Origin of the sequence: Aureispira sp. CCB-QB1, from assembly GCF_000724545.1 — a bacterium.
GTDB lineage: Bacteria > Bacteroidota > Bacteroidia > Chitinophagales > Saprospiraceae > Aureispira.
Genome location: NZ_JHBV01000005.1, coordinates 57,672 through 115,342, shown reverse-complemented (window position 1 = coordinate 115,342; position 57,671 = coordinate 57,672). Strand labels below are relative to the sequence as shown.

The following is a 57,671-nucleotide window of genomic DNA, read 5'->3' as shown; positions in this document are numbered from 1 at the left end:
CTTGTAGAAGGTAAGGGACAATATATAGATATCGCTATGCTAGATGGTGTCGCTCCTTTGTTAACCTTTCCGTATGCGCAGTTATTAGGCGGAGTCAATCCCCAAGAAATACGTTTGTTAAATGGAGGTCTAGTTAATTACAATGTGTATCCATGTAAGGGAGGGCAGTGGGTTGCTTTGGGGGCATTAGAAGTCCGTTTCTGGAATCGCTTTTGTTTGGCAGTTGAAAAACCCGATTGGCAACGAGAGCACTTTGGGGAATTATCAACTTCTGTTTTTGCTTATGACTTGGTAGAAGCCTTATTTTTGACCAAAACTAGGGAAGAATGGGCTGATTGGGCAGCTGAAAAGGATGTTTGTTTGTCGCCTGTTTTGACTTTAGAAGAAGTACCCAAAGATGCTCAAATAAAAGCAAGAGCGTATTATAACACACCAGACAGCATACAATTACCTTGGCTTTGATGGGGGGCAATTGTGAAATTAAAAAAGGTTGAATGTTCGGCATTAAGTAAGAGGTCAGAAAAAATAATCTCATTTTTTGTTATTATTTTTTGAACGATTACTTATTATAAAAACCTTCCATTCAACCCTCAGGTTTGGTCGTGTGACTATTTTGATGGCATTCTTACCAACCCATATCTTCTAAGATAGCATCAGTATCACCCGATTCGGCGGCATTAATCATTTTATTTGTCGTATTTAATAATAAAGTAGCAGGTTCAATCAAAGCAAACAAGTTATCATCAAGTTTTACAATATTAGCTAGTTTGTATTCTGCTCTACTATTTTTGGCGTAAATGTTAATGTTTTTAGTATTCAAATTGGTTGCATCAATATACACATCACCATTGGAGTCGGTTACACCAGAACCTGTCCATCCAGAGAGCGTACTCACTTCTACACGCATATTGGTCAATGGAGTAGAACCTTCCATAAATCTTAAATGCATTTGCCCAGACATTCTTTTGCTGGAGCTACTGCGATTATTATTGGAAATAGAAGAAGAGGTTGTTGAATGACTCGAACTGCTCGAATAGCTTGAATTGTTGCTATTGTTGTTACTATAGGTTTCTGTTTTTGTTTCAGTCTTAGCATCTAATGCCGCAATTCTTCTTCTATGATCCTCTAGTTGGGCGTTGCTTTTAGCTTCTTGCTCACGTTTGAATTTTTCTAAATTCGCAGCAGATTGTTCTGCTAATTCTTGAGCGGTAGGTCCAGTAGAACCAACAGTGCCTAATAGCATTTTGGTAACATACTTACCTTTCTTGTTTTTCTTAATTTTGTACGTTACCTCATAAATATCATTATTCAATAAAATGCTTTTATCGAATGTAGCGCCATTTTCCATTGTTATCGCAACTTTTCCAACAATAGGGAAACCAAAGGTAACCCTACTAGCATAATTTGGATTTACGTATTGTCCCAATGCTCGTACTTGAAAACACTCGCCCTCTTCTGAGAAAATTGTAATTTTGACAGGTTGCCCTCCCAAGGGAGCAACGTGTGGCGCGCAATTGTTTTTAGCCGCAGGTCTAGGCGTAGGCGTAGGCGTAGGAGTTGGAGTTGGTGTGTTGGATGCCGTTTCTACTGTTTGAACTGTTTGAGTCGTCGTGGTCGTTGTTGTTGAAGTAACAGCGGGAGTCGATACAGGTGCTGTATGATAAATAGATACAACTGTTTTGGGTTGTGCTGTCAAGGTATAGCTAGTAATAACATCTGTCCAATCTAACTGAAGAGAAGAGCTATTGCTCTCAAAGTCGCCATTGATGTTGAATTTTTTGCCGTTTTGAAGCACCAAACGCTTTTTATTTCCCACCTTGGCATCAATAGATTGTTGCTCGGCATCTGTTGCCTTTAATTCAGTAGGATCAATTGTCACAAACTCTTTTTTGCCCCCCTTATACTGACCATTCATCGCAAAACTAAAACGTCCTTTTTTGTTATTCACCTTTTTGATTTCGACTTCTAGTTGTTTGGAATCAATTGCTTTACCAGCTTCTAAAGAGCGAGCTGCGACTTCTACAGGAGTACCACCAGAAGCGTAGAACAAGCCTTCTAGGGCAACTTGGAATTGCTCGACCATATAATTCATGTTGCCATCAATTCGTATTGTATGAGAAATCTTTTCATCAGGAGGAATAATTTTAATAGTGCCTTTCTTTGGGTAATAAGTTCCAATATTTTCATAAATAAAACCTACTTTGCTCAAATCAAAAGCTTGGTAATACTCGGTGTTGTTATAAATGGTTAATCTAAATTTGCAATAATCCTCTTTAGAGATAATATTATCAATGTCAATGGTATAATCTTGATGTTGTATACTAGGAGGATTGATGTATTCAAATTCTCGTTGTGCAGTTAATTGTGCGGTATAGCAACAAAGGAATAAGAGTAGAAATAGGATATTTTTCATTGAATTAACGCTTTGTAAAGGATGTTCAAATCCAAAGTTGTTAAGAAATAAAGTCCTTTGGCTGTTAAATAAAAATCATGAAGTATGTTATCAAAGGACACAAAATGATAGATGTCTACTAAAGAAACAAAAACTATTCTATTGGATTTCAAATTCAAAAAACAAGTAATTTATATTAGCCTGAATCGCGTCGCTTTTTGTTAGTTTAAGAAATTGTTTTTGTTTTAAGGTATTGTAAATTAGGGGTTTAGGTGTTTTTGGGGTGAGCTCACAATTTTTGTAGCAAACTTATGGTTGTTTGTATTCAATGATAACAGGCATGATTTGTTGATCGGTTGCAATTCCTTGAACTTGGATGCCATTTTTTTGATAGACTAAGTTTTTAGAAGGAATCAAATCCGTTCCAATAACGGTATATATTCGTTGAACGACATCCAAATACTCCTCTATGCTATTCATTTCATCAATAAGCTGCTCGATTCTTAATTGCTTTTTTGAGAATAAAACAACAATATGATTTTTTCCGTCCTTACCTTTTAGTTCGTCTACTTTTAGACGTTCTAAATTAGAGGGAACAATAAATTCAGCTGTTGTTTCTCCTTTAAAAAATACTTTGTCTCCTTTTTTGGGGTATTGCAAATAAATGCCTCTTTCTGCATCGCCTTCAATGACATAAATATAGCCTTTTTGATTGTTGACAACAGCAATGTTGTAGGTGGTATTGGTTGGATAAAGTTCTTTTTCGTTGATATACATATTCCCATTGCGAACCACAGGCATTTCAGTTCCTTGCATAAAGACCGAAACTTGCCCACTCAAACCTTTTTCGGCTGCTAAAACTTTTAATTGACGTTTGGAGTATTGACTTTTAGGAAAGGTTAAGTAATTTCTTAGATTGATGGCAGCATAAAGCATTTTTTGATATTGTTGCTCTGTAAAATGATCGCAGCAATACAAACGAGGATTATCAGACATTAAGTTTTTGGTATCTGGCTTATAAAAACGTTTTCTGCCCGATTGATCTTGTTTTTTTCCAATATACCCACAACGATCATCAACAGAACTTAAATCCAAACCAGGATCAGCTGGCGTGTCGCAAATCAAGTCTCCTTCGGTTGCACAGTTTTCGCCATTCACCCACTCTTGCGTTTCAGATACATTGAGTCCAGAAGTAGAGAACAATGTAAAATAGTGTCCCATTTGACGAGCGAGCGAAACACCATCTGATAAACATTCGTTGGCTAGGAATATACGATCCGTATTTTTTTCTAAATCCTCAGGATAATATGTATAACCACAGAATTTTAGGGGACCGTCTGAAATACTTCCAACAATATACAAGTTGATGACATTTTTAGAATCGTTACTGCCACAAAGAGCATTTTCATCTTCCTTGTTAAAGTCAAAATACTTGTCATTTGAGATATAGTTAAAGTCACCCAATGGAACAAATTGGACATAAATTTGCACAAAGTATTTGTTGAGTTTGGCAAAGGCTTCTTTAATCTCTTCGATACTGGCAGAATTGGAGGTCGTACTTTTGACAATATGTACTTTAACTGGAATTTCCATCATACTCAAAGAAGCAGGCTTTTCAAATTCTTTGAGAGCTTCCTGATGGCTCATCAAAAATGTTAATTGCTCGTCATTAATGGTTGTTCCTGATATTTGTTTTCCTTTTAGTATTTTTTGATCTTGAGCATGACTAAAATTAGTGAAAAGTAGTAATAAATAGACTACAATAAAAGGTAGAGAAAAGAATGATTTTGTAATAAAAGGTAAATAAGGTACTTGTAATTTCATAGTTAGATTGTATATATTATGTTTTGTAGTTGACTCAACTGAAACGTGTATGACTTCTAAATAAAGTTAAGCAAAAACCAAAAATGATTCCAAATCAAAATAAAACAACCTGTCTATTTTAACCATATAAAAGAATGGTTAAAACGGACAGGCTGGGAAGTATAAGTGGGGGTATTTTATCAGATTATAACGAAGGTAGTGTGATTTCCGTTTGAAAATTATCTTCGGTAAGTTCAAGCACTTCGGCTTCGGTGTTTTTATTGGTGATCGTAAATTTGGCATCGCTACCATCTGTATTAACTTCTAAAGTGCCTTCGATTTTATATTTAGGAGTCCAATGATCTTTCCATGTGATGGCCAAGTCAATCGTATGACGCTCTCCATCTTTTTGAGCATTCAAAACAGTAGCCTTGGGTTTTGCAAAGTTGTCGCTATAAACCATACGAATAGCAGGATAGATAATGGCTGTTGCAAAATCACTAGGACGATCCCCATCTCGAGTATGGTTTTTGTATTTAATCACATCAACATCTGTGTCGGCAGTGCCACCTCCACCACCACTACGATGGTTACGGTTAGAGGAAGAACGATGAGTGCGCTTTTTCTTTTCGGGTTCTTCTTCAACATAAATAGCTTCCTCCTCATCACCCCAGTTGACATCCGAAACCAAGGTGTTAGAATCAACTTGCGTCGAATCTGTAGCATCCGTTGTATCCGAAGAACTATATTTCTTTTTACAACTTACAATCAATAAAACGGTAGATAATATTAATAGGTATCTTATCATAATAAATTAATTTAGTTTAACATCCACAGGTAAATTGCTCTGTGTTGAATGGGGGAGATTGCTTCTACGAAAAGCATATCCCTAGAAAAATAGAGCGAATCGGGCAAATTGCAAAATTTTGAGCCTTATATTAATGATTATATCAAGCGAATCGTAAAGGTTCAATATGCTATTGTTTATTGATTTACTCTTGGTATAGGCTAAACAGTTCTTACTAAGAGTGTTTAACCAGTCGTTTGGGCTGAATTGGTTTTGGTTGCCTTTAATTCTTTGTGCTGTATGCTTTTGTTGGGATGCAATAAGCGCAAATAAATAGATGATTCTAATTTAGGATAGAACTAACTTCATCTGTTTTCAAAAAAATATTACCTTTATTACACAATTTTAACATGAAGTAGTCCAATATTAACTTTTATACTTCTACTCACATGTTAAATTGATAGAACTTCATACTTCTCTTTTAAGTAAAAACGCACAATGAGACTTATAGTTACTTTTTTGTTCATTATTTTGAGTATAACTGCCATCTTTGCTCAAAATCCAACCGATAGCAATACTGTTCAGCAAGTAGATACTTTAAACAACGTTGATAGCAATTCAATTGTTCAAGCTGATCCCGAACCAACACGACCTGTTATAGATACCTTAGGGCTTTTGGATTTTGATTTACAGTTTGAAGCCAATCAGTTAACCATTATAGCTAAGAACGTTTACCGACAGTCAACCATTCCGAATCAGTTTGCCTCAACAATAGAACTCGGTGGGTCGACAAAAGTTGTTCTATTTGAAAAGGGCGTTGCTCATTTGGATTATGAGGCTTCCTATGCAGGAGAATTAGTATCTGTACGCTCAAAATACAGAGCTTGCAAAGTTAAAAATTGTGCAGATTGTGATCCATTAACTCATCCCAAAGAAGACGAAATTATTTGTCTAGACAACCAGCACACACAGTTAGTGCACGTGCAAAAATATAAAAATGGAGGCTTGCGTATTCAAGCCATTCCCTTGTGGTGGTCAATTATACCGCCACTAGTAGCCATCTTTTTAGCTTTGATTTTCCGCCAAGTATTATTGGCTTTATTTATGGGGATTTTGGCAGGAGCTTGGGTCATTGGAGGGATGCAACTAACACCCTATGGTTTGCTTAAAAGCTTCTTTAGTGTTATTGACCATTATATTATTGGAGCCTTGAATAATTCGAGCCATTTGTCCGTCATTGTATTTTCAATTATGATAGGAGGAGTGGTTGCTATTATTTCTAGAAATGGAGGAATGGCAGGTGTGGTAAAAAAGCTGGCACCTTTGGCGAAGGGCCCTAAAAGCACTCAATTTGTCGCTTGGTTGTTGGGAGTTGCTATCTTTTTCGACGATTATGCCAATAGCTTAATTGTCGGAAATACGATTCGTCCATTGACCGATAAGTACAAAATATCGAGAGAAAAATTAGCTTATATTGTCGATAGTACTGCCGCACCTATATCTGCGGTTGCTTTTATAACCACTTGGATTGGAGCAGAGTTGAACTATATCAGTGATGCAATGCCCTTGTTGTCTGGCTTGGAGAATCCTCCATCTGCGTACTCTATGTTTTTGAGTTCGTTGCCTTATTCGTTTTATTCGTTTTTTACATTGATTTTTATTCTAATCATTATTTTTACAGGAAGAGATTATGGAGGAATGTATAAAGCGGAGTGCCGCGCAAGAACAACTGGTCGTGTGTTTGATACTGAGGGAGAAGCATTAAGTGACGATGATATGGAAGAGTTAGAACCTGTGGAAGGAGCGCCACATCGTTGGATAAACGGATTCTTACCAATTTTAATGGTCGTGTTCGGAACTTTGATGGGGTTGATTGATACAGGGATGCAGGCTTCGTATAGTGCATTAGTAGAAAATGGAGTACAGGTAGCGCACAATGGATGGGGGGAAGTTTGGTCAAAAATGCAACTGCTGGAATCTTCAGGAGAGGCAGGTTTTGTTCGAAAAATGGGTATCTTAATAGGAAACTCTGACTCTTATGCCGCATTGCTTTGGGCGTCTATGTCGGCTATTGTCTTAGCATTGATTTTGACAGTAGCTCAGGGTATTATGAAACTTTCGGACGCTATTGAAACGGTTGTCGCTGGGTTCAAAACAATGATGCCAGCCTTGTTGATTTTGATTTTAGCATGGGCTTTGGCAACGACAACAGAAGAGTTATCTACCGCAGAATTTTTAACGACTACCTTGGGAGATAGTTTGAGTCCTTATATGGTTCCTGTTGTTGTGTTTATTTTGGCTGCTGTCATCGCTTTTTCAACAGGGTCAAGTTGGAGTACCATGGCTATTTTATACCCAATCGCTATTCCTCTTTGTTGGAGTATCAGCCAAAACGCAGGTTTGCCACTAGAAACGGCAATGGAGTTGCTGTATAATGTCATTGCAGTGGTTTTAGCTGCTTCTGTATTGGGCGACCATTGTTCTCCTATTTCGGATACAACCATCCTTAGCTCGCTGGCATCGAATTGTAACCATATAGATCACGTCAAAACGCAACTTCCTTATGCGTTGACAGTAGGAAGTATTAGTATTACAATGACCTATGTTTCTACGGCATTTGGTATTCCTTTTATCATCAGCTTTGTTGTTGGAATAGCCTTGATGTTTGGAGCTGTCATGCTATTTGGGAAAGAAGTCCCTAGTTCCAATTTAGAAACAATGGCAGAAAAATAACGATTACAATGAATGGATTGCTTTTAGTTATACTGATGTTTTATTCTTTGTTAAGTCTTGGGCAAGAAATAGAGCAGGCTTATCATGATAATGGACAACTTAAAGAAGAGGGAAAGGTTATTGATAATCAGCGTGAAGGGGTATGGACATTTTATCATCCGAATGGAGAAATTAGTGGCAAGGGAAATTATAAGCATAATGAGCCTGATGGCAAATGGTTATTTTATTATGATAACAAGGAAGTAGAGTTGGAAGGGTATTGGTCGAATGGGCAGCGAGAAGGTGATTTTAAATATTATTATGAAAGTGGAAAACTGCTTTCTGAAGGAAAATTTATAAATGATGCGCAAGAAGGTACTTGGAAGTATTATCACGAGCATGGACAACTGGGGAAAGAAGGTAGTTTTGAGCAAGGGGTAAAGCATGGTTCTTGGAAAACTTACTTTGGGCATGGGCAATTAAGAACAACCGAAAATTATTCGAGAGGACAATTATCTGGTGCTTGTTCTGTTTTTTATAAAAATGGAACTTTACAAGCCAGTCGATTTTTTCGAGCCGTTGCAGATGTTATTGTTAGCCCTGATTTGAATAAAGATTTGAAAGATAAATCCTATTATTGGATTGTTGAAGAAATTGATATAGAAGAAAACCGAAAAGATAAAACGTGGAAGTTGTATTATGCCAATGGGGCTTTGGAGGCAGTACAGAATTATAAAGATGGCTTAAAAGATGGCGTTTGGAGTTCTTATTACGAATTTGGAACGTTAAAAATGTCCAAGACCTATGAAAAAGGTATAGAAACAGGAGAGGTTATTTTTTACTATCCTACTGGAAAACTAAGGTCAAAAGGCTATTTGATAGATGGACTGAAAGAAAAAACTTGGACAAGTTATTATGAGAATGGCAAGGTATTGAGCGAAGAGTACTTTCTAAAGGATAAGAAAAATGGCACTTGCTCTTATTATAAAGAAAATGGTGACTTAAAAGGTACTTATCAATACAAAGAAGATAAATTATTAAAATAATATATTGCGTATACGATAGTTTGTTATTCTATTGGAAATCAATAGGGTATTAATAATTGAAACTTATGCAGTATTAGCAAAATAAGCATTAAACTAGAATGAATCAAAATATAAACACCAATACATTACCACCTTTTGCTTGTACACACAGTCCTAATTTGCCAGAGTTATTGATGCAACTCAACTGCACCATCGTAGTAAGTACTTATCAAGCAGGAAAAGTAGTCTTAGTTAGTGCTACGAATCGCAATCAATTGGTGCAGTTGCCTCGAACGTTTAAACGTGCAATGGGGATAGCCGTAAAGGACAATAAAATGGCAATAGCCACTGAAAATGAGGTGATTATTTTGGCGAATTCAAAGCGACTAGCAGAGACATATCCCGCCAAACCAAATACATATGATGCGTTGTACTTGCCTAGAGCAACGTATTATACAGGGCATTTGGATATGCATGATTTGCATTATGGAAAGGATGCTTTGTGGGGGGTGAATACTTCGTTCTCTTGTCTTTGTAAGATAGACTCGGATTATAGCTTTCGTCCTGTCTGGAAGCCTCATTTCATTGATAAATTAGCTTCAGAAGATCGCTGTCATTTAAATGGCTTAGCAATGCAAGATGGAGAACCTATCTACATTTCTGCCCTAGGTACGGGAAATACACTTCAGAGTTGGCGAGATAATATTATTGGTGGTGGAGTTTTGATGGATGTGGCCAGCAATGAAATTATTGCGAGCGGTTTGGCAATGCCACATGCGCCCCGCTTATACGATGGAAAACTTTATGTTTTATTATCAGCAAAGGAGCAGTTGGTTTGTGTAGACCCCGCAACTGGAAAATATGATGTAGTGACTCAAGTGCCAGGCTTTGTTCGAGGGATGACTAAATATGGAGAATATCTATTTATAGGAACCTCTAAACTGCGAAAAAAATCTTCTACTTTTAAGCACTTGAAAATTTCAAAGGAATCTGATGCGGCAGGAATTAAAGTTGTTCATTTGCCTTCGGGAAAGGTAGTAGCAAACTTAAATTGGTTGTCTAGTGTTGATGAAATTTACGATGTGCAAATTTTGCCGAATGCGAGTCGTCCGAATATTATCAATACTTATACTGACGCACACCAAAGAGCCTTAATGTTGCCCGATACGACTTATTGGTCTAAGTCAACACCTCCCCAAAAATAAGCGTTGAGGGAAAGATTCTGAAATGGTCAATAAAAAAATGTATGCCAATGAAAATCGAAACAGCCTTAGGGCTGTTTTTTATTTTGTCAAATTCATCTCCTCAAAAAGGGCATTACTCTTTGGAAACGAGACTTGTAATACAATCAACTATTTCTATAGCTTATTATTCATGTTATAAGAAGTATTTATCATAAAATTTTAAATTTTTAAAAACAAAACAAATAAAAAACTAGTATTTTATTTTTTAAATACATATATTGTGAAAAAAATAAAAACACAAGAATAAAAAATACCAATACTTTTTGAAAGCAGAATAATCAACTGTCTATAAAAAAGTAGTACTGTACTGATTTTATAAATACTATCAAACTCTTTTTCCTCTTTAAAGAGTATTTTCAATGTAAGTTGAATTTTTAGCACACAATTGTTACCGAAATGAAAACGGTCACTTTTAGACAATCTAAAAATGTCGTGAACGGCTTTTTTGATAAGAAATTTTATGTCCTAAAGTGCCTGAAAATTAACTAATTAAGTTTTGAGTAATTATCCTCTGGGTTTGGCAGAGTAGGATACTATTTTTTATCCATTCGCTTTATTGAAAAATCACATTAGAGCTGTTACAATTTCTATACAAGAGTTGTAATATAGCCTTAGGTGTGCCCCTTTTATTGGTTTGTATTTTAATCAATACCCTTTAATTCACTAGAATTAAAGCAGGCTATTGACGTCCTATTATAATGAATTAACTATTTATCTATCTATAAATTGTAAGTGTTTAGTCTAAGAACACCATTAACCTAATTTATTTTAATAACACATTTAACACACACTATTATGAAAGGGATTACATTAGTAAAGCTTTTTACTATTCTCGCAGTTTTACCATTATTACTTTTTTCTTGTAACAAAGATGCACCTCAACAAGTCCAAAACGTAGCAGCAGCAGAAGTAGTTACGCCTGTTAGTAATGAGGGAAAAATAATACCTAATCAATACATTGTTATTTTGAAAGATGCAGCTGTTGCGCCAGCAATATCTTATGCCAATGGACCTTTTACAGATAGAGCTGCTAAAAGCCAATTTATGAAGGAAAAATCAACGATAGTCATTGATCAGTTGAATCGTTTTTTAATTGACCAAGAAATTGATCCTACCAAAGTTCTGGCATACTATACGGCAGTAATGTCTGGGTTTGCTATTCAATTGACAGAAGCTGAGTATGAAAAATTGTCCAAAAATAACAAGGTAGCTTCTTTAGAACATGACCGTGAAGAATCTTTGCCAGATTTTAAAATTGAGAGCATAGACAACAGCGGAGCAAGAGCACAAACAACGCCTTGTGGGATTACTAGAGCAGGGGGAGCTGCGAATGCTGGAACTGCTCGATGGATTTGGATTGTAGATACTGGTATTGATTTAGACCACCCTGATTTGAATGTTCAAACATCTTATTCGGCAACATTTGCGGGAGGAACTGCAAATGATTGTAATGGGCACGGAACACATGTAGCAGGAACCGCTGCTGCTCGAAATAATTCTATCGGTGTTGTGGGAGTTGCTGCTAACGCGCCTGTTGTTGCCGTAAAAGTATTTAGTTGTAGCGGAAGTGGTTCTACTAGTGGAATTCTTAGTGGGTTAAACCATGTGGCTAGCAACGACTTGGCAGGAGATGTTGTGAATATGTCTTTGGGGGGCTACTATGGAAATGGTTGTTCTACAGGCTCTTCTTATAGAACCATCTTAAATAGCTTGAGTAATGCTGGCACTCGCGTTGCTTCTGCGGCAGGAAATAGTAGTGCTCATGCAAAATACTATCAACCAGCTTGTGTTAATGCACCAAATGTATTGACGGTTGCTTCCATGACTTGCTCTAGAAACTGGTCTTCCTTCTCCAATTACGGAAGAGGACCATGCGATTTTATTGCAACAGGTAGTAGTGTTTATTCCACTTATTTGAATGGAGGGTACGCAACATTGAGTGGTACATCTATGGCAACACCACACGTAGCAGGTATTATGCAAGTACGCAATGCGTTGCCAAGGAGCTCTGGATCGGTTTCTAACCGTGGAGCATCTTATCCCATTGCTGTTCGATAGATAGACAATTTAGACTAAATACTTACTTATGGATTATGCTTAGCTTTTTAATGTTTGACAATCAATTTGTTATTTTTTAGACTTGATGAGTGTTTTGATTGACAATCTATAATGTAGTGCCTTTGAAGAACCACCAATGATAAGGCTAAACAGAAACAAGCTACTAATCCATAACCACACTATAATAGCATAATTAAAAATGGCTGCTTCTTATTAAATTGTTAGAAGTGGTCATTTTTTTTGATAAAAAAGGCGAGGGATAACATCTATTAATTCATTGGTATTGAATAAAAAAATGATGAAGTATAGGAAAAAAGTCGTTAATTTTTTGTAAATTTATAGAATGAAAGGTAAACACTTTTCTACATGAATAATTAAACTATCACACTACACAAAATTCATTTTAGTCATGAAAGATTTTCCATTACCACGTTAAGTTAAAAAAGAGAAAATGTCCTATTTCTCGATCAATAAACACAAAAGCTATTTTGATACGATATCAAAATAGCTTTTTCTTTTTTAGGGAAATAGTGGATGGGTTAGTTGAGAATGGGAGTAGGAATTTGAGCAATAATACTATAGGTGCCACCTTGTTCTTCTAATACGTTTTTCCAAAGCTCCTTATTATCACCAAATACGTAGTCAATATGCCCATTTACTGTCATCCAAGATAATATTTTTTGTTCTTCTCTTAGTTGTCCTGCTGACCAACCAGAATATCCAACAAAGAAACGAATGTCTTTAGGTTGTATTTTCCCCATTTCAATAAACGATTTGAGTTGATCAAAATCACCTCCCCAATAAACGCCTGAAAGTACTTTGATACTATTAGGCAGTAAATCACCCTTAGTATGCAAATAATGAATGGTGTCAGTTTGGACAGGACCGCCATAGTATACTTCAGATTCAAATTCAGGGAAGCTTGAAATTAAGTCATTGATATTCATTTCAATTGGTTTGTTTAAAATAAAACCAAAAGAACCATCCTGTTGGTGATCGCACAATAAAATGACACCTCTTTTGAAGTTAGGATCCATCAAAAAAGGTTCTGCCACCAATAGTTGTCCAGATTTCAATTCTTCCTCTTTATTTCTGCTCAATGTTTTCTTAGTTTTAATGATTCGAATAAGGCAATCTGCAAATTGTTGCTGTATAGGCTTTGTTGATAAATAAAAATTAGATACAGAATTGCTAAGTTGCCCCAAAGCGAAGTTAGTAAAAAAAAAGCGTTCTTTGACAAATCGTTCCTACGTTTGTTAGAACAAGTGATGATTTTCAAAGAGTCTTTCCAAGATACAAGTACCGCTCAGTTGTAAGACACATTTCTAAGTTTTTTGTAACCTTTTAGGGACACAGCATTATTATAAATGTATAAATGATGAGCTAAATACTTCTTTAGCTATTGCTTTGGTCAAACTATCTTGTAGGGAGATGGTTTGACTTTTTTGCAAACAACCACTTTGTCTAATAATAGGTCAAACTGATGTGATTTTTTCACAAAGTAGTGCTATTAAAACAATAAAAATAGAACTGTGTTCAGTCTTAGGTGCTAAAAAAGATTCTGAATAGAGGATTTAAAGCTATTTTTTTGATGAAATGTGACTCCAATAATCAAAAAATAGTATCTTCATTATGAATTAAAAGTGAATCCCCATTTTTTGCTGCAAAGGTTTATATAAGAGTTGGTTATAGCAAGAAATAAATAAAAATTGGAACGGATGAAAAAAGAATATTTAGCACATTTTTTTCTCATATTAGAGTCTTTGTTATATGCAGGTAGCTATACTGTTGCCAATGATGCCGCTGCGTACATTTCTCCATTTGAACTAACTTTGTTGCGTGCCATTTTTGCCGCTTTGATTTTTGGAACAGTTCAATTTATTAGTGTTCGAGAAAAAGTAGATGGAAAAGACTTGCTGTTGTTGGCTGTTTGTTCATTATTTGGAATTACAATTAGTAATGTTTTGTTTTTTGGAGGTTTGGCATTAACTACTCCAATCAATGCATCACTACTGACATTAACTTCCCCTTTATTTTTGATACTATTCGCCATTATTGCTAGGGGAGAGATAGAGGTGGGAAAATTAGTAGGCGTTTTTATTGCTTCGATTGGTGGTGTTTTTTTGATTTGGGGCGATACAGGGTTGGTCAATGATGCTAAGAATCCATTATTAGGAAATATGATGGTTGGAGCTAGTGCTGGGGCATATGCTATTTATTTGACACTGATTCGTCCTTTGTTGCTCAAATATCATCCCCTAACAATTTTAAGGTGGTTGTTTACATTTGGTATGGTCTACCTGTTTCCTGTATGGGGATGGGGCTTGACCAGTATCGAATGGAGCGAATTTAATACGAATGTTTGGATTGCGTTAGGGTTTATTTTGATTTGTATTACATTTATTACCTTTTTGTTAAATACATTTGCGCTCAAAGTTTTGGATGCTTCTATTGTAAGCACCTATATTTATACCACTCCTCTTTTTACAGCTTTAATAGGGATTTTGCTGGATGGGAATAGTTCCTCTTTGAGTTTACTTATAGCAGGTATACTTATTTTATTGGGTGGATACTTGGTGTCACAAACCAATGGGGTGTTTGAGGATGCAGTGGTAGAAGAAGAAGATTTGGAAGTGAAACCTACGTTATAAAAAGAAAAAAAATAGAATTATTTTAACACAGCGGTAACATAAGTTGGTAGAGTTGCATTAAGAGCTACCAAACACAAGAAATATTCCTAGCACTTAGGTGCTAAAAGTTCCTAGGTTACCCATATAATCATAGCTAAAAATACAAACAAATAAACTAAACCTAAAGATAAGCTACTCAATTTGAGTAGCTTTTATTTTTTTATCAAAATTTGACAATAAAACACTTTTTGGGTCTCACTTTTAGCTATTCCAATGCCAGTTAGATTAAAATCCCCTTCAATATTGTTGCGATGGCTGCTGCTATCCAACCAACTATTGACAATTGATGGCGCATTTTCTTGACCAGATGCCACATTTTCGGCTACACTAGAGCCATGTAGCTTACTCAATAGTTGCTTGGCACGATCTTCAAAACCTTGGTGTCCAAAAGGTATTTTTCCTGAAGCCATAGCTTGTGCGTGTTGTGTGGCAATAGCTTGTATATGTGGATTGATTTGCAATGGGGGAAGATATTGTCCTGATCGATGTTTATTAATCAGTTTTAAGATAGCGTAGTTTAAATTAACATCTGTGGTTCCTTCTTGAGAAGGTTCTAAGGTGTCTAAATTAGTTACAGGAGCTTTGATAAAAAGCTGTGTGAAAATATTTTCATTTTGAGAATTTTTAACAATAGAAATACCTGTTAAATTGAAGTCTCCTTCAATATTATTGCGATGTCCAGAGCTATTTAGCCAACCGTCTACAACTTCTTTAGCACTCCGTTGTCCCATTGCTACATTCTCGGCAGCAGCCGAACCATTCAACACTTGAACTAGTGTATTGGCACGTTCAGAAAATCCCTCATGACCAAAGGGAATGTTTTCTTTTGCTATGTTGGTAGAGTGTTGAAAACTAGAATTTTGTATAGAGGGATGAATGCTGAGTGGAGTGAGGTTTAGGCTTGCTCTGTGTTGGTTGATTAATTCTAAAATTTCTAATTCTAAATCGGAAATATTGGTCATATTAAATGGTTTTTTATCGGATTTTGATTTCTTTTTGTAGAAAAAGGTAAAAAAATAGGATAAGGGACAACGAGATTGTGGCAAATATACGTTATTATTAGTATAAACAAATTAACACACTCAAACAAATAAAGACACTCCATGAAAATAAAAGGAACTGTAACACATCAGAATTTATCGGGTGGTTTTTGGGGAATTATAGATGAGAATGGCAATAAGTGGAAACCGCAAGAAATGCCTAAAGCATTGCAAAAAGATGGCTTAAAGGTAGTGGTAGAAGCAAAAAAAGTAGCTGGAGGTATTTCAATTTTTATGTGGGGAACTACTATAAAAATTTTGGAGTTTAATATAATGTAAAAAGTGCAACCGCTTTTATGGATTGCTTCGTTAAAAAATCAACGAAGTATTATTTATGACTATGTTCAAACAACTGTAAGAACTACAAAAAAGGTAACCTTTTGATAAAAAGGGCATTAATTAAAGAAATAGATAACACAATAGGATGAGTATGCTCACATTAATTATATTTTTGGCTTCTTTTGTTTCTTTGGCTTTTTGGTTTCTGTTTAAAGAAAACAATGAGATACGAGGAATTTTTGGAAAGCTATTCTTAAGTTCGTTTGGACTTTATTTGGGAATGGCGTTGCTAATGCCAGGAGTTGTTTCTTGGTCAACACTTGCGATCAACATTATCTTTCTGTTTGGAGCAGGCTTTTTTCTAAATACTTTTAGTAGCAGCAAGATTATTTTTATTCCTATGTTGATTTTAATGACCATAGGATACTATTGTGGTGTAAGAGGAATTGATTGGTTCCCATTTGCCGAGTCAGATGCTTTGGAACAGACAACATCAACTTCTACTAATATAGATGGTTTAGACCCTGACAATGAGTTGTTGGTAGAAGTTAGTAATGGTCATCAATTGTCCGAATTACAAACTATTATTGATCAATATCAGCTAAAGCTAGAGCCTGCTTTTGCTCTTAAAGATGGCGCAAGCACAGACTTGGACGATTATTATGCAGTTAATATCCCCACCAATCAAATTGCACATTACGATGCGATTGTTGCTACGTTTAAAGCGAGTAATTTAATTGATCATATTGAAGCGAATGAAGTGTTATCGTTGGATCCTTCAGAAAGTATAGCTAAAGATGTGCCGGCTCGCAAGAAAAAGAAATATACAGCAAATGATCCAGATGTAGAAAAAGTTTGGGGACATGAAGCCATGGATGTAGAGGCATTGTATGAATTATTGGCAACGCAAAAAATACAACCTAAGAAAAAAGCAAAAATTGCAATCATTGATACAGGGGTAGACGCAAAACACGAAGATTTAAACAGCAGCTTTGTATCTATTTCGACCGATCATAATACGGATCCTCATGGACACGGAACGCATTGTGCAGGGATTGCAGCGGCTGTTTCTAACAATGGTATAGGAATCGCTTCGTTTGCACCAACAGGCGATTTTGTAGAGGTAACTAGTGTAAAAGTATTTGGCAAATATGGCAATACAACACAACGAACAATCATTAATGGAATGTTATTGGCGGCGGATAATGGGGCAGATGTTTTGTCAATGTCTCTTGGCGGACCTGCTACAGCGCAATCTCAAAGAGCATACAAACAGGCTGTCAAGTATGCGAACAAAAAGGGAGGTATTGTAGTAGTGGCTGCTGGAAATGAAAATATAGATGCCAGAAAACGAGCACCTGCTTCTGTCGATGGAGTGATTACAGTAGCAGCATTAGCACCAGATTTGGATAAAGCAGTATTCAGCAATGATGTTAGCGGTCTAAAAATGGGAATCGCAGCTCCAGGAGTAGATATTTACTCTACTATTCCAAATAATAAATACGAATATTTTAATGGAACTTCTATGGCGACTCCCTATGTGGCGGGGTTGTTGGGGCTTATGAAATCTATTCAACCTAAGTTAACAACCGAAGAAGCCTATAAAATATTGAAACAAACAGGTCTAGAGACTCGTAATACTAAAGTTACAGGTGCGTTAATTCATCCTGCAAATGCCGTTAAAAGTTTGTTAAAGAAATAGTGTTTTTGGCAATATTTTTGCTGTATTATTGGTAATGATTAATAAGAAATTATGAAAGACACATTTATATATAACATCATCTTAACTTCCTTTGTAGCAATTTTGCTAACTGGATGTGCCAATGATGCTGCACCAGTTGCTGCTAATGATGACGATAGCGCTATTGTTAACAATGAAAACTTAGCACTGAATACTACTTCTTCAACAACTGCTATAGACGAAGAAATGACGATTTCTGTGCCAATTCAAGAACACGAAATTCGTTTGATTCGTGCCAAAAATGAACAAAAAGAAGCCAAATTGTCCGACGCTAATGTCAAAGAATTAGAATCTTGGTGGGATAGTTTGCCTAAACCTGTTCAATCTCAGATTAAATCAAACGAAATAGATATTGAAGTGGTATCTAATATTCGTACAAACGATAAAAAGGATATTAACCCTCAATTAAATGACTCACAAATAGAAAATACAGGTGAAGCTTTAGAACAAATTATTGGTTCTGAAACAGAAATGAAATATACTGTTAGTACAACCCTGATTGATGGTCAAAAAAATCCACAAGAAGGAGAACATGCAACCAATATTCGTTTGGTAAAACAAGTTCCTGTAAAATTGCAAGAGTTTACAGCAGATATTTTTCTAAGAGAAAAAAATGTTACCAATGACAATATCAAAACATTGCAATATTGGTGGACAAATCTACCACAAGATGTCCAAAACAAAATAAAAAGAAGAGAAATTATCTTAGACGTTGTTTGTCATACGGTGGAGGAGATTGATGGAAAGGCAGACTTGGTAGCAGCAGAAGACTTTTCGGCTATCATGGGTGATGTTTTGAATCGTTTGGTAGGAGTATACAAAGCTGGTTCTAAAGAGTATTCCTTGGCTCAAATTAAAACCTCTGTACAACTAGAAAAAGCAAACGCTAAAAATTTGAAATTTCCTGCTAAGGAGTATGTGAAAATTTCATTGCGTAAAAATAAAGCGTTCTTGCCCAATTCTCTATAGATGTTCTTCATGAATGAATATTGTAGGCAAGACTTTAATAACAGATTGAATGACTCTCAAGAAATTGTTTCTTGAGAGTTTTTTGTTTTAAGTTAAACTATAATCGAACTCCGATTCCCAGTTCAAATTGTTGCCAAGGCATTGCTCGGTTACTAACAACTTGATAATCTTCTCCAAATAAGTTATTGATTTGTAAGTAAAGATTTGCAGAAGTGTTTTTAAAACTAAAACGTTGATTCAAGCGCAGATACCCAACGTGGAATAGAGGTAATATTTCTGTATTAGCATTATCAATATACCGCAAGGACGTTACGCTATGCTGATACAACAAACTGGTTTGACGGTATTGAACTTGTAGTCGTATATTGGCATTGTGTGCTGGGGTATAAATAAGCTGTTTGCCAATGGTAGATTGTTCGGAGCCTTTGGTGCGAGTGCTTTGTGTAAATGCGTAATTAGCGGCCGCTTTGAATTGCCATTGTTTCCAATGAAATTTTCCTTGCACATTTAATTCCATTCCTCGTGCCCAAACTTGTTCAACGTTACTTGGTCGCCACAAGCCCGCTGTATTGGGAGACCATAAAATCCAATCGTTTACCAAATTACAAAATCCAGTTATCGTTGTTTCAATATGAAACTGTTTGAACCAAAATGGTAGACAAAGCCCCAATTCACTATTCCAACTATATTCAGGTTTTAGGTTGCTATTTCCTAATGTGTTCCAATATAAGTCATTAAACGTGGGCAAACGGTAGTTATGGGATAAGTGTAAGTTTAGTCGGAACTTTTTGTAAAAATTCCAGGTGCCTCCTAAGGATGCTGCTGGTGTAATTAGATTGTTATTGACCAACTCTTCTCTTATAGAAAACGTGCCTGCCCATTTCTTTTGGGCGCTTGTAAACTTATACGCACCAAAAAGCGCAAGTCGGTGTTGTTGTGGATCTTGAGTATAGCCTCCAGAACTGGCTTTAAAAAAGCTGTAGTTCAAGCCAAAATTGAAGTGGTGTAAATTGTTTAAATACCATTTATTTTCAATTTCAGAAATAGAACTTAATATCTTACTCAAGGAGTTAACAGCATCACTTTGAAAATGCAGGGATTCTAAGAATAGGGCGGATCGAGCTTTCCAAACTTGCGTATCAAAATAGGTTTTCCAATGAGCAACCAATCGCAATGCTTCATCTTTTTGAAAATCATTACTACTGCTCAATAATAAAGGGGGAGGAATTTGACGTTTGCTGTCTTGATACCACGCTTTGATTCCCAATTGATGCTTCTTAAACTTGACATTGTGCTCTTGCAAAATCCCCCATTGTTGCAAACGAGCGTTGGTTTGCTCTTTGATAGGCTTAGGAAAACCAAAGGCATTAATATCTTTAAATAGATAATTGTTTTTAGCATTATGATAAAAAGAACGAATACTGCCCGAATACCAATGATTGCTGTAACTTAAGTTGAATTGTTGACCAATATCCTCAAAAGAACCTCCGTGCAAATTCCCTTCAAAATGCCAGCCTCTACCAAATTTTGAATTGGTTCCAAGGTGCAAGGCGCCTCCAATAGAACTATTGCCAAATAAGGCAGATTCGCCACCATACTGAATGTCTACATAGTCTACAAAAACAGCAGGAAGTAAGGAAATATCAGCTTGACCCAACATGGGGCTTTGGATGTTAAAGCCTTCCCATAAAACAGCGGTATGGCTAGCACCACCACCTCGTCCAGATAGGCTGCTAATACCACTTGGGCCATAGTTTTTGACAAAAAAAGTACTCTCTAATTGAAGTACTTGCGCTAAATTTCGACTACTATAAGTACTTAAAACTTCTTTGCCTAAGTGTTTGGTATTGTGTCCTAGCCCAAAGTCGGGCAAGCGACTTTTTTCAAGAATAATCGTATCACTATGATCGGTTAAGATGGTACTGTCTTGTTGTGCCATAATAGGAGTACTCAAGAAAAGTAAACACCATAAAATTAAATAGAATTGCATCCCTGTTGTTTTTGTATGTGCAAAACTAGGGATTTTATAAACAGTTTTAGGATACTGATGGGCTAATTTTTGACTTTTTTACAAATTCTATAGAAGCGTTTTTATGTCGGCAATCTATTCAGGAATCATCAAGGTGTAATCACGATAGGACATACCGCCCCAGATTCCCAAACCACCTTTAATGTTGGACTCAATACGAGTGTAGGTGCCAAAAGGTCCTTGAGAACCTGAATTATACTCTAGTGTTTGCCAAAATCGGAAGTGGGCATAATCAATGTTTGCCGCACGAAAAGTAACCGTATCGCCCCGCCAAAAATAACCAAAAGTATCAAAGTCAAAATCTCCAAAAGGATCTTGCCCACGAATAACTCCAAAGCTAAATTCTTGCCCATCAAAGATATTATCGTCACTCACCGACCCGTTGGTGCCTCGTGTACTAGAAGGGTAAAAAGGTTCGTTATTTCGTTTGGAAAAACCTCTATAATAATTGGGACCAACTGGATCTTTGAAATGAGCAGCTACTTCTACTAACGAATCATTGGCTGGATAGCTAGGATGGTTGATATAGGTCAGAGAATCTACGATAACAGCGTAAGGAATGGTTGTCGTAGCGGTGACAGTATTAAAATCATCTGTTTTAATTTCTAAATCATAACTTCCTCCTTCTTTTACATCGACTCCCAAGCCAACAATCCCCAATAAATCGGTATAGACACAAATATCAAATCCTGTAGAGTCAAAGTTGTTGGGTATTCCGATAGCTTGAAGGATTGCATCTCGAAGAAAGGGGGGGAGTGCCTGAAGATCGCTTACGCATAGTTCTTGTAATTGCACTTTGTTATTGCCATCCGAAATGCTAACTTCTGCATCATGGACAAAAATATCAGTTAAAATATCACTGCCAATCGTTGAGGAATATTCAATGCTTTTGGTTAGAATGACATAAGGCGGTAATGCTCCTGGACCTACACTAATATAACCTTCTACAACAAGCTCTGGACCGTCGTAGGTAGTTTCAGGGATGAATTCTTTTTCGCAAGCCGTTGATAAAATGAATAGCAAAAAAAGACTAAGAATAGGTATGATTTTCATGAATGCTGTTTGGTGATACTCTGTAAAAAAAACTTGTATTAAAATTAATACTTTTAAACCAACATTGTTCACACTAAACTGTTAATTAATCGTTTTTATTAGCAGCTAGCAAAGTACTAGAACGTGAAATAAAATATAAGGGCATACAAAATCCAATGTAGAAATAGCAAACTGTAATATAGCTTTCTATTAGAATGTTGAAAATAATACGCAATAATTAAGCACAGAGTGCCATACCAACCCAGCAATGTCCCTAACCTTATGAAAATATTTAGGTTAATAGGAATACTTTGGTACGTGTCGTACATGAAAGTGCCACCTATGATGATTACCCAACATAAAATAGGAATAAGTACGGCTTTTGAAATGGATTGGTGAAATAGTTCGTACAAACGTCCCTGCAAATAGTAATTGGAAAAAATAACCAAGCCTTCTAGGACAAAAAGTAATAGGACAGGTCTGATTGGAAATTTTATTGTATCTTGAAATTGGTTTAATAGGCTAAATAAACCAAACGTTTCAAATATTGTCGTATAGATAACAATACTGAAAATTAAGAGTATAAAATAAATGAAAAAAGTAATTCCTAGTTGCCTAAAACTAGGAGGTGTGTTGAGATTCGTAGAGCTTAGATGTTCGTCGAGTTGTTCCATTGTTTTGGTCGATTTCTTAGATGAGATGCAAAGGACAATTGTATCTTTATTGAAATATGAAAGAGTGGTTGATTATTATATCTATGTTATAGTAGTTCGTTGATTAGTTCGCTACGCTCATGAGGGCGCAAGCTTAGTTTTTTACTTTTTTACCAAAAAGATAAAAAAGCACATTTATATTAGTTTGATAATCAAAATTTTAACACAAAACGCAACAAAGACGCAACTTGCTGATTATCAAACTAATAAAGTTTTTCAACGAACTATTGATGTTAAGAACAGAACGATTATTACTTTTTATTGTTAATAATAATGTTTTAAGGGGTATTATTATACCTATGCAATAATACGAATAAAACCTATAAGCATAACATGTAATTTCAAACTTTGAACAACTAGAAAACGGTCAATAATGAAAAAAATAAATAAGACAGAAGCAGAATGGAAAAATCAACTTTCTGACTTAGAGTATAACGTATTGAGACAAGCTGGCACTGAACGAGCTTTTACAGGAGCGTATTATAATCATGAAGAAGAAGGGACGTATTTGTGTAATGCTTGCAAAACACCTTTGTTTGATTCTACCAATAAGTATCATTCAGGATGTGGCTGGCCTTCTTTTTGGGGAGAGTTAGAAACGGCGAACATTACGCAACGAGCAGATAATAGCCATGGTATGCGACGAGTGGAGTTGGTTTGTTCTACCTGTGAAAGTCATTTGGGGCATATTTTCAACGATGGTCCTCCACCAACAGGCGTGCGTTATTGTATCAATTCTGTATCTTTGGATTTTGTGCCTAAAAAATAATACCATGCAACGAGTCATAGACATTCAAAATGTCAAAAAAAGTTACCAAATGGGGGAGCAAGTTGTGCATGCGCTTCGAGGGGTAACATTGAATATTAAACGCAACGAATATGTAGCTTTGATGGGACCATCAGGATCAGGTAAATCAACCTTGATGAATATGTTAGGTTGTTTAGACACTCCTTCTGCGGGTACTTATCTGTTGAACAATCAAAATGTATCTACTTTGGTAGATGATGAATTAGCAGAGATTCGAAACAAAGAGATTGGTTTTGTCTTTCAGACCTTTAATTTAATCCCAAGATTGTCTTCTTTAGAAAATGTAGCTTTGCCTTTGGTTTACTCTGGTATGAAAAAATCAGATCGTTTGGCGAAAGCTCAAGCGGTATTAGAATCGGTAGGACTAGGAGATCGAGTGCATCACAAACCTAATGAATTGTCTGGTGGACAGCGACAACGAGTGGCAGTAGCTAGAGCTTTGGTCAATAATCCATCAATTATTCTAGCAGATGAGCCAACAGGAAATTTAGACTCAAAAACCTCTATTGAAATAATGGCTTTGTTTGAAGAAATTCATAACAATGGAAATACCGTTATTTTGGTAACACACGAACCTGATATTGCCGAACATGCTCATCGGATTATTCGTTTGAAAGATGGTGAAATTGAAAGTGATATTTTGAACCAAGAAATTATTAGTGCTATTAAAAAGTAGCTATATTGTTTTAGCCAAACTTCTAAAACCTTTATATACAATTAACAAACATCCATGAATAGCTTATTTTTGCAATTGAGTAACGAGCCTGCTTTGCACGAAGCACCGTTAACCTATCTAATATTGGCCATTACAATTTATACCTCTTATCGGTATATGGAAGACTCCGACGAAAAACGTCGCATGTTGTTTAATGCGTATGCCATTGATAAATACAATCAGTGGTATCGTTTTTTTAGTCATGGACTCATTCACAAGGATTGGGTGCATCTAGGACTCAATAGTTTTGTGCTGTATATGTTTGGAGGACAATTGGAAATGGATTTGAAGAGTACAAGATATTTTGGTCCATTGATGGGACCAATTTTATACCTTACACTATATCTCACGGGATTAGCCATGTCGTCTGTCTATTCATTTTACAAACATAGATATAGTTCTTCTTATAACGCTCTAGGAGCTTCAGGAGCCGTTTCTAGTGTTGTGTTTGCTACTATTTTATTGAGTCCATTAGGAGGAATTGGAATCATTTTTATACCAATAAGAATTCCTGCTTTTATATTTGGTGGCTTGTATTTGGCTTATTCGGCTTACAAAAGTAAGCAAGGTAACGACAACATTGGGCATGATGCGCACTATTGGGGATCGGTATGGGGATTTGTTTTTTTATTGATATTTCAACCCAAATTGTTATTGGATTTTATAGATCAAATAAAACTTTATCTTAGTACGATATTTTAATCAAAAAATACCTCTTGAGCCATTTTAAAAGTATTGCAATGGGCATCGACAATATGTGCTAATTTGGGAGAATAGCCACCTCCCATACTAACGGCGACAGGAATGTTGGCTGCTTTGCAATATTCAAAAACGAGCTGATCTCGTATTTTACACCCTTCAATGCTCAAGCTCAAACGACCTAATTTGTCAGAAGCTAAGACATCAACACCAGACAAATAAAACACCAAATCAGGTTGAACTTCTTCTAATAACCGAGGAATGTAAGCACGAACCAAGTCTAGGTAAGGCTCGTCTTTCAGACCATCTTCGAGTGGAATATCTAAGTCTGAGTTTTCTTTTTGGAGCGGATAATTTTTAGCGCCATGCATAGAAAAAGTAAATACTCTTGGCTCTTGTTCAAAAATCTTGGCAGTACCATTACCTTGGTGAACATCTAGATCAATAATCAAAATTTGTTGTGCCAATTGATTGTCTAGGAGATAATTAGAAGCAATCGCAAAGTCGTTTAATACACAGAAACCTTCGCCTCTATCACGAAAAGAGTGGTGCGTGCCTCCCGCAACATTCATCGCAACACCATATTGTTTTGCATACAACGCACAGTCGATGGTTCCTTGCGCAATCACTCGACCTCGATCAATCAAACTTTTGCGAATAGGAAAACCAATTTTTCGGGCAGCTTTAGGGCTAATACTGAGTTCCTTTAAGCTTTGCCAATAGGCTTTGTCGTGCGTGCGCAAAATCCAAGTTTCTTCTAAGGGTTGGGGCTCAAAAAAATGCTCTTGCTCTATAATGCCTTGATGTAATAATTGGGCTGGAATGAGTTCGTATTTAGACATCGGAAAACGATGTCCTTCGGGAAGAGTGTATTTATAAATAGAAGAAAAGGCAATTTTAAGCATTGATTTTGAAGGATTTTTACAGAGAAAAAACGGATAAATAGTTTTTTTGTTCTTATCTTTTTAGGATTATTTTCTTTTTATGGAAATAAAATTTCTAAAAATTGCATAACTCTAGTAAATAGAAAAACATGACAAAATGTATATTGTTCATCATTTGTCTCTTTTTTTGGGGAAATAATATTTGTGCGCAAAGTGAATTGGATGATGAACCAGTTTGGGAGCTGGAAAAGCTTCCTGAAGATAGAGTTTTTAAGAATGGTTTTTGGGTAGATTTGGGGGTAGGAATGTCTTTGGTTTATGAAGAACGCTCCATTGCTTTTAAGTCTCACTCTATAAAAACAGAACCGGCTAGTTGGAAGAGTGCTCATGCTTTTAGTGGACGATTTGGAAATAAATGGTATTATACTGGACATACACGTTATCAATTAGGATTTCAAGCGACATGGTTGGGCGCAGGAGTTGATGTTGCCAATGGTGGTTGGTACGTCGATATTGGAGCAGCTGGATTTTGTAGTTTATTTAGAACGGGAGAGAAAAGCGGTGTAGAAGTGAATCTGAATCTTGGTCCAAGTATTTATACCACTGATCTATCTTATTGGGGAGCACAAGCCAATATGGAATTAAAGTATCGTGTAGGTTATCTTTCTTTGGGAACAATGTTTCGATATTTTACGGGGGGACATGAAGGAAGAACACAGCCATCTATTGTTAATTTTTTACTGCTATTGGGAGTAAAATTTTAATAAAAATAGGCTTCTAACTTAGCTAAATTTTAGCAAAGAATGCTACCTAACCCTCCAAATAATCGAAACAAATGCCAAATACTCGTTTAGTAATTCTTAGATTACATTCCTTTTCTATTTCTCTTTTAAATATCTTACCTTAGACGCATTCTTAGTTTTAGACGATTGTAGCAGCATGAGGAAATTATTGCATTTACTGTTATTGCTCTTGATAACGTTTGGTGTTTATGGACAAAAATCAGATACCTTATATCATTTTTTTAAAGGTTCTGTAAACAAAGAATATTCCATTACTATGGAATTAAAACAGTCGGGTGTAAACGTGACAGGAGCTTATTTTTATGATAAATACCGCAAGAGTGTAGCTATAGAGGGGGAGTTGAGAGAGGGAAATACAATCGTATTGAGAGAAGTAGATCGAATCGACAATCAAAATCCTTCTATTTTTGTCGGAACTTATAGTGCCGATTGGCAAACGATAGATGGAACTTGGGAAAATATCCTCAAAAATCGTCGTTATACCTTTGATCTAACAGCAATTGAGGCACCTATCGGACAATTAATTCCTTATCGTTTTGACAACATTCGACGCTTTCAAGAGTTTTTGAATTATTTTGATTTGGAACCAGCCTTGCCTTTTGTGGTACACGAAGGAATTCAACAGAAAGGATTTCGTTGGAAGAACGGAACTAAAAAATCTGCTAAAGAGGATTATAAAAAAATAATTCCTTATCGTTTGGCAAAGCGTTACATTATGAATCCTATCCAACTAAAACCAGAAGGGAGTTTTAATTATTTGGCTATAAAACCACAAAATTATAAGCCCCACGAGATGCACTATACGGCTTTATGTTGTGTTTACAGAATGTCTACCTATGTTGGGCTTTTAGTCAATTTTGAAGAAGATACAGGATGGGATCATTACGATGTTACCTTTCTATTGACATATGATTATGCAGGACATTTGTTGGATGCTTGTAAGGTTGGAAAAAATCTTGATTTGGAATACAATGGACAGCAGTGGCGAGAAAAAATGACCAGTCATTTTTTGGTTGATTCTACGATAGAAATGCGTTCAAGTCGTTCTGTAATTGAATATGGAACGGATCTTACAGAACAAGAGTATTACAAAAAAGGAAATGAGAAACAACGAATTTACTATATTTTACAGCCTAGTGGACGATTTATTCGGCAAGAGGTAGCGCTTAAGAAAGGAAAGTAAACACTGAAAATAGCTTGTTGAGAGATGGAAGATGAATTACTGGATAACGGGATTGCAGAGGTCAAACCAAAATTCAACTATCCTTTTTATTTGTTTGTAGTTGGCTTTTTAAATATTGCATTGACTATTGTTTTGTATACTAGTACTACTTCACTAGTAAGCAGTAGAAATGACCTTATGCGTGTTTTAACTTCAGAGAGTTATATTGCTTTTATACAAGCAGGTACTTGGGTGTTGTTGCTATTAATACTAGATAGCGCACAAGCTTTTCTTAAGGTTAAAACGAAAGCGGAATGGATACAGTGGGTTGGTAATATCGTCGTATGGTGGCTATCAAGTTTTGTGGTAATTTTTTTTGTTACTCTATTAATACTTATTCCTCGAATTATTTTTTTAGGCGCAGTATTTTTAATAGGCAGCTTATTAATTACTAATTTTGAAATTGAAGGAATCGCATTAAGCGCTCTTTATTTATTGTTTACTATAGTTGTAACGACAGGTTGGCTGTGTTATTATAGCAAAAATCAGCGAACAGAATCTTAATCAATGAACTATCTTTTTTGTATAATTTTATTACTAGGAACTCAGTGGAGTGTTGGGCAATCTTCTTCTCTAATCAAGGAGCTTAAAGAACAGGCCTTGAATAAGGAGGTAGATCGAGTGAAGCGGATTGCTGCTTATAATCAGTTGACCACTATTTATTATAATAGAGATGTTAAACGTGCCAAGCGCTATTGCGAAGAAGCCTACCAGTTGGCACAAAAGGATTCCCTTTCAATAGGGATGGGAAATGTACTGAATGATCAAGGTTTGTTGAGTTTTGGTTTTGGTCAATATGAGCTGGCGATCAAGAAGGTAACGGAAGCCATTCAAATCGCTGATTATTTGAATCGTCCAATTTTGAAGGCAATGGCTTACGCAAGGTTGAGTTTAATTTACAGCGTTAAAGGTTATGCTTACAAAGCCATTGAGTATAGCATTAAGTCCATTAATATAGCAAAACAAGTAAGCAATAAAAAAAGCTTGGCATTGGGCTATTACCATATCGGTAAGTCCTATGCCAACTTGCAAGATACGAACAAAGCCGTACTCTATTATAACAAGGCTTCTACTTATCTGGGAAAAGAAAAAGATAAAAATTTAGCTGCTTTGATTTATACAGAGCAAGGGCTAATTTATATGCAAAAGGATGCTTGGACACAAGCCAATGACTTGATGAAGGCAGGGTTGGAACTAAGCAAGAAGATGTCGAATACTAGAGGTGTTGCTTATGGAAATTATGCTTTAGGCTTATTGTCCAATTCTGAACAATTCAACGATCAAGCCATTGCTTATTTCAAAAAAGCAGAGGAAGGCTATACAGAACTGAATGATGTTATTGGTATTGCGCAAGTATTGCAAGGAATGGCAAAAGTAGAATTGGATCGGGGGCAATACAAAAAGGCAGAAGGGTATTTGTTAAAAGCAATGCCGATTGCTCGAAATGCAAGGGCAATGGTATTGACCAAAGATGTTTATCAAAGCTTGTCAGATGTTTATAGAGGTAGTGGACGACACAAAGAAGCCATGGATTACTATAGAAAATATCATGTTGTAAAAGATTCTATTTTTAATCAAGACAAGAACAGAGAAATAGCAGAAATTCAAATCAAACATAAGACGAGGGAGTTGGAACGAGAAAATGCAGAGTTGGAAGAAAAGAATGAATTGATTGTCAAGTTAAATGAAGAGAGTCGTCGAAATCAAGAGTTAGAGAACACGCAAAATCGTTATATCATTGTAGCATTGATTAGTGGTTTGCTACTTATTATAACCATTGGTTTGTTGGTGTTTCGACAAGACAAATTAAAAACACAGATACGAGAAACAGAATTAGAACAACGGGCATTGCGTTCGCAAATGAACCCTCACTTTATGTTCAATTCTTTGAACTCTATCCAAAGTTTGATTGCAACAGACAACAATGCAGAAGCGAGTATTTATTTGGCTAAATTTTCTCGCTTGATGCGCCGCATTTTGCAAAACTCTAGACAGGCTTATATCCCATTGCGTCAGGAAATTGAATTTCTAGACAACTATATTGAGTTGGAACAACGTCGTTTTAAAGAAGCCTTCGATTATGAGCTAGATGAGGAAGGAATTGAAGATGCTCATTTTGTGATGATTCCACCATTGGTCATTCAGCCTTTTATTGAGAATGCAATTATCCATGGCTTATTGCGTAAGTCCGAAAAAGGAACTTTGTTGATTAAGTTTGAAGATTATAATAATACTATGATCAAATGCACCATCAAAGACAATGGCATCGGCAGAGTGGCTGCTGCGGCTTTTAAAACGGAAGAAGGGCAGGAGTCTTTGGGGATTAAGATTACAGAACAACGCTTGCGTTATTTAACGATAAAAGAAAAGATAACAGGTCCTTTTATAAAAGTACTTGATTTAAAAGATGCAGAAGGAAACGCAACAGGAACACAGGTTGAGTTGTTGTTGCCAATCAAATTTAAAGCTTAATAAAACAACATGATTGACACGGTAATTATAGATGATGAGCAAGCAGCTCAAATAACGCTGATGAAATTTTTGCAAATGCATTGTCCTGACGTTAATGTAGTAGGGACAGCAGACGGCGTAGAAGAGGGACTAAAATTAATTGCTAGCAAAAAGGTAGATTTGGTGTTTTTAGACATCAAAATGAATGATGGAACAGGTTTTGACTTGCTCAAACGTTTGCCAAAAATTAATTTTAATTTGGTGTTTACAACAGCTTATGATGAATATGCCCTCAAGGCTTTTAAATATTCTGCTATTGACTATTTGCTGAAACCAATTGATCCTTTGGAGTTAATTGATGCCGTAGGCAAGGTGCAACAGTCGAGTAATGAAAATTCTGCACAGAGCGTCGATAGTATGTTTGAATTGTATAAGGAAAACAAGTTTGATAAAATTGCGATTCCTTCTGTAGATGAATTTCATTTTGTGCGCATTTCTGAAATTATTCGTTGTGAGGCAAGTAGTAATTATACCATTATTTATCTAGCTACTGGCAAAAAAATTGTCGCTCCCAAAACTTTGAAAGAGTTTGAGGAACTATTGGCTTCCGAAGGTTTTTTTAGAGTACACCAATCGCACTTAATTAATCTTAGTCATATTCAACAGTTTATGAAAACGAAGAATAAAATTAGAATGGGGGATGGCTCAGAAGTAGAAGTGTCTAGGCGTAAAAAAACGTTGTTTATGGAGTTAATTAATATGCGGAAGCTATAAGTCAGGAAGCAGAATTTGTTTAAATTATATTTTGCATTGGATTTTGATTGAGCTAAACTCAAAAGACAGACAAAATGTTTACGAATCATTTTGAGTGCTTGCTTAAACAGTTGTTTTCGTCGTTGCTTTTAAGTCGTAAGTCGTATATCTCTTTGTTTATAGAAGATGAATATGAGTTACGACTTATTTTTTTAACAAAAAAAATTATCTTAGGATTATATTGATCTAGTAGTTTTATTAGAACAACGCCGACTGCTTAGGTCATTTTGTTGAGTATTAAAATATTAATAAATAGTATGAAATATAATTTAATTTTTACATTGTTGATTGCTCTTTGGAGTAATGCTATTCAGGCTCAATCGAAGGGAGAAATTAGAAAAGTAATAGATAATTTTTTTGTTGCCATGGAGGCTAAAGACACGACAGCATTAGATCAATTGATGCACGATCAATGCGTGCTTTTTACAACACTAACTCAAAACGGCACTCCCAAAATTCAAGCGGTGCCTAAAGCTTCTTTTTTGACATTTATGAAGCGTGTAATTGCCAAAAAATACGTTTATGATGAGCGTTTATGGAACTATGATATTAGTCAAGATGATAATTTGGCAATTGTATGGACTGAATATACGATGTTTACAGGGGCAACGAATCAGTTGAGTCATTGTGGAGTCAATGTATTTACCTTAGGGAAATCTGAAAAAGGAACTTGGCTAATTACAAACATCACAGATACGCGTCGAAAAGAAAATTGTATCAGAGAAGAAACGGTTGTGGAGAACAAGGGGATGGTTGAGAACGTCTTGAACCATTGGCACGAAGCTTCAGCGACAGCGGATGCCGATGCTTTCTTTGGAGCAATGACAGAAGATGGCATTTACTTAGGGACAGATGCCTCGGAACGTTGGTTGAGAGACGAATTGAGAGAGTGGTCGAAGTTTGCCTTTGAGCGCGATACTGCTTGGGCATTTACTGCTTCTAAGCGTGAAATTTATTTTAGTAACAATCAAAAAACAGCTTGGTTTGAGGAAATGCTCGATACTCAAATGGGAACTTGTCGTGGATCAGGGGTTTTGGTAAAAAAAGATGGTGTTTGGAAAATCAAACATTATGATTTAGCTATCATGGTGCCCAATGACTTGGTAAAAGATTTCAAAAAGCTAGTTGCTATGGGAGGTTTACCAAAATCTAAAAAAGAACAACGTGCGGCTCGAAGAAAAAAGAAAAAATAAACAGGTCTTAGAGGGTATCCTATCTTATAGTGCTATTCTTTTAAAAAAGCTATTAATTACTCCGTGGAACCACGCAGTAGCACCGCAGGTAACTAAACTTGCCGAGTAGGCTTGTGCTAATAGCACAAAAGCCCAAGGTCATGAGCGAACCGAGCATAGCGAGCTCACGACCGAAGGTGTAACAAAGCAAACTAATTAACGGAGGATTAATATCTTAATAGAATTGAAAAAACAGGTAAGAAAACATTTGTGGTATTCCTTTTGTATAATAAGAATTAAAGCAATAAGATCTGAAACTATTCGTGAATTAGAGCGTTGCTTAGATGGAAAAGCATAATCACCTACTTACTAATCTTTTAAAAATACAATACAATGAAATCAGTATTAAAACTTTTTACATTTAGCCTCTTATTGGTCGCCATATCAGCACCAACATTTGCACAGAAAAAGAAATCGAAAACAGTTGATGAGGCACATGTAAAATATACAATTACTGCCGAAGGTGGAATGGCAGCGGCATTAACTGGATCTACTATAGATCTGTTTTTTACTCCTAATAATGCCAAAGTTGTTGGAGATGTAATGAGCGGAATGATAAAAATAGATGGTCGTTTTGACAATAAGGATAAAAAAGGTTTGTTGTTGATGGATATGATGGGACAAAAGAAGTTTATGGAAATGAACAACGAGTCTATGGAAAAAACGGCTGAAGAATCTAAAAACGTCAACCAAAAGCCACCACAGGTAGAGTATACCAAAACGTATAAAAAAATTGCAGGGTATAAATGCCAAGAGGCTAAAATGACCGTAGAAGGTTCACCCAATCCTGTTATTGTGTATATCACAGAAAAAATTAAACCAGGCAATCTGGGGGATATGGATATGATGAAGTTTTCTGGCTTGAAAGGTTTTCCTTTGGCATGGGAAGTGGAAGCAGAAGGAATGAAGTTTAAGATTGAAGCAGTTAATATTTCCTTGGATAAATTATCTAAAAAAATCTTCAATACGAAGGTTCCTGAAGGTTACACTAAAATGACAGAAGAAGATCTCAAAAATATGGGTGGAACGTTAGGTCTGTAAGATGGGGCATTCTTAGTAGCACTAATTTTTGGTGTTTTGTTATCAAATTTAATGGTTGGTTGTTTGCAATGACAGTACTATTGTAAATGACTGATGATAATGTTCTTAAATAAATTCCTAATTATTAATCCGCTTCTTTTAGTAATCAATAGTTCGTTGAAACCACGCAGTAGCAGCGAAGCTAAACTTTATTAGTTTATTGCATGAGTGCTTCGCAGTTGATGATCAGTAAGTTGTGCATTCGTTGCGTTTTGTGTTAAAATTTTGATTATCAAACTAATATAAATTTGCTTTTTTGTCTTTTTGGTAAAAAAGTAAAAAATCAACGAACTACTAAGTAATAGTAAAATTAGTTAACACAAGGTGCTTTTAATGTTTTGCTGGCAACTAAAAAGAAGTGGACTATTTATCTAATAAAAAATTTATGCGTCTTTTAGTATTGACATTTACAATTATGGTATTGGCTGTTTCTGCACAGGCTCAATCTGCACTTACGGATGGTTATATTAGTTACTCTATTAGTGTTGATAGTGATGAACCTGCCGCAGCATTTTTAACGATGGGTTCTTCGTTGCAAGTAGCTTTCAAAGGTCAGAAAACCAAGGCAGTTGCAAAAGTAGCAGGAGGCACCAACACCGTTAGTTTAGTAGTAGATCATAAGGCAGAAAAAGGATTGTCTTTAATGGATGTCTTAGGGCAAAAAAAAGCACTTCAACTAGAAAAAAATAAGTTGGCAGAAGCTAAAGCGGATATGGAAAAGGCGGCTAAAAACCCTATGCGTCATACAGAAGACACTAAAACGATTGCAGGTTATACTTGTCAGAAAGTCTTGATGAAGGATAAAGAATCTGGTGCCAACATTATTCTGTATATTACCGATAAGATTACACCTAAAGGAGACCCTTTTGCAACTTATCTAGTAGATGAAATAAAAGGATTTCCACTTGGGATTATTGTGCGTCATGAAGGTACAACAGTTCGTGTTATGGCTGATAAAGTTAGTTCTAGAACGCCAAGTGATGGGGCTTTTTCTTTAAGTATACCAGAGGGCTATGAGTTGACAACAGTAGATGGTTTGGAAAAAGCTGCTAAGCAAGAAATAGAAAAGAATCGTTAAGAAATTAATAAAATAGCTTACTTTTCTAACTTTTTGTGCTTCGATGCAGTATATTATAATAATGCCCCTAACAATAAATTTTTGCCTACTAAACAAAACAGATACATATGAAACAAAGAATGAACTTCCTATTAGCACTGATTATTGGTTTGGGGATTATTACATCTGCAAGTGCACAAAAGAAGAAGCCTGCCAATTTTGATGAAGGTATTATCAAATACAAAATTGAGGTAGAGGGTATGCCCGAAGCGGCTCAATTTGCCAATAGTTCTCTTATTAATTTATACCTAAAAGGAAAAGACTCTAAAATGGATATTTCCATTATGGGAGGAATGGCAAGTTTTCAATTGATTAATAATATGACAGAAAATCTGTTTACCTTGTTGATGGATGTCCCTACTTTTTATGAAAAAACGGCTGTATCTATTGATGAAGACAGTGATTTTCTAAAAGAATTGAAAGAAGCTGGCGGCAGAAATCAAGCACCAACAAAAGATGTAGAGGTAAAGTACTTTAAAAACAAAAAACAAAAGATAGCAAAGTACCCTTGTTACAAGGCAGAGTTAGAGATGGGGGATGGAAGCAGTGACAAACTGATTGTTTATTTAACTGAAAAGTTACGCCCTACCGCCCTTTCGCAAGTAGAAAAAACATTGGGAGTGATGCAAGGATTTCCTCTAGGGTTTGAGATGCGAGTAGAGGGAATGCTCATTAAGATTACCGCTATTGATGTTATCAAAGAAAATTTAGACGAGGATGCTTTTATTGTTCCTGAGTCATATAGTAAAAAGACAATGGATGAATTTAAGGAGGAGATAGAGCATAAAATGGGAACAGGAAATGGTGGAATAGGATTGTAATCAAAAATGAATATTTCTTAATAGTAGAAGGAGGACATTTCAAGTGTGAGGTGTCCTCCTTCGATTTTTAGCATTACTTCGTATTAAAATCGTAGGTACCTACCAAGCGCCCTTTGTTATACAACTCAATTCTATAGGTTCCTGCTCGAAACGGCGTATTGGGATAAGCGTACCATTCTATACAAAGATTTTTGACAGAAGGATTGTACTCAAATATTTTGCTGGTAGTGTAACTAATGGTTGCCGTTTCTTCAAATAAGGTAAGCTTGCCCGAACCTCTATTGGGGTCACTAACAACAGCACCAGAGGGATCAATTAAGCGCAAATAAAAGCGGTTGGCTCCAGGTTCGCAGACTTCGTTTTTGACAATATCAAAACAAACCTCTATAAACTCCGTACGTTTGGCAGAATTGATGCCACGTCGGTCACCATTATTTTTTAAGCGCAAGCCCTTGGCATGTACATTGTTGGTTTGTAGAACAGAAGCCGTATTTATTTTTTTGTTGAGTTCTTCGTTGGTATCTTGTAGGTTTTTTCCTTCTTCGGCGAGTCGTTTGCGTTCTTCCAACTCTTTAGCGTACTGTTTGTCTAACAATTCTTTTTCTTTTTTGAGACGGCGATTTTCAGCTCGTAATTCATTCAAATCAAGGGTCTGTTCATCGACATAAACACGCATATTTTCGAGTTCTAAATCTAGATTTTTTAATTTTAATTGAATTTTTCGGCGAGCAGCTTTATCTTTTTGAGCTTGTTCTATCAAGCGCTTTATTTTGGAATACTGACTTTCTAGCTCCGCCTCTTTTCGAGCAATTTGAGCATACAATTCTTCATTTTCTTGTTTGTATCTAGCCAGTTCAACTTTTAATTCATTGTATAAACTATCCGATTGATGTGCAGCTTGTTCTAGCGTAATAATTTTTTCTTCTGCTACATTTTTGGTAGACACAAAGTAATACCCCACTGCAAAAACGACCAATAAAAGTAGGGTAACAATAATTATAATCTGATTATTTTTTTTCTTAGGGAGTGTCTCTTTGGGGGTAGAATCGTTTACCTCTAAAGGATTGTTATTGGCATCAGTCATTGTGGATGGATTATGATTAGATTGTTATGAGTCGTAAAACATTACTGCGTGGTATCAACGGAGTATTAAGTAAATAGACTACTAGAATAATAGAAAACTAAATTTAAGCAATCTGCCCAAACAAGCACAAGAAAATAAATGATTTTATTGGAATGAACATAAGTTTTAAAAAATATTAGCGTATTTTTATAAGTACTGAAACAAAAAAAACGAATACCACCATATTCAATGTAGTATGCTCTTAAGTTGCATAACAAAGGGAACCATCCTTAAAATAAAAAATTATGAACCATTTAAAGAAAATTTTATTGGTATGCCTTTTTCTAAATATTATGGCGAATGTGCATGCACAAGTAGAACTTATTTTTGGAGATACTTTGGTCAATGAAAAAGCAATTGCAACCTATCCAATGGCAGATGGTTCTTTTTGGGTAGTTGGGTTTACCAATACTGGAACGAATGGTGGGGCAGATGTTACCTTGATAAGGGTTGATTCTTTGGGAAATACGATGGTTCCAATTCGCTATTTTGGAGGATCTGAAAATGATTACCCTAATAATATGATTTATAAGGGAGGTAAGTTAATTATTGCAGGAGAAACGCATAATATCTTGACGAGTGATATAGATGGTTTTATATTAATTGTGGATACTCTAGGCATCTTTGAATCTTTTGAGACCTATGGACAAACAGGACAAACCGAACAGTTTTTTGATATCAAGGCTACGCAGGATGGAGGTTTTGTTGTTTCTGGTTTTGCGTCTCTGCCCAATCGAATTGGCAATGATTTTTTGATTTCAAAGTTTGATAATAAAAACTATTTTGATTGGATGCAGGTGCACGACTTGGGAGGAAATGATATTGGAATGGTTGCGATAGAAAAACCTCAGGGTGGATACCTCTTGGTCGGCGATCAATTGCAACCTGCTGGTAATTATAATGTGGCTATTGTTGGTTGTGATGCATCGGGGAATATGCTCTGGGATACAGTGGTAGCCAATCCTTATAATGGCGGTTGCAAGCAAGCTCTAATTTATGATAACCAGTTAATTATAGTAGGAGAAATGGGGACGGCAACTTCGACCGCTTTCGATCCTTATTTGATTCGTGCAGATTTGCAAGGGAATGTCCTTTGGCAAGGAACGATACCCAAAACAAATAATGGAGATGCTATTTTTGATTTAGTAGTAAAATCTCTTAATGAAATTTTTGTAACAGGATATATGTACAACAACGCTATACAAGGCACCGATTTATTTGTTATGGAAATTGATTCAATCGGAGGAATTAAAAACGAACGCTATTATGGCGGGACTTCTTTTGATATGGGAATTGATATTCAAGTAAGGAACGATGGACGATTTATTATATCTGGTTTTACGAATCGACAAGCAAGTGATCAGTATTATATTATTTACGATTCATTCAGCCCTAATACAGCCATTTCAACATTACCGTTGTTACAGAATGAACTATTAGTATACCCCAACCCTTCTAATGATTATATTTATCTATCCTCTACAATTCATTTTCAACAAGTTGAGATTGTAGATAAATTAGGGCGAGTTTCACGACCTGTTATCAAACAGAATACAATAGATATTCGTCATCTAGAAACAGGACAATATTGGATTGTACTCAAAGATAAGGAAGGAAAGATTATTGATATGAAGTCGATTGCAAAGCAGTAAAAGGCAGAGTTATAGAGTGACCTGTACATTAAAAAACATGGAAGAAATCAAACCGTTGTCCATGAAAAACAACGTCCTTTCCTTGAATATAATGCCCTATTGTTTCTAAAACAGGTGTTTTCCATTCTGTTTCTTTGGTTTCATAATAACGACTTTTGTCACCTCTTCCAATGGTAAACACTTGTACCGTTTGTCCACCAACAGTATAACGGCGGATGGTTTGTGGGCTCCAGAGTCGGAAAAAATCCACTTGAAATTCTTTTTCGACATTATCAAAATCAGTAAACTTAATCTTAGTCTGATTTTCTACTTTTAACAATGTTTTTTCAGCAAAAGGCACAAGACAGGATTTGTCTTCGTAGCCTTCCTCATTAGAAGAAGCATAAAACTTGACCTGTTGAGTGTCAATGCGCAGTTCCATAAAAGTACAACTTCTATCATGGTGACAATAGCCTACATTTTCCAAGACAGCTGCTTCAAACATAGGCAAAACACGGGCGGCTTCATAAGCTTTCTGAAAATAGGGAAGTAAGGCTTCTTCATAATCTGAATCTAAAATATCTATAACGCCTAGATCTGTATTCAAAACCATTTCGCCCATTTGATAGGTAAAAACTTTTAGCGTTCCCTTCCAACGAACTTCAATAGCTGGGGTATTCTCAAAAGGGCGTCCTCCACCCATTTGCATCATTTGATTGCTTGGATTGGATAAATAGCGATCCAATTCTACTTCTAATAAAATAAGTTGTCCTGCTGTACTCCCTAAGGGAAACAAACTATATTGATAAGCGGCACTACAGGCAATGACATAAGGTGCCAGAACAAAAATAAACAGGATACTGTAAATATATTTCATAAATTTTATACTTTCTTAGAGTTGCTCCTTGGTAGGGAAGCAATTGGTGTTGCTGTTGCTTCAATTCAAGAACAAAAGTACAGGATAGTTGGCAAAAAATAGGTGCTTCTGCAATTTTAGTGCATCTTTTAAGGTAAAAATACAAGGTATTTAACCAAAAAAGTAGATATTTGAAAAGCCAAAAAATCAAGTACAAAACTACTTTACCTAAAAATAAAAAACTACTACTAGTAATGAGTGCAGATAAAATTTTGGTAATCGGCTCAGAAGGGCAGATTGGCACCGTGTTAAGTCATGCTCTAAGAGATACTTATGGAATTGCAAATGTAATCACATCAGACATCAACCCACCAAGAACAAGTGTTATTGGTCATTTTGAAAAGTTGAATATTTTGGATGGAGAACGTTTGTTAGCCATTGTAAAAAAACATAAGATTACCCAAATATACCATCTTGCTGCATTGCTCTCAGCCAAAGGAGAGCAAAATCCTCGCCAGACTTGGGATGTGAACATGAATGGTTTGTTTAATGTGCTGGAAGTTGCCCGTCAAGAAAATTTAGACAAAGTCTATTTTCCTAGCTCTATTGCTGTTTTTGGAGGACAAACGCCTAAAAAGGCAACGCCACAGTTTACGGTGTTGCAACCAGAAACAATGTATGGAATCACCAAAGAAGTGGGGGAGCACTTAGCGCAGTATTATTTCAAGAAATTTAATTTAGATGTTCGCTCGTTACGTTATCCAGGGTTGATTAGTTATCAGTCATTGCCTGGCGGAGGAACAACAGATTATGCCGTTGATATTTTTCACAAAGCCGTAGCTGGTGAACCCTACGAGTGTTTTTTGGAGCGGGATACTTATCTTCCAATGATGTATATGCCTGATGCCATTCGTGCAACAATAGAGTTGATGAATGCTCCGTTAGAGAAAATCTCGATGCATTATGGTTATAATGTACGTGCTATGAGCTTTTCGGCAGAAGAACTAGCCGCGGAAATAACAAAGCATATCCCTGATTTCAAGATTACGTACAAACCTGATTTCCGTCAGCAAATTGCGGAGTCCTGGGTCGAAAATATGGATGATACCTATGCTCGCAACGATTGGGGATGGCAAGAACAATATGATTTGCCTGCGATGGTGGAAGATATGATTGTTAATCTAAAGCGAATCAAAGCGCAAGGTTCTTCTGAGTACGATGAGAGAATGTTTTTGTAGCATTGGTTGGCAACAGAAAACAGGAGATTTTAATCTAATAGCTCGTTTAATGAGCAATTGTTTGTTGCTTGTTTGGTGATAATGTCTATTGCTAACAAGAAGCTATTTAAATTATCAAAAAAATACACACTATGTTTAAGAATGTTCAAGATGCTCTAGCAGCAGAAATACAAGATATAAAAGACGCTGGACTTTACAAGGAGGAACGTGTCATTACAACACCTCAAGCCGCAGATATTAAAACGAACACAGGAGCAGAAGTAATTAACTTTTGTGCCAACAATTATTTGGGCTTGTCTTCTCATCCTGCTGTCATTGAAGCTGCCAAAGAAGCTATTGATACGCATGGATATGGTATGTCTTCGGTGCGTTTTATTTGTGGAACGCAAGATATTCACAAAGAGTTGGAGCAAAAAATTGCTGACTTTTTGGGTATGGAGGATTCTATTCTTTATGCCGCTGCTTTTGATGCCAACGGAGGTGTCTTCGAACCGATTCTGAATAAAGAAGATGCTATTATTTCAGATGAGTTAAACCATGCTTCTATTATTGATGGAATTCGCTTGTGTAAAGCAGCTCGTTATCGCTACAAACACAATAATATGGATGATTTAGAGGAGCAGTTGAAAGCCGCACAAGGCGCACGCCGTCGTCTTATTGTTACGGATGGTTCGTTTTCTATGGATGGTACGATTGCACAGTTGGACAAAATTTGTGATTTGGCAGATCAGTACGATGCTATGGTTATGATTGACGAATGTCATTCTACTGGCTTTTTGGGAAAGACAGGGCGTGGGGTTCACGAGTATAGAGATGTTATGGGACGAGTAGATATTATTACGGGTACCTTAGGAAAGGCTTTAGGAGGCGCATCGGGTGGATTTACGGCCGCTCGAAAGGAAATTGTAGAAATGTTACGCCAACGTTCTCGCCCATATTTATTCTCTAATACGGTAGCACCTTCTATTGTGGGGGCCTCAATCAAGGTATTGGATATTCTGACAGAAAGCACAGCGTTGAGGGATAAACTAGAAGAGAACACGGCTTATTTCCGTCAGGAAATGACAGCTGCTGGTTTTGATATCATTCCTGGTGATCATCCAATTGTTCCAATTATGTTGTATGATGCTGTTTTGTCACAGCAAATGGCTGATAAATTATTGGAGGAAGGAATTTATGTTATTGGATTTTATTATCCTGTCGTACCTAAAGGAAAGGCAAGAATTCGAGTGCAGATTTCAGCAGGACACGATCGCCATCATTTAGAAAAAGCAGTGGCGGCATTCACGAAAGTAGGTAAAGAATTAGGCGTGATTAAATAACGCTTATTGATTCCGATGAAATATATTAAGGTGGTTAAAAGCTTCTAGCTTTTAGCCACTTTTGGTATATGGATGTTATATTGATGACAACATTATGTACCCCTCTTTTTCTGTAGCAAAAGCAGGCAATAGTTATGCATCGAAAAATTTTCATAACTATTGAAGGCATTTTCTAAGTAAACACGGTATTCAGCTTGACTCATCGTCGCCACTTGATGAATAAAGTCTACAAAATCACTCGGTTGATCTGCTATAAAACCATTGTATCCATGTTTGACGTATCTGCTATTTTCTCCTACATTACTTGCAATAGTAAGCACTCCACAAGAAAGATATTGTTTGGCTTTAAAAGCAGATTTGGCAATATTAAAAGGATGCTTCACAAGCGGAGAAAGACCAATGTCAAATTGACAAATTTTAGGATACAACCAAGCATCATCTTCCCAGTTTAAATTTAATGGAATGTCTAGCTCGATATTCTTAGATTGCTCAAAAAATCTAACTATTTGGGGAACATCACTAGCTTTTTTAACTCCAATAATAGATAATTTTAAAGGGTGTTTTATTTGTAGAATTTGCGGAAAAAGAATGTGAAAAAGACTGGTCTTGTGAGAGAAATTTTGAGATATGTTATTGCCATCTCCTACATCTCCAACCCAGCCAATGTGTATTTTTTTATTTTTCGAAACTTTTTTGGAGGTATGTCTGTAGACAGGGGAAGTCGCTATATAAACATTTGGATTGAATTGGAGGCAGTAGTTTTTTAGAGCAAGGCTTCCAACTTGAATTTTTTCACAATGTTGGAGAAAAAAGTGAAGTGATTTAGTGTCTTGACGTAAATATTCAGCATCGTCTAAGTCGTAGAGTGTCTGCTTATTTTTAAGCAAAACAAGCAATTTTAATGCATTGGCATAAAGACGATTGGAGCAAATCTTTTGTATGACAATGAGTGCATTTTTTTTACGAAAGAATAAAATTTTAAAATAAATTTTAGCAAAGGCATACAACCCTTTGAGAGACCGACTAGGTGTGACAAAATCAAAGGTTATGTTATGCTTTTCTTGGGCGTATTCAAGTGGCATCTTGCCTCTATATCTAGTACTTGGACAAGTTAAATTATAAGGAGCAAACCAATAGACATGGGTGATTTTTGACATAAAATTTTAGGGTGTTAAGGTTTGGTAACTAAGGGTGTATCGTGCGTTTGAATTGAAGGTTGAGAAAAAAAACGTTATCAATAGATTTACTTAATCATCAATTCAATTTCCTCAATCAAAGAAATCAAATCTCTATCTGGCTCTTGGTTGACAAACTCATTGGCAGCTTCAAATGGATCAACAGGGTAGGCTTTTTGAGAGTTGGTAGGAGAGATAGCAAAGACGACATAATGACCATATTGGGGAGAATTTTCATTCAAATTAACGCCCCAATGCCCTTCGTATTTTTGAATCAAATACTCTCCAATTAAGTACCCAATTCGCACAGAAATCCATACCCTTGTTTCTGCATCAACAGGTTCTGATTGCATAAATTCGGCTACCGTACCAACAAAAAGCGTCATGGCTTCTGAGTTAAGTAAGATAGAAGAAGGATCATGGTGTTCTAAACGCTCTGCAAAATCAATGATAACAGGGTAGCTTTCTTTAGCAAATTGTTCTAAATTATCTCTTCGTTCTTGAATGATGTCTTTATTCATTACTTATAGTTTCTTACTGAAGTTATTCTTTCCGATACATTATGTCACTTCTAAGGACATATTTAGCGTGGCTCAAGATGGGCATGCCCTCATGTTTTTGTTCGTGCATAAAACAAAGAGCAGAACCTATTTGAGGTTGGACGCTAATATCATCAAATTTTGTTGCTCCTCCAAGAAAGTCATCGTTTAAGTAAACCATAAATGTAATCCGACTTTCTTCCCATTCATTTCGTTGAAAACGCCCATCAATATGTCGTTTAAAGCGTTGTCCTTTTTCGTAGCGATAGAAGCGAAAACGCTCATTTAGTCCGACAGCATTCCAACCATCTATCTGATGAGGACAAAAAGGAGCCAACTTTTCCCAAAGCTCTTTTGCCAACTGTTGATCTTCATAAATCAAGCGATAATTATTGCGTATCCCCTTCATCATTTTAGAACCTGAAGATAGGCTAACTTCTGCCTCTTCAAAGCCTCTAGTTTCACTAAAAAAAATTAAATCTTCACAAGCCTTAGGGGACAAAAAGCGATCTATAATCCATATCTTGTCACTCAATTGTTTGTAGTTCATTGTAGCAAAATTTTAATTGTAAGCTCCTTTCGCTTTAATCGCCTGTTCTATATGCGCTAAATGATGGTCACAGTGCCAAGCATAAATACCAATATTTTCTTTTAAAGAAAAACGTCGATCATGTTCAGGGTGAATGAATTCTCGTTCTAAATCTTGAGTAGATAATGCTTTTAGAAGAAAAACCCATTTTTGATGCAAACCTTTTAGTAACAATAGAGCAGAAGAGAGGTCATTGTCCAAAGAATCAGGTAACTCTGCCCATCTATTTTCCCAATAAGGGCGAATGTTAGGGTTTGTTTCCGTCAATGCTAATTTGAAACGAATGATGCTATTCATATGGCTATCAGCACAATGATGTACGACCTGTTTGATACTCCAACCTTCGGGGCGATATTTCCAATTTCGTTGCTCAATACTTAAATTTTTGACCAATACTTCAAGCCGATTTGGAAAGGCTTCTATACTCGTAATCCAGTGTGTTATGGTAGTGGCGTCTATTTGAATAGGAGGGGAGAATTCACCAATAGGAAATTTAAGTTTTTCTAAATTCTGCATTTTTTGAATGTTTGCTTTTTTTAGTTTGGTTTAGATTTTTTTTATGGGTTTCTCAGTTACATAAGGTTGTTTTTTAAGTGCATCCCATGCTTCTTTAGAGATTATTTTTTCTAACTGATAATGGAGTTGAAGACCATTGTCCATCTCGCGCTGATAATCAACCAATCCAATCCCTTTGCAGTACAAGGACAGTTGATGAAAATCAGAAGTGCGGACACTTTTATTGGCTTTTATGCTATGTCGATAAGAGTCTTTGAACAAAATACTTGGATAGGTTTTTTTTTGAAAAATATAATCAGCACCAGTACCAACATATTCGCGCATTTTTCGGATACTTTCTTCTCCAAAAGGGCTGCTGTATCGAGCCGACCATTTTATTTTTTCCTTATTCGTTTGTTGCCAACGAAAAATATCTTTGTGTATAGGACGAGTTGGCGTAAGAATACCCGTGATATAAATCGTATAGCGACTTAATTCGGTGCCCTGTGCTGTGATTTTTTCTTCACCAGCATCTACCTCATAAAAAGCTTGGTCAAATGTATTGGTAATGACTAGTGTATCTCCGTCTACTATTTTTGTTTCCATTAGGCAGTAAAAAATATCATTAGGATTGTCTAAATTGACATATTTGTAGACAATGGGCTCAAAAAAATTCTGATAAGGAAAGTAGTATGCTTTGAGATTGATTGTTGTTTGTGCCGATAAGGAAAAGGTTACTAAACTACTAAAAAAGGATATAAGAAAATAAAATTTTAATTTCATAGTAGACGGTATGATAGGAGTTAAATATCTTATAATCTAAGATGACAATAGTTTGTTGAAAGAAAAAACTTTATTGGCTTGATAGTTAATGAGTTGTGACTTTAGTGTATTTTGTGTTATGACTTTGATTATCAATGTAATATGAATGTACTTTTTTGTCTTTTTGGTGAAAAAGTAAACAACTAAGCAATATCGATCTCATGACCGCAGGGAACTAGCCTTGCGCTCTCATGAGCGTAGCGAATAATAATCAACGACCACGAAGTAGCAGTGCAGCTAACTACTAAGATAAGGTATTCTTATTATAAAGCCATGATTTGAATGGAAAAACAAATGAACAGCAGGTGTAGGGGGAACTAATCTTACTGTTAAAATTTATACCCAGAGCAATTAAATTCGTATTTTTAAGTGTTTTTACGACTGTGCAGTAGCAGCATAGGGCTACCGCAAGATCGTATATTTTGTAATTGCTTATCTTATTTAGGACACATCCATGTAAATTAAAAACACATGACGATATTAAGAACTATACTGTGGACGATCTGCTTAATGGGGAGTGTTGTCGTCTGCACAAATGCTCAAGACACATTGACATATGCATTTTTTGGACATCCTTATCAAGGAGATCCTGATGGGAAAAAAGTAGATTTTCGCTTGGAGGCTATGGACATGAGCCAGTTCGATGGTATCTGGTTGGGGGGAGATGTAGGGTCTGAAGCAGCCTTGAAGTATACTAACTTGCAATATTTAGATAGCCTGTTTGACTTAGATAATCCGATGACACATTGGGCATTGGGAAATCATGATACACGAAATGGGAATCTAGAATGGATTGAAGAATTTACAGAACGCCCAAGTTTTTATGCTTATAGTGCGAATGGCTTAACGGTTGTTGTTTTAGATGGAAATATCACACCTTTGGATTGTGAAAAATTAAATGCTCAATATAATTTGGTGAAATCTGTTTGTGACACAATACAGTCAGGTCATTTGGTGTTTTTGATACATCACGGTATTGCTATAGATGTACCAGGAGTATCGAATCCTATTACTTATGCTCATAATGAGGCTCAAAATTGGATGGCACATTGTTATCATGATTCGTCTAGTTATACCAAATCTATCTATCCTTTAATGGTTAATGCCAAACAAAGAGGAGTGAATGTTTTTCACATCATGGGAGACACGGGGTCTTGGTACAAATCATTCCACGAAACTTCGGTTGATGGAGTTGAATACTTAGCCGCAGGATTGGGAAATGGATATAGATTACAAACTGGTCAAACGATTTATGCAGCCGATGTTGCTATTATTTTTAAGCATGTTTTGGCAAACAATCAATTGACTTGGTCTTTTGTTGAAATAAATGATTTATAAAAATTAGTTAATAATAATCTTGCCCTGATAGCCTTTGTCGTTCACTTCAATCCTATAGACATAAACTCCTTGAGCCAAGCGATTGTTAAAATAAATGGTTTGAGAATTGCCTTGGAACATTTCTTCTTGAATCAGCCTTCCTGAAATATCGTAGAGTTTGAATTTGATGGTTGTATTTTGATTTTTTGTTTTGGTATCAATATTAATATATGTTTGAGTTGGATTAGGGAACAGGATAGGGGCAATATTTTCGATGGTGTTATCTTGATTGAGTGCTTTGAGGATACGACCATCAGTGGTCGATATATTCACAAAATATAAATCCTCATCTTGATTAGAATGGCTTTTGGAAGTGCCTAAAATACCAATGGAATTATCTGCCAAATATGCTCCCGCATTTCCGTAGTCACTATTTTCTCCGCCTAAAGTTGTTGACCAGATTTCTTGACCATTCGCATTTAATTTTAAGACAAAAATATCTGGCTTTTCATCTACTGAAAAACTACTACTCGTTCCTGTAACCAGTAATTCTCCATTGGCATTAATATCAATATCATTGCCATATTCGTAGCCATCTCCACCAAAGTTTTTCCGCCAAATCAAATCGCCGTTACTATCTATTTTATAAATAATGACATCAAAACTCCCATTGGTTTGTTCTATGCTAGAACCTACAATATAAAAATGACCCGTACCATCTGAAATAATTTTTCTAGCAAAGTCATGTTTAACACCGCCAAAAGGTTTTCTCCAAATTTCGTTGCCTAAAGCATCTGTTTTAATGACTAAAATATTAGACGCTGAAGAACCAAAATATTCAGAAGAGTTGGCTATTTTTCCAATAAAAGAACTCGTTGTGGCTAAAATGAGAAGAGAACCATCATTAGCTTCGACAACATCCATACCTATGTCTTTAGCAGAGTCCCTTGTTACTGTGTCATAAAATTTTTGCCAAAGCAAAATACCGTTTTGATCCGTTTTAGCTAAGAAAATAGCCCCTAAATCGCCTTGTGCTCTATTAATACCTGTCATTAAATATCCTCCATCTTGTGTTTCTTTGACACTGTATACATAATCGTTGTGATAGTCACCAAAATAAGCAATCCAAATTAATTGACTGGAAGTATTGTATTTAGCCAAAACGACCGTACTACGTCCTCCAGGAGCGTCCCATGAATGCCCTGTTACAAGATAATGTCCGTCAGAAGTTGCCGTAATGTCCCCTGCTACATCAAAGTGAATATCTCCCCATTCAGAGTGGTAACTATCTTCCCATGCTTCGTTAACTTTTACAACAAAAATATCGTCACTTCCCATTCCAAAGCTTCGAGTTGTACCAGCAAGAAAAAATTGTTGATCAATTTGACAAAAAGCAACCCCTTTGTCATTTTTAGAACCACCATAATATTGGGCACTTATTGATGTTAAAGTACAAGAGAAGATGCAAAGGAAAATTAGTAATTTTGGCATAAAGAGAAATGGGTTTAAGTTAATTGTAAATCAATGAAATAATTGTTGGTCGTAAATGAGAATAAAGGCTGTTGAAAATCCAAAAATATTCAATAAAAATGGTTCCTCCCAAAATATTGAGAAGAACCATCGTTTTTTAACAACCTGTACAACATTCCATTAGAGATTCATGGGAACTTCCATGACCAAAACTTTGGCATCTGAACTAGCTTCTAGGTTGAATTTTTCTATATCCCAAATCCCATAGCCATCACGACGTTCTAATTGTTGACCATCGACTTTAACATTGCCTTCCAGAACAAAGATATAGACACCATTTCCTTCTTTTTGATCGAATAGCTATCTTTTTTGCCTTTTTCAAATTTTCCCATATGAAACCAAGCATCTTGGTATATCCAAACACCTTGATCGTCTTTGTTGGGGGACAATACTTGGTAGAACTTGTTTTTTTCTTCGATTGCCCGAATAGAAATTTGATCATACCGAGGCTCAACATTCTTAACTTTTGGAAAGACCCATATTTGCAAAAATTTGACTTCTTTATCTTTATTTTTATTCATTTCACTATGAAAAATTCCAGTTCCTGCACTCATTACTTGTACATCGCCTTCTCTAATGACAGAAACTGTTCCAATACTGTCCTGATGTTCCAAGTCGCCTTCTAATGGAATAGAGATAATTTCCATATTGTCATGTGGGTGCTTTCCAAAACCTCTATTGGCTGCTACTCGATCGTCGTTTAGGACTCTCAAAACACCAAAATTCATTCGGTTGGGGTTGTAATAATTCGCAAAACTAAAGCTGTGGTAACTATTCAACCATCCATGATCAGCTTTTCCTCTACTATCGGCTTTATGCAATACTGTGTTCATCGTTTTATCTTGTTTATTGGGTAAATGATTAAATCCAACTTGATTCAGTAATCTATTATAAGTGGATTTTTTGTTTGATTCAGCTTTGATACTAGCAGGCGAAAAAATGGTTGCCCAACTGGTTAACAAAGCCCCTTTTATAAAGTTTTTTCGATTCATATTCGTTTGTTTTTGTAACTACAAATATCGAGTAAAACAGTCAATTAGGGAATATGAAAAAACGGATAAAACTTATGAAAAAGCGATGAACAATTATTGCTCAATACTGTTGTTATTAGTAGTAGGATAATCTATTAGATTATAACAAAAAGCCATTTTGGGGTTGTAGTGGCGCAGGAATATTCGTATCGTCAAGCATCTCTCTCAAATCAATCTCAATTCCTCTAGCAATAGAAGTAATCGGAACATCGTTGTACGTTCCTTCAAAAGGGTTTTCGGAATAATCGCCAATCTTTTCCATCAGAAAATAAACCCAAATAAGTAAAGCTGAAATTAGCGGACAAAAGAAAATTGTCCAACCTGCTGGTTCCATAAAAATATCCAACATAGCAAAGGGCAACAAGGCACAAAAGACCATGGTTAGCCATAGTGCCGTAGAGGCATATTGTCTAGGAAAGGGAAAGTTTTTGATGCGCTCAGATTTTCCTTGATCATCATATAGTTTTGTAATCAACTCATGAAACTCCACATGTCTAAAATCATTAAAATAGCCTAAATCCTTTAGTTCTTGTAGTCGTTTGGATTGTCGTATCAATATTTGAGTAGCAATATTGGATTTTGTTTTGTAATAATCCACTTCATCTTGTTGAATGTATTGCAACAACTCTGTGTCTAATTGTTGGTAATAATTTTCGCAGACAGTAGGATTATAAAGTCCTTTGATACGTTCTTGTGTATGCTCCCATTCCTTGCTTAAACGAAGTTGATAACGAAGTGCTGTCATCCAAGCAATATGCCGATAAAGTAGTTCTTTTTGGATTGTTTCGCGACCATCTCCTTGAACAAATGCCATTGTAGCAGCGCCAAAAGAGCGACTGTGATTGACTATAGCACCCCATATTTTTCGAGCTTCCCAAGTGCGATCATAAGAACTGTTATTTTTGAACCCCAAATAAAAAGCCACTGCAATACCAATAACACTGACAGGTTGCCAAGGCAAAGAAAATTTAATTTTTAATACAATGGGAATGGCACAGATTGCGGTCGCATAGACTAATCCATATAAAAAAGGTTTTTTGGACCAATTGGCGGTCATTTTAAAACTATAATTTCGTTTGGCGTACATAGTGTTATATTGTTTTAGTTATGGATAAAATGAGTTGTTGATAGCATCACGACTTTTTGAATTGAGAGGGAGATAAGCCCGTGTTTTTTTTGAAAAAAGCACTAAAATTAGCAGGTTCAGAAAACCCTAATTGGTAAGCGATCTCTTTGGAACTCAAATCAGAAAAGTACAACAATCGTTTGGCAGCAATGGTTATCCTAGCTTGGATATAATTTTTAGCAGTTTTTCCAATCAAGGATTTAATGGTTCTATTGAGGTGATCTGGTGTAATGTTTAAAGCACGGGCATAGTCAGAAGTAGAATGCCATGTCAAATAATTACTTTCGACCAACTGCTTGAATTTTTTTAAGATAGAATTACTGGCTTCCAATTGTTGAGGGTTGTCAGTAGGCAAGGTGCAAATTTGATTGCAGGTAATTAAAAATAGTTTCAACAAAGCCCCTGTTGCTGCTGTTTTGTATTTGTGGGTATTGTCTTGGCAAGCGATCATTTCGTTGCAATAATAAGCTAATTTGTCAAATTGCTGTATATTTAAATCTAAAGGTGGATTTTGGTTATAATTATTAAAAAGATTAAGATCATCAATAAAAGAAAGAGGAATGTTGTTTTGTATCAAAAACTCTACGGAAAAGACCATCGAATACCCTATAGAAACTTGTTCTTCTATGAGTTGATGTACTTGCCCTGGCGTGATGAAGTAAACTTGTAAATCACTGAGTGGATAGGATTCAAAATCAATAAAATGTTTTCCTTTTGCCTGTTTTATGAGCAAGGCTGTATAGTAATTATGTCGATGTGGGGCATCTGGTTTCCCTTTTCTTTGCGTGTAAATGGCTTCCATTCTAGAAATACCAAAACTTAGCTTGGCATTGGAGGCATTGATATGCTGATAGGTTTTTATATTGTCCATTTGTAAGAAATTTGCGGTTAAGTGTACCAATATAACAAATTTGGAAAGCAAACAAGAGACTCCTAATTTTTGGTAATGTCTAATAAATTTACGCTTGTTTTTACTTTTATTCTGTTAATGTAATTACATTAGTTGCACCACTTCGTCAAATAATTATCTTGCTTTTTGTGGAGTGGTCTTTTAGTGAAAAAAATATTGGAGTAAGTACGATCTGTTACTGGCAATTTTTAATGAAGTATTGCTAGTATTAGTAGTTAGCTACGCTGCTACTTTGTGGTCGTTGATTACTTCGTGAGCGCTGCGCTTTTAGTTAGTTCGCTAGGTTCATGACCTTGGGCCTTTGTGCTAGTAGTGTAGCAAGTAACAAAGCGAACGACCACGAAGTAGCATTACTAAGTAACTACTATTAAAAATAATAAATAAATAATAAAATGACCATAAAAGAACGTTTGAAAGCACTGCGTGTTGCTATGAAATCAGAAGGTGTTGATGCCTTAATTATCCCTGCTAATGATCCTCATCAAAGCGAATATGTGGCAGAACATTGGAAAGTACGAACTTATTTTTCAGGATTTACAGGGTCAGCAGGACTGTTAGTTGTTTTGGCGGACTATGCTGCTTTATGGACCGATTCCAGATACTTTTTGCAAGCAGAATCAGAACTGGAAGGGACAGGAATTACCTTGCACAAACAAAAAGTACAGCATGCACCAGAACACGTTGAATGGCTGTGTAATACATTGCCTGAAAGGGCAACAATAGGGGTAGAAGCAAGTTTGTTTTCTGTACAACAAATTGCTTATTTAAAATCTCATTGTAGTCTTAAAGATATTGTCATTAAAGATGTCGAACGGATTAGTAGTAAAGTTTGGGAAAACCGTCCCCCTTTGCCTGACACAATTGCATACGATTATGATGTTTTCTACAATGGTAAGTCTAGGGAAGAAAAGTTGTCGCAAGTTCGTGCGGAGATGAAAAAAAGAAAAGTAGAGCATTATTTTATTAGTGGTTTGGATGAAATCGCTTGGTTGTTGAACATTCGAGCATGGGATATTGATCATACTCCTGTCGTGCTCTCTTATTTATTGGTGAGTGAAGAAAAGGCAACCTTGTTTATTAGAGATTATAAAGTGCCTGAAGAGTTAAAACGTAAATTAAAAGCATCAGGAGTATCCCTCAAGGATTACCATGCTGTAGGTACTGCTTTGAGTGTATTACCAGCAAAAGATACCATTTTTGTAGACAAAAATAACTTTAGCTGGTCTTTTGAGCCTTCTCTCAAAGCGGATTTGATAAAGGGGACTTCGATTATTATGCCGATAATGGCGATTAAGAATGAGACAGAAATAACTCATTTTAGATCGGTAATGGTTAAAGACGGAATTGCTTTAACTCATTTTTTCAACTGGTTAGAAAAAACAGTTGAAAATCGAGATTTAAAAGAAACAGAAGTAGCGGATAAGCTAATTTACTTCAGAAGCCAACAAGATTTATACAAAGGCGAGAGCTTTCCGCCAATTGTAGGGTATCAATCCAATGGAGCTATTGTGCATTATCGTGCCGAAGAAAAAACTTGCGCTACCATCAAAAATGAAGGAATGCTCTTGATTGATAGTGGTGGGCAATATTTGGATGGAACAACAGATATTACAAGAACCATCTGTTTTGGAACACCGACTGCGCAACAAAAAACACACTATACCTTAGTTTTGAAAGGTAATATTGCCTTGCAAACGGCTCATTTTCCTAAAGGTACAACTGGGGTTCAACTGGATGTACTGGCTAGAATGAATCTTTGGAATGCAGGTCTGAACTATGGACATGGAACGGGGCATGGAGTTGGTTTCTTTTTGAGAGTCCATGAGCCCCCTCAAGGGTTTGCAGAAAGTACGACAACCTTGAGAGGTTCCTCTCCTTTAAAAGCGGGAACTGTATCTTCTAATGAGCCAGGTTTTTACAAAACAGGTGCATATGGTATTCGAATTGAAAACTTAATGCTTTGTATACCTTCTCCAATTAATAAAGATTTCTTGGCATTTGATGCCATTACCTTGTTTCCAATCGAAACGGAATTGATTGATTTATCTTTGATGTCAAAAGAAGAAATTGCATGGTTGAATCAGTATCATCAACGTGTGTATGCAGCTTTGTCGCCTTCGTTGGAAGGAGAGGAGAAAGCTTGGTTGTGGAATAAATGCCAAGCTGTTGGTGTAGAGTAAAAGGAAGATAACCAAAAGTTTAGTTGAAGATTTAAACTATGGGTATTCATATTCATAGTTTAAATCTTCAACTGAATCTAAAAAGTGCGAAGCGCATCTGATTCAAAAATTTGAAACCCTACTTTATTAGAATTCATAATTGCGATCATAGCTTTGGCAACTTGCTTGCCCTCAATACCCTTGTATTTGTTTGGTACAGCAAAAGCAAATGCTGTCATAAATAATTTACCTACCAATTCTCCCATTCTCAACTCATCGCGAGCCCCCATTAACAAAGATGGTCGCAAGATATAACACGCTTCATAACTTAATTTTTGAAGGGCTGCCTCTGTTTCGCCTTTTATTCTATTGTAAAAAATACTAGAATCTTTATCTGCTCCCATAGAAGAAACAACGGCTATTTTTTTAGTGCCATTAGCTAGGGCAATTTTAGCAGTTTCTACGATATAATCATAATCTACTTTTCTGAAAGCAGCTTGAGAGCCCGCTTTTTTGATTGTCGTTCCCAAGCAGCAAAATAACTCATCTCCGATGGCCAAGTCCGCATTAGGCCAGTTAAAATCATAGCGAGTTTGAGTTAGCTTTTCATGCTTTATTTCCAATGGTGTTCGAACCAATGCCGTGATCTTTTCGTAGCGTTCGTCTTGTAATAATTGTTGAACCAAGCGTTTACCGACCAAGCCAGAAGCGCCAATAATTAAAGCTGTTTTTTTTGTCATTGATTAGTATTATTGTATTAGTACTTCGTGGATTTTTTATTTTTTGCAAAAAAATAAAAAAGCATCTTTACATTAGTTTTGATTATTAGCTCTTTAAGGAAGTAAGCAGTACTAGTACAACCTATTTGTAATCAAACTGATACGGTTTTTCCAAGAAGTAATGATAATATGTTTATTCTAATTAAATAGGAGCGATAAAAAACATTTGTTGAAGGTGTTTCCAAAGGTCGATTTCTTGATATTTTTGAGCTTGTTCTTTGGTACGTTGATACCTAGAACGACTATCTTTTAAGCGACTGTATTCTTCTTTTAGGCGTTCCAAACCAATGGTATATTTAGCTCGATTTTTTTGATAAGCAGCAATACGCTTAAAATCAGCGGTATTAGCTTGATAGATAGTTTGAATAGCCTCCTTACTTCTATTAGCTCTAGTTTGAGCTTCCTCTAACAAAGCATCAAACCGAGTTTGGTATCGTTCATGAATTTCGGTTTCTTCTATTTTTCTAGCCTCAAAAAGTTGCTCCAAAAAAGCTTTTTGTTGCGCATATTTTTCTTTTAATACGGCAATCTGAGGAGTGTTTTTTTCTCGTAATTTTTTAAGCACAACCGAAGCTTCTTTTTGTATCGATTGTTTGCGTTTGGCAGTTTCTTGTTGCACTTTTTTGAGTTCATCCATAAGTTTTTTCTTGTACCCCTGAAATTTATCTTCGTAATGTTGATGAATCTGCTCTTTTAGTGTTTTACTCAATTCAACTTCTCCCAATTTGACCGCCATCCACCATTCCAGTAGTTCGTGGATTTGATAATATTTGAGTGGAGCAATCGAGACTTTTTTATCATCTTCTAGGGTAACAATCCCTGGAGCTTGTATGTTTTTGATTTGATGGATATCTTGAATGTTGTGCTGATTTAAAAAATGTTTGATTTCATCTTTAAACAAGCTAATTTTGGTGGCAATATTATTGGGAACGTTGGCAAAATCTTTCTGAATTTGACGTTTCATTTTAATCAAAGTCTTCTTTTCTTCTTGTTTTTTAGCTTGCAAGCTTGTTTTTCGATATTGTCCAATTTTTTGTTGTACAGAACGTTCCAAATTTCGAAGTCTACGTTGATCTTTTTCAACAACTTGGTCGTATTCGAGTTGCGTTGCCTTTAATTCCTTGCCCAACGTTTTTTGCAAATCTTCCATACTTTCTTGTAATGCAAAATCAATCGCTGATAATTCTGCATCTAAGGATGTTGCTGCGGCAAAATCAGAATTGGTATGTAGAGCACGATTGTATTTCTTTTTTAGGGCAGTGTATTCAAAAGTCTCGGATTGAATTAAGTCTTTAGCCAATTTATCTTGTCGTTCCAAATCTTCTTGTAGTTGCTTAAATTCATGAGCGATAGATTGTTGAATGGAATAATGTTGGTTTTGAGATGCATTGGGGAAAAATTTAGAATGCTCTTGATTCAACCGCTTCCAAAATTGTTCTAAATGTTCTTTGATCCCTTCAAATATCTGTTGCTGTTTTTGAGCAAATTTTAGACTTTCTGATAAAGATATCTTTAGCAAGTAGGCTTCTCGATTGTTTTGACGACTAAAAAAACTAAACAAAAGGATTGTCATCGAACTAACAACTGTAATTAGTACCACCAAATAACCAACAGGCAAGTTGTTATTAAAAAAAATATTCGAAAGACCATAGGTCAGTCCTAATGCTAAAATGGCAGCGTTGATTCGCCGAAGAGGAAGCATAAAGGTTGCATCAGATTTCTTTGTGGGAAATGAAGTTATCAGCGAATTGTTTGTAGGCCTCTTTAATTCCTGAATAAAAGCATCAGGTGAAATACTAGCTTGGTATACCGCCTCTAATAACGTTTGGTTTTCTGGTAATTGAATTAATTTTGATGGTAGAACTCTGAAACGCTGAATGTCCAAGTGTTGCATAATTGCAGAACACCAAGCATGTGCTGTTGGTCGCAATTCTGGTTGTTTACTACCAGTTACAAAAGCTTGTAGAAACAAATCTTGGAATTCTTGGCTCAAGTGATAAAAGGATTCATGCGGAGGCGGAATACTTTTTTTATAAGAACTGATCTCAGGATTAAAAACAAAAAGATGGTGTTCTATCTTTTTGGCTAGGGTCGTAGCATTATCATAAGGAGACCGAAAAGAACCAGCAAAGGGATGGATGCCCATGAGTAGTTTGTAAAAAATGACTGCCATACTAAAACGATCCCAAGCTTGTTGTTGTGTTGGGTCGTGCGCATTGTTTTTGTTGTAATATTCGGGTGGAGTATATTCGGGCGTAGCCACTGGAGCATCAAACAACTTCTGACCATTTTCAACAACCTCTACCGAATCCAAATCAACCAAAGAAATTAAACCATCTAAGGTAATGATAATATTATCTGGTTTTAAGTCTACTAAAATATAGCGTTTGGAAGCATGAATTTGATGAATTGCTGTAGCGAGATTATAACAAACTTTTAATCTCAATTCTAGTGCATTGTCTGCTTTGTTATGAAACCGATACCAAGTATTGGCTAATTTTTTAGGCAAGTTAGAGGTACATAAAATTTCTAATTTTTCTCCTTCAACCAAAGGCATGACAAAACCAAGAAAGTTGCCAGCAGCATCTCTGATACTATCTTGTACCCAAACAATAGCATTTTGTCCTTTATCTTTGGGAGGGTATTCCAATAAGTAATCAATTTTAGCTTCTCTTGTAGGGCTAAGTTTATTGGGATGGTAAATTTTAACAACAGAATTGGAAAAGGAGCGAGGAGCAATAATGCGATATAGATGCCCTTCTCCTCCACTAGCAAATGGCTTGTGAGAAAGCATCAGTTTTTCTTTACTCTTCTTGGTATAAACACTAAGACTCATTGAGGTATATTGGGTATTGACAAATTTAAGAGTTTTACCATACGGACAAATTGCAGGATAGCAAAACTCTAGACAACTAATTTAACGAATAAATTGCAGTTTGCCCAATCATTAGTACCATAAATCTCTTTGTTAGAATACTTATTGGGGTAAGTAAAAATGCTCTTGTTCTAAATAATTGGCTTTGGGTTTTTGGGCATCTTCAGGAGATGATTGTTTCTTTTTGGGTTGAATACCTAATTTCTCCATATTAGACAAGCTAATGCCTTGCGAGTTGGGCTTGTCTCTAATTTGCTCCTGAATTCTATAAACAGCAACATTGACATTCTTTTCTTTGCGTACCAAATCGTATTGAATGTGCAAGTCGTAGTGTCGTGCCAAAAAATTAGCATACCAATTTAAGAATGAGGCATTATAACGGTGAATTAGATAAATATTGGTATCCAATGGCGCTTCTGTATGAATGTTTTTAATGCCAAAGGCTTCCAATTGCTTGTAGTGATTGGGGGAGTTCGCAAAATGTCCCAAATCAAGCATATTAAAATTTAAAAATAGCGAATCATTGGTTGCTTGATAAGGAGTCATTGTAGATTGCATATAGTAATCGCCACCTCCAATATAAAGTTGATCGGCTTGAGCATTTAAACTATCCAATGCCGCTGACCAATACATCTTGTTAAAAGCTGTTTTACTACTCTCTAGTGTGACCATTTTTAGATTTGATAAAACCATGAAACTGATAAAAATCAAACTAAACAACTTGGTTTTTCGCTGCAATTCTTTGTCGTAGGTAATGAACAAACCTGATAAGGCAATCAAATAGAATGCCATTGGGTAGCTGACTCTAGAGGGTAGATGTTTGAATAAAAACAGTGCGCACAATAAAGCAAAAATCATTAGAATACTGGTGCCTAACGATAGATAAATCCAACGATTGCCCTTGATGAATAACAAACAAAGTCCTGCCAATAGAAAACCATAAAAAACATAGTCTTGAATGGGAGACCCTATAAAAAATTGCCACAGTCGGTCTT

At 36.0% G+C, this 57,671-nt stretch carries 48 protein-coding genes and 1 pseudogene (2 of these 49 cut by a window edge); 26 read left to right on the top strand and 23 right to left on the bottom strand.

What is annotated here, in order from left to right:
- Positions 1-462 carry the final stretch of a CaiB/BaiF CoA-transferase family protein gene (locus CG11_RS01880; protein WP_052592545.1) on the top strand. Its footprint begins 552 nt before the window's first position, so only the last 462 of its 1,014 coding nucleotides appear in the window; its start codon lies beyond the left edge, outside the window; its stop codon occupies positions 460-462.
- 163 nt (positions 463-625) lie between these two features.
- Here CG11_RS01880 and CG11_RS01875 read toward each other — a convergent pair whose 3' ends face one another.
- The 3 genes from CG11_RS01875 to CG11_RS01865 form a co-directional block, all read right to left on the bottom strand.
- Entirely contained in the window at positions 626-2,413 is a 1,788-nt protein-coding gene (locus CG11_RS01875) for a hypothetical protein (RefSeq protein WP_052592543.1), read from the bottom strand.
- A 288-nt stretch (positions 2,414-2,701) separates the two neighbouring features.
- Complete coding sequence (locus CG11_RS01870) at positions 2,702-4,216, bottom strand: hypothetical protein (RefSeq protein WP_052592540.1); 1,515 nt, start codon at positions 4,214-4,216, stop codon at positions 2,702-2,704.
- Between the two features lie 184 nt (positions 4,217-4,400).
- Positions 4,401-5,003: a hypothetical protein gene (locus CG11_RS01865; RefSeq protein ID WP_052592538.1), complete on the bottom strand. Its 603-nt coding sequence runs from the start codon at positions 5,001-5,003 to the stop codon at positions 4,401-4,403.
- 477 nt (positions 5,004-5,480) lie between these two features.
- Between CG11_RS01865 and CG11_RS01860 the strand changes: the two genes are divergently transcribed.
- The 4 genes from CG11_RS01860 (at position 5,481) to CG11_RS01845 (ending at position 12,021) form a co-directional block, all read left to right on the top strand.
- Positions 5,481-7,715: a Na+/H+ antiporter NhaC family protein gene (locus CG11_RS01860; RefSeq protein WP_052592536.1), complete on the top strand. Its 2,235-nt coding sequence runs from the start codon at positions 5,481-5,483 to the stop codon at positions 7,713-7,715.
- Between the two features lie 8 nt (positions 7,716-7,723).
- Positions 7,724-8,740, top strand: coding sequence for a toxin-antitoxin system YwqK family antitoxin (locus CG11_RS01855; protein WP_052592534.1), 1,017 nt, complete (start codon positions 7,724-7,726; stop codon positions 8,738-8,740).
- A gap of 98 nt (positions 8,741-8,838) precedes the next feature.
- On the top strand, positions 8,839-9,924 hold the full coding sequence (locus CG11_RS01850; protein ID WP_052592532.1) for a TIGR03032 family protein: 1,086 nt from the start codon (positions 8,839-8,841) through the stop codon (positions 9,922-9,924).
- An 834-nt stretch (positions 9,925-10,758) separates the two neighbouring features.
- Positions 10,759-12,021, top strand: coding sequence for a S8 family serine peptidase (locus tag CG11_RS01845; protein WP_052592529.1), 1,263 nt, complete (start codon positions 10,759-10,761; stop codon positions 12,019-12,021).
- Positions 12,022-12,560: 539 nt separating this feature from the next.
- Here CG11_RS01845 and CG11_RS01840 read toward each other — a convergent pair.
- Positions 12,561-13,121: a YqgE/AlgH family protein gene (locus tag CG11_RS01840; protein WP_231512750.1), complete on the bottom strand. Its 561-nt coding sequence runs from the start codon at positions 13,119-13,121 to the stop codon at positions 12,561-12,563.
- Between the two features lie 618 nt (positions 13,122-13,739).
- Between CG11_RS01840 and CG11_RS01835 the strand changes: the two genes are divergently transcribed.
- Positions 13,740-14,672, top strand: a complete 933-nt coding sequence (locus tag CG11_RS01835) for a DMT family transporter (protein WP_052592527.1) — start codon at positions 13,740-13,742, stop codon at positions 14,670-14,672.
- A 191-nt stretch (positions 14,673-14,863) separates the two neighbouring features.
- On the opposite strand, the gene CG11_RS01830 is transcribed toward CG11_RS01835, so the two are convergent.
- Entirely contained in the window at positions 14,864-15,673 is an 810-nt protein-coding gene (locus CG11_RS01830; RefSeq protein WP_052592526.1) for a CAP domain-containing protein, read from the bottom strand.
- A gap of 141 nt (positions 15,674-15,814) precedes the next feature.
- Here CG11_RS01830 and CG11_RS01825 point away from each other — a divergent pair, with 141 nt between their 5' ends.
- From CG11_RS01825 to CG11_RS01815, 3 genes are all read left to right on the top strand, one after another.
- A complete protein-coding gene (locus tag CG11_RS01825; protein ID WP_052592524.1) occupies positions 15,815-16,030 on the top strand; it encodes a hypothetical protein in 216 nt (71 codons plus the stop codon).
- Between the two features lie 151 nt (positions 16,031-16,181).
- On the top strand, positions 16,182-17,732 hold the full coding sequence (locus tag CG11_RS01820) for a S8 family serine peptidase (protein WP_052592522.1): 1,551 nt from the start codon (positions 16,182-16,184) through the stop codon (positions 17,730-17,732).
- A 51-nt stretch (positions 17,733-17,783) separates the two neighbouring features.
- Entirely contained in the window at positions 17,784-18,740 is a 957-nt protein-coding gene (locus tag CG11_RS01815; RefSeq protein WP_052592520.1) for a hypothetical protein, read from the top strand.
- A gap of 97 nt (positions 18,741-18,837) precedes the next feature.
- On the opposite strand, the gene CG11_RS01810 is transcribed toward CG11_RS01815, so the two are convergent.
- The 3 genes from CG11_RS01810 to CG11_RS01800 form a co-directional block, all read right to left on the bottom strand.
- A complete protein-coding gene (locus CG11_RS01810) occupies positions 18,838-20,730 on the bottom strand; it encodes a TonB-dependent siderophore receptor (RefSeq protein ID WP_052592518.1) in 1,893 nt (630 codons plus the stop codon).
- Positions 20,731-20,844: 114 nt separating this feature from the next.
- Complete coding sequence (locus CG11_RS01805) at positions 20,845-21,822, bottom strand: DUF4249 domain-containing protein (protein WP_052592583.1); 978 nt, start codon at positions 21,820-21,822, stop codon at positions 20,845-20,847.
- A 116-nt stretch (positions 21,823-21,938) separates the two neighbouring features.
- The gene (locus CG11_RS01800; protein WP_052592515.1) at positions 21,939-22,475 is read right to left on the bottom strand and encodes a hypothetical protein; all 537 of its coding nucleotides are present in this window, start codon (positions 22,473-22,475) and stop codon (positions 21,939-21,941) included.
- Between the two features lie 412 nt (positions 22,476-22,887).
- Between CG11_RS01800 and msrB the strand changes: the two genes are divergently transcribed.
- From msrB to CG11_RS01785, 3 genes are read left to right on the top strand one after another with little or no spacing between them, the layout of a single operon-like run.
- A complete protein-coding gene (gene msrB / locus CG11_RS01795; RefSeq protein WP_052592514.1) occupies positions 22,888-23,283 on the top strand; it encodes a peptide-methionine (R)-S-oxide reductase MsrB in 396 nt (131 codons plus the stop codon).
- A gap of 4 nt (positions 23,284-23,287) precedes the next feature.
- Entirely contained in the window at positions 23,288-23,998 is a 711-nt protein-coding gene (locus CG11_RS01790) for an ABC transporter ATP-binding protein (protein WP_052592512.1), read from the top strand.
- A gap of 54 nt (positions 23,999-24,052) precedes the next feature.
- Positions 24,053-24,739: a rhomboid family intramembrane serine protease gene (locus CG11_RS01785; protein ID WP_052592510.1), complete on the top strand. Its 687-nt coding sequence runs from the start codon at positions 24,053-24,055 to the stop codon at positions 24,737-24,739.
- Here the strand turns inward: CG11_RS01785 and CG11_RS01780 are convergent.
- Positions 24,736-25,641 carry a histone deacetylase gene (locus tag CG11_RS01780; RefSeq protein WP_052592508.1) on the bottom strand — a complete coding sequence of 302 codons (906 nt, stop codon included), beginning with the start codon at positions 25,639-25,641 and terminating at the stop codon, positions 24,736-24,738. The genes CG11_RS01785 and CG11_RS01780 overlap by 4 nt on opposite strands.
- Positions 25,642-25,769: 128 nt before the next feature.
- Between CG11_RS01780 and CG11_RS01775 the strand changes: the two genes are divergently transcribed.
- From CG11_RS01775 to CG11_RS01735, 9 genes are all read left to right on the top strand, one after another.
- Positions 25,770-26,384, top strand: coding sequence for a hypothetical protein (locus tag CG11_RS01775; protein ID WP_052592506.1), 615 nt, complete (start codon positions 25,770-25,772; stop codon positions 26,382-26,384).
- Between the two features lie 175 nt (positions 26,385-26,559).
- Positions 26,560-27,606, top strand: coding sequence for a hypothetical protein (locus CG11_RS01770; protein ID WP_052592504.1), 1,047 nt, complete (start codon positions 26,560-26,562; stop codon positions 27,604-27,606).
- Between the two features lie 24 nt (positions 27,607-27,630).
- Positions 27,631-28,149 (top strand): hypothetical protein, encoded by a 519-nt coding sequence (locus CG11_RS01765; protein WP_052592502.1) that lies wholly within the window; start codon positions 27,631-27,633, stop codon positions 28,147-28,149.
- Between the two features lie 3 nt (positions 28,150-28,152).
- Positions 28,153-30,117, top strand: coding sequence for a histidine kinase (locus CG11_RS01760; RefSeq protein ID WP_052592501.1), 1,965 nt, complete (start codon positions 28,153-28,155; stop codon positions 30,115-30,117).
- Positions 30,118-30,126: 9 nt separating this feature from the next.
- Entirely contained in the window at positions 30,127-30,870 is a 744-nt protein-coding gene (locus CG11_RS01755; RefSeq protein WP_052592499.1) for a LytTR family DNA-binding domain-containing protein, read from the top strand.
- 296 nt (positions 30,871-31,166) lie between these two features.
- Positions 31,167-32,102: a nuclear transport factor 2 family protein gene (locus CG11_RS01750; RefSeq protein ID WP_052592497.1), complete on the top strand. Its 936-nt coding sequence runs from the start codon at positions 31,167-31,169 to the stop codon at positions 32,100-32,102.
- A gap of 372 nt (positions 32,103-32,474) precedes the next feature.
- Positions 32,475-33,182, top strand: a complete 708-nt coding sequence (locus CG11_RS01745; RefSeq protein ID WP_052592495.1) for a hypothetical protein — start codon at positions 32,475-32,477, stop codon at positions 33,180-33,182.
- Positions 33,183-33,606: 424 nt separating this feature from the next.
- Positions 33,607-34,299 (top strand): hypothetical protein, encoded by a 693-nt coding sequence (locus tag CG11_RS01740; protein WP_052592493.1) that lies wholly within the window; start codon positions 33,607-33,609, stop codon positions 34,297-34,299.
- Positions 34,300-34,406: 107 nt separating this feature from the next.
- Positions 34,407-35,159 (top strand): hypothetical protein, encoded by a 753-nt coding sequence (locus CG11_RS01735; protein WP_052592491.1) that lies wholly within the window; start codon positions 34,407-34,409, stop codon positions 35,157-35,159.
- A gap of 73 nt (positions 35,160-35,232) precedes the next feature.
- On the opposite strand, the gene CG11_RS01730 is transcribed toward CG11_RS01735, so the two are convergent.
- Positions 35,233-36,243 carry a hypothetical protein gene (locus CG11_RS01730; protein ID WP_052592489.1) on the bottom strand — a complete coding sequence of 337 codons (1,011 nt, stop codon included), beginning with the start codon at positions 36,241-36,243 and terminating at the stop codon, positions 35,233-35,235.
- A 284-nt stretch (positions 36,244-36,527) separates the two neighbouring features.
- Here CG11_RS01730 and CG11_RS01725 point away from each other — a divergent pair, with 284 nt between their 5' ends.
- Positions 36,528-37,934 carry a T9SS type A sorting domain-containing protein gene (locus CG11_RS01725; RefSeq protein WP_052592487.1) on the top strand — a complete coding sequence of 469 codons (1,407 nt, stop codon included), beginning with the start codon at positions 36,528-36,530 and terminating at the stop codon, positions 37,932-37,934.
- Positions 37,935-37,962: 28 nt separating this feature from the next.
- Here CG11_RS01725 and CG11_RS01720 read toward each other — a convergent pair whose 3' ends face one another.
- A complete protein-coding gene (locus tag CG11_RS01720) occupies positions 37,963-38,790 on the bottom strand; it encodes a hypothetical protein (protein WP_052592485.1) in 828 nt (275 codons plus the stop codon).
- A 233-nt stretch (positions 38,791-39,023) separates the two neighbouring features.
- Between CG11_RS01720 and CG11_RS01715 the strand changes: the two genes are divergently transcribed.
- Positions 39,024-40,007: an NAD-dependent epimerase/dehydratase family protein gene (locus tag CG11_RS01715; RefSeq protein ID WP_052592581.1), complete on the top strand. Its 984-nt coding sequence runs from the start codon at positions 39,024-39,026 to the stop codon at positions 40,005-40,007.
- Positions 40,008-40,138: 131 nt separating this feature from the next.
- Complete coding sequence (gene kbl / locus CG11_RS01710) at positions 40,139-41,329, top strand: glycine C-acetyltransferase (RefSeq protein WP_052592484.1); 1,191 nt, start codon at positions 40,139-40,141, stop codon at positions 41,327-41,329.
- 92 nt (positions 41,330-41,421) lie between these two features.
- Here kbl and CG11_RS01705 read toward each other — a convergent pair whose 3' ends face one another.
- The 5 genes from CG11_RS01705 to CG11_RS01685 all read right to left on the bottom strand — a co-directional run bounded on the left by CG11_RS01705 (position 41,422) and on the right by CG11_RS01685 (position 44,910).
- Positions 41,422-42,486: a glycosyltransferase gene (locus CG11_RS01705; RefSeq protein WP_052592482.1), complete on the bottom strand. Its 1,065-nt coding sequence runs from the start codon at positions 42,484-42,486 to the stop codon at positions 41,422-41,424.
- An 86-nt stretch (positions 42,487-42,572) separates the two neighbouring features.
- Positions 42,573-43,025, bottom strand: coding sequence for a hypothetical protein (locus CG11_RS01700; RefSeq protein WP_052592480.1), 453 nt, complete (start codon positions 43,023-43,025; stop codon positions 42,573-42,575).
- 22 nt (positions 43,026-43,047) lie between these two features.
- Positions 43,048-43,593, bottom strand: a complete 546-nt coding sequence (locus CG11_RS01695) for a 2OG-Fe(II) oxygenase (protein ID WP_052592478.1) — start codon at positions 43,591-43,593, stop codon at positions 43,048-43,050.
- A gap of 12 nt (positions 43,594-43,605) precedes the next feature.
- On the bottom strand, positions 43,606-44,148 hold the full coding sequence (locus CG11_RS01690; RefSeq protein ID WP_052592476.1) for a YfiT family bacillithiol transferase: 543 nt from the start codon (positions 44,146-44,148) through the stop codon (positions 43,606-43,608).
- 30 nt (positions 44,149-44,178) lie between these two features.
- Entirely contained in the window at positions 44,179-44,910 is a 732-nt protein-coding gene (locus tag CG11_RS01685) for a hypothetical protein (RefSeq protein WP_052592475.1), read from the bottom strand.
- A 510-nt stretch (positions 44,911-45,420) separates the two neighbouring features.
- Here CG11_RS01685 and CG11_RS01680 point away from each other — a divergent pair.
- Complete coding sequence (locus CG11_RS01680) at positions 45,421-46,287, top strand: metallophosphoesterase (protein WP_156039621.1); 867 nt, start codon at positions 45,421-45,423, stop codon at positions 46,285-46,287.
- A gap of 3 nt (positions 46,288-46,290) precedes the next feature.
- On the opposite strand, the gene CG11_RS01675 is transcribed toward CG11_RS01680, so the two are convergent.
- The 4 genes and pseudogenes from CG11_RS01675 to CG11_RS01660 form a co-directional block, all read right to left on the bottom strand.
- Positions 46,291-47,757, bottom strand: coding sequence for a T9SS type A sorting domain-containing protein (locus tag CG11_RS01675; protein WP_052592470.1), 1,467 nt, complete (start codon positions 47,755-47,757; stop codon positions 46,291-46,293).
- 159 nt (positions 47,758-47,916) lie between these two features.
- Positions 47,917-48,629: pseudogene (locus CG11_RS01670) on the bottom strand (pirin family protein).
- A 298-nt stretch (positions 48,630-48,927) separates the two neighbouring features.
- The gene (locus tag CG11_RS01665) at positions 48,928-49,914 is read right to left on the bottom strand and encodes a bestrophin family protein (RefSeq protein ID WP_052592468.1); all 987 of its coding nucleotides are present in this window, start codon (positions 49,912-49,914) and stop codon (positions 48,928-48,930) included.
- A gap of 46 nt (positions 49,915-49,960) precedes the next feature.
- Positions 49,961-50,824, bottom strand: coding sequence for an AraC family transcriptional regulator (locus CG11_RS01660; protein WP_052592466.1), 864 nt, complete (start codon positions 50,822-50,824; stop codon positions 49,961-49,963).
- 431 nt (positions 50,825-51,255) lie between these two features.
- Here CG11_RS01660 and CG11_RS01655 point away from each other — a divergent pair, with 431 nt between their 5' ends.
- Entirely contained in the window at positions 51,256-53,043 is a 1,788-nt protein-coding gene (locus tag CG11_RS01655; protein ID WP_052592464.1) for an aminopeptidase P family protein, read from the top strand.
- Positions 53,044-53,120: 77 nt separating this feature from the next.
- Here CG11_RS01655 and CG11_RS01650 read toward each other — a convergent pair whose 3' ends face one another.
- The 3 genes from CG11_RS01650 to CG11_RS01640 form a co-directional block, all read right to left on the bottom strand.
- Positions 53,121-53,762, bottom strand: a complete 642-nt coding sequence (locus tag CG11_RS01650) for an oxidoreductase (protein ID WP_052592462.1) — start codon at positions 53,760-53,762, stop codon at positions 53,121-53,123.
- Between the two features lie 181 nt (positions 53,763-53,943).
- Positions 53,944-56,637, bottom strand: a complete 2,694-nt coding sequence (locus tag CG11_RS01645) for a hypothetical protein (RefSeq protein WP_052592460.1) — start codon at positions 56,635-56,637, stop codon at positions 53,944-53,946.
- 141 nt (positions 56,638-56,778) lie between these two features.
- Positions 56,779-57,671: the final stretch of a hypothetical protein gene (locus CG11_RS01640; RefSeq protein ID WP_052592458.1), read on the bottom strand. The gene runs 937 nt beyond the window's last position; 893 of the gene's 1,830 nt are visible here — the last part of the coding sequence; its start codon lies off the right edge, out of view; the stop codon is at positions 56,779-56,781.

Coding starts and splice junctions, on each gene's coding strand:
- CG11_RS01700 (WP_052592480.1), bottom strand. CDS start 43,025: ATGAATAAAGACATCATTCAAGAACGAAGAGATAATTTAGAACAATTT.
- CG11_RS01725 (WP_052592487.1), top strand. CDS start 36,528: ATGAACCATTTAAAGAAAATTTTATTGGTATGCCTTTTTCTAAATATT.
- CG11_RS01850 (WP_052592532.1), top strand. CDS start 8,839: ATGAATCAAAATATAAACACCAATACATTACCACCTTTTGCTTGTACA.
- CG11_RS01760 (WP_052592501.1), top strand. CDS start 28,153: ATGAACTATCTTTTTTGTATAATTTTATTACTAGGAACTCAGTGGAGT.
- CG11_RS01720 (WP_052592485.1), bottom strand. CDS start 38,790: ATGAAATATATTTACAGTATCCTGTTTATTTTTGTTCTGGCACCTTAT.
- CG11_RS01730 (WP_052592489.1), bottom strand. CDS start 36,243: ATGACTGATGCCAATAACAATCCTTTAGAGGTAAACGATTCTACCCCC.
- CG11_RS01765 (WP_052592502.1), top strand. CDS start 27,631: ATGGAAGATGAATTACTGGATAACGGGATTGCAGAGGTCAAACCAAAA.
- CG11_RS01800 (WP_052592515.1), bottom strand. CDS start 22,475: ATGGAACAACTCGACGAACATCTAAGCTCTACGAATCTCAACACACCT.
- CG11_RS01815 (WP_052592520.1), top strand. CDS start 17,784: ATGAAAGACACATTTATATATAACATCATCTTAACTTCCTTTGTAGCA.
- CG11_RS01770 (WP_052592504.1), top strand. CDS start 26,560: ATGAGGAAATTATTGCATTTACTGTTATTGCTCTTGATAACGTTTGGT.
- CG11_RS01690 (WP_052592476.1), bottom strand. CDS start 44,148: ATGCAGAATTTAGAAAAACTTAAATTTCCTATTGGTGAATTCTCCCCT.
- CG11_RS01735 (WP_052592491.1), top strand. CDS start 34,407: ATGAAACAAAGAATGAACTTCCTATTAGCACTGATTATTGGTTTGGGG.
- CG11_RS01830 (WP_052592526.1), bottom strand. CDS start 15,673: ATGACCAATATTTCCGATTTAGAATTAGAAATTTTAGAATTAATCAAC.
- CG11_RS01835 (WP_052592527.1), top strand. CDS start 13,740: ATGAAAAAAGAATATTTAGCACATTTTTTTCTCATATTAGAGTCTTTG.
- CG11_RS01875 (WP_052592543.1), bottom strand. CDS start 2,413: ATGAAAAATATCCTATTTCTACTCTTATTCCTTTGTTGCTATACCGCA.
- CG11_RS01715 (WP_052592581.1), top strand. CDS start 39,024: ATGAGTGCAGATAAAATTTTGGTAATCGGCTCAGAAGGGCAGATTGGC.
- CG11_RS01775 (WP_052592506.1), top strand. CDS start 25,770: ATGACAAAATGTATATTGTTCATCATTTGTCTCTTTTTTTGGGGAAAT.
- CG11_RS01785 (WP_052592510.1), top strand. CDS start 24,053: ATGAATAGCTTATTTTTGCAATTGAGTAACGAGCCTGCTTTGCACGAA.
- CG11_RS01825 (WP_052592524.1), top strand. CDS start 15,815: ATGAAAATAAAAGGAACTGTAACACATCAGAATTTATCGGGTGGTTTT.
- kbl (WP_052592484.1), top strand. CDS start 40,139: ATGTTTAAGAATGTTCAAGATGCTCTAGCAGCAGAAATACAAGATATA.
- CG11_RS01870 (WP_052592540.1), bottom strand. CDS start 4,216: ATGAAATTACAAGTACCTTATTTACCTTTTATTACAAAATCATTCTTT.
- CG11_RS01820 (WP_052592522.1), top strand. CDS start 16,182: ATGCTCACATTAATTATATTTTTGGCTTCTTTTGTTTCTTTGGCTTTT.
- CG11_RS01790 (WP_052592512.1), top strand. CDS start 23,288: ATGCAACGAGTCATAGACATTCAAAATGTCAAAAAAAGTTACCAAATG.
- CG11_RS01745 (WP_052592495.1), top strand. CDS start 32,475: ATGAAATCAGTATTAAAACTTTTTACATTTAGCCTCTTATTGGTCGCC.
- CG11_RS01660 (WP_052592466.1), bottom strand. CDS start 50,824: ATGGACAATATAAAAACCTATCAGCATATCAATGCCTCCAATGCCAAG.
- CG11_RS01865 (WP_052592538.1), bottom strand. CDS start 5,003: ATGATAAGATACCTATTAATATTATCTACCGTTTTATTGATTGTAAGT.
- CG11_RS01755 (WP_052592499.1), top strand. CDS start 30,127: ATGATTGACACGGTAATTATAGATGATGAGCAAGCAGCTCAAATAACG.
- CG11_RS01705 (WP_052592482.1), bottom strand. CDS start 42,486: ATGTCAAAAATCACCCATGTCTATTGGTTTGCTCCTTATAATTTAACT.
- CG11_RS01655 (WP_052592464.1), top strand. CDS start 51,256: ATGACCATAAAAGAACGTTTGAAAGCACTGCGTGTTGCTATGAAATCA.
- CG11_RS01750 (WP_052592497.1), top strand. CDS start 31,167: ATGAAATATAATTTAATTTTTACATTGTTGATTGCTCTTTGGAGTAAT.
- CG11_RS01665 (WP_052592468.1), bottom strand. CDS start 49,914: ATGTACGCCAAACGAAATTATAGTTTTAAAATGACCGCCAATTGGTCC.
- CG11_RS01780 (WP_052592508.1), bottom strand. CDS start 25,641: ATGCTTAAAATTGCCTTTTCTTCTATTTATAAATACACTCTTCCCGAA.
- CG11_RS01680 (WP_156039621.1), top strand. CDS start 45,421: ATGACGATATTAAGAACTATACTGTGGACGATCTGCTTAATGGGGAGT.
- CG11_RS01845 (WP_052592529.1), top strand. CDS start 10,759: ATGAAAGGGATTACATTAGTAAAGCTTTTTACTATTCTCGCAGTTTTA.
- msrB (WP_052592514.1), top strand. CDS start 22,888: ATGAAAAAAATAAATAAGACAGAAGCAGAATGGAAAAATCAACTTTCT.
- CG11_RS01695 (WP_052592478.1), bottom strand. CDS start 43,593: ATGAACTACAAACAATTGAGTGACAAGATATGGATTATAGATCGCTTT.
- CG11_RS01645 (WP_052592460.1), bottom strand. CDS start 56,637: ATGAGTCTTAGTGTTTATACCAAGAAGAGTAAAGAAAAACTGATGCTT.
- CG11_RS01685 (WP_052592475.1), bottom strand. CDS start 44,910: ATGAAATTAAAATTTTATTTTCTTATATCCTTTTTTAGTAGTTTAGTA.
- CG11_RS01810 (WP_052592518.1), bottom strand. CDS start 20,730: ATGCAATTCTATTTAATTTTATGGTGTTTACTTTTCTTGAGTACTCCT.
- CG11_RS01740 (WP_052592493.1), top strand. CDS start 33,607: ATGCGTCTTTTAGTATTGACATTTACAATTATGGTATTGGCTGTTTCT.
- CG11_RS01650 (WP_052592462.1), bottom strand. CDS start 53,762: ATGACAAAAAAAACAGCTTTAATTATTGGCGCTTCTGGCTTGGTCGGT.
- CG11_RS01855 (WP_052592534.1), top strand. CDS start 7,724: ATGAATGGATTGCTTTTAGTTATACTGATGTTTTATTCTTTGTTAAGT.
- CG11_RS01860 (WP_052592536.1), top strand. CDS start 5,481: ATGAGACTTATAGTTACTTTTTTGTTCATTATTTTGAGTATAACTGCC.
- CG11_RS01805 (WP_052592583.1), bottom strand. CDS start 21,822: ATGAAAATCATACCTATTCTTAGTCTTTTTTTGCTATTCATTTTATCA.
- CG11_RS01675 (WP_052592470.1), bottom strand. CDS start 47,757: ATGCCAAAATTACTAATTTTCCTTTGCATCTTCTCTTGTACTTTAACA.